40 protein-coding genes (1 of these 40 only partly in view) are annotated in these 43,269 nt (G+C 63.9%); 15 read left to right on the top strand and 25 right to left on the bottom strand.

The genetic code is table 11. The features are described from left to right. Window positions 1-74 precede the first annotated feature (74 nt). Window positions 75-965 (bottom strand): LysR family transcriptional regulator, encoded by an 891-nt coding sequence (locus NKJ58_RS27020; RefSeq protein WP_023687444.1) that lies wholly within the window; start codon window positions 963-965, stop codon window positions 75-77. 96 nt (window positions 966-1,061) lie between these two features. On the opposite strand from NKJ58_RS27020, the gene NKJ58_RS27015 reads away from it, so the two are divergent. Beyond that, complete coding sequence (locus tag NKJ58_RS27015; RefSeq protein ID WP_352560028.1) at window positions 1,062-2,057, top strand: aldo/keto reductase; 996 nt, start codon at window positions 1,062-1,064, stop codon at window positions 2,055-2,057. Window positions 2,058-2,276: 219 nt separating this feature from the next. Here the strand turns inward: NKJ58_RS27015 and NKJ58_RS27010 are convergent, their stop codons facing one another. The 8 genes from NKJ58_RS27010 to infC form a co-directional block, all read right to left on the bottom strand. Then, a complete protein-coding gene (locus tag NKJ58_RS27010) occupies window positions 2,277-2,879 on the bottom strand; it encodes a nucleotidyltransferase family protein (RefSeq protein ID WP_352560142.1) in 603 nt (200 codons plus the stop codon). Between the two features lie 160 nt (window positions 2,880-3,039). Beyond that, on the bottom strand, window positions 3,040-5,448 hold the full coding sequence (gene pheT, locus NKJ58_RS27005) for a phenylalanine--tRNA ligase subunit beta (protein ID WP_023823994.1): 2,409 nt from the start codon (window positions 5,446-5,448) through the stop codon (window positions 3,040-3,042). 2 nt (window positions 5,449-5,450) lie between these two features. Further along, complete coding sequence (locus NKJ58_RS27000) at window positions 5,451-5,897, bottom strand: GFA family protein (RefSeq protein WP_352811141.1); 447 nt, start codon at window positions 5,895-5,897, stop codon at window positions 5,451-5,453. Beyond that, a complete protein-coding gene (gene pheS, locus NKJ58_RS26995; RefSeq protein WP_032885996.1) occupies window positions 5,894-6,946 on the bottom strand; it encodes a phenylalanine--tRNA ligase subunit alpha in 1,053 nt (350 codons plus the stop codon). The genes NKJ58_RS27000 and pheS overlap by 4 nt, the downstream gene beginning before the upstream one ends. Before the next feature lie 296 nt (window positions 6,947-7,242). Further along, window positions 7,243-7,644, bottom strand: a complete 402-nt coding sequence (gene rplT / locus NKJ58_RS26990; protein ID WP_023672281.1) for a 50S ribosomal protein L20 — start codon at window positions 7,642-7,644, stop codon at window positions 7,243-7,245. A gap of 39 nt (window positions 7,645-7,683) precedes the next feature. After that, window positions 7,684-7,887, bottom strand: coding sequence for a 50S ribosomal protein L35 (gene rpmI / locus NKJ58_RS26985; RefSeq protein ID WP_006201248.1), 204 nt, complete (start codon window positions 7,885-7,887; stop codon window positions 7,684-7,686). A gap of 183 nt (window positions 7,888-8,070) precedes the next feature. Further along, entirely contained in the window at window positions 8,071-8,709 is a 639-nt protein-coding gene (locus NKJ58_RS26980) for a methyltransferase family protein (RefSeq protein WP_023755491.1), read from the bottom strand. A gap of 132 nt (window positions 8,710-8,841) precedes the next feature. Then, window positions 8,842-9,378 (bottom strand): translation initiation factor IF-3, encoded by a 537-nt coding sequence (infC, locus tag NKJ58_RS26975; RefSeq protein ID WP_023744911.1) that lies wholly within the window; start codon window positions 9,376-9,378, stop codon window positions 8,842-8,844. A 247-nt stretch (window positions 9,379-9,625) separates the two neighbouring features. Between infC and NKJ58_RS26970 the strand changes: the two genes are divergently transcribed. From NKJ58_RS26970 to NKJ58_RS26955, 4 genes are all read left to right on the top strand, one after another. Further along, complete coding sequence (locus NKJ58_RS26970) at window positions 9,626-10,396, top strand: alpha/beta hydrolase (RefSeq protein ID WP_352811142.1); 771 nt, start codon at window positions 9,626-9,628, stop codon at window positions 10,394-10,396. A gap of 6 nt (window positions 10,397-10,402) precedes the next feature. Next, entirely contained in the window at window positions 10,403-11,545 is a 1,143-nt protein-coding gene (locus tag NKJ58_RS26965; RefSeq protein ID WP_023681390.1) for a benzoate/H(+) symporter BenE family transporter, read from the top strand. Between the two features lie 117 nt (window positions 11,546-11,662). Further along, window positions 11,663-12,148, top strand: a complete 486-nt coding sequence (locus tag NKJ58_RS26960) for a DUF2852 domain-containing protein (protein WP_023672286.1) — start codon at window positions 11,663-11,665, stop codon at window positions 12,146-12,148. A gap of 198 nt (window positions 12,149-12,346) precedes the next feature. After that, entirely contained in the window at window positions 12,347-13,105 is a 759-nt protein-coding gene (locus NKJ58_RS26955) for a M48 family metallopeptidase (RefSeq protein WP_023681391.1), read from the top strand. Window positions 13,106-13,123: 18 nt separating this feature from the next. On the opposite strand, the gene NKJ58_RS26950 is transcribed toward NKJ58_RS26955, so the two are convergent. After that, entirely contained in the window at window positions 13,124-13,342 is a 219-nt protein-coding gene (locus NKJ58_RS26950) for a hypothetical protein (protein WP_023672288.1), read from the bottom strand. 109 nt (window positions 13,343-13,451) lie between these two features. Between NKJ58_RS26950 and NKJ58_RS26945 the strand changes: the two genes are divergently transcribed. The 6 genes from NKJ58_RS26945 to NKJ58_RS26920 all read left to right on the top strand — a co-directional run bounded on the left by NKJ58_RS26945 (window position 13,452) and on the right by NKJ58_RS26920 (window position 19,157). Next, window positions 13,452-14,111 (top strand): phosphoribosylanthranilate isomerase, encoded by a 660-nt coding sequence (locus NKJ58_RS26945; RefSeq protein ID WP_286461238.1) that lies wholly within the window; start codon window positions 13,452-13,454, stop codon window positions 14,109-14,111. Window positions 14,112-14,201: 90 nt separating this feature from the next. Then, window positions 14,202-15,452, top strand: coding sequence for a tryptophan synthase subunit beta (gene trpB, locus NKJ58_RS26940; protein WP_023681393.1), 1,251 nt, complete (start codon window positions 14,202-14,204; stop codon window positions 15,450-15,452). A 2-nt stretch (window positions 15,453-15,454) separates the two neighbouring features. Further along, window positions 15,455-16,294 carry a tryptophan synthase subunit alpha gene (trpA, locus tag NKJ58_RS26935; protein ID WP_023687438.1) on the top strand — a complete coding sequence of 280 codons (840 nt, stop codon included), beginning with the start codon at window positions 15,455-15,457 and terminating at the stop codon, window positions 16,292-16,294. Between the two features lie 101 nt (window positions 16,295-16,395). Continuing rightward, window positions 16,396-17,322 carry an acetyl-CoA carboxylase, carboxyltransferase subunit beta gene (accD, locus tag NKJ58_RS26930; protein WP_352811144.1) on the top strand — a complete coding sequence of 309 codons (927 nt, stop codon included), beginning with the start codon at window positions 16,396-16,398 and terminating at the stop codon, window positions 17,320-17,322. Window positions 17,323-17,384: 62 nt separating this feature from the next. Further along, a complete protein-coding gene (locus NKJ58_RS26925) occupies window positions 17,385-18,710 on the top strand; it encodes a bifunctional folylpolyglutamate synthase/dihydrofolate synthase (protein WP_352854180.1) in 1,326 nt (441 codons plus the stop codon). Window positions 18,711-18,737: 27 nt separating this feature from the next. After that, window positions 18,738-19,157, top strand: a complete 420-nt coding sequence (locus tag NKJ58_RS26920; RefSeq protein WP_023687435.1) for a VOC family protein — start codon at window positions 18,738-18,740, stop codon at window positions 19,155-19,157. Between the two features lie 438 nt (window positions 19,158-19,595). Here NKJ58_RS26920 and NKJ58_RS26915 read toward each other — a convergent pair whose 3' ends face one another. From NKJ58_RS26915 to NKJ58_RS26855, 13 genes are all read right to left on the bottom strand, one after another. Beyond that, window positions 19,596-19,877: a cupin domain-containing protein gene (locus NKJ58_RS26915; protein WP_023681396.1), complete on the bottom strand. Its 282-nt coding sequence runs from the start codon at window positions 19,875-19,877 to the stop codon at window positions 19,596-19,598. Between the two features lie 130 nt (window positions 19,878-20,007). Further along, window positions 20,008-20,331, bottom strand: coding sequence for a thioredoxin (gene trxA / locus NKJ58_RS26910; protein ID WP_023672297.1), 324 nt, complete (start codon window positions 20,329-20,331; stop codon window positions 20,008-20,010). Window positions 20,332-20,403: 72 nt separating this feature from the next. Next, entirely contained in the window at window positions 20,404-23,925 is a 3,522-nt protein-coding gene (addA, locus tag NKJ58_RS26905) for a double-strand break repair helicase AddA (RefSeq protein ID WP_023741290.1), read from the bottom strand. After that, the gene (addB, locus tag NKJ58_RS26900) at window positions 23,922-27,059 is read right to left on the bottom strand and encodes a double-strand break repair protein AddB (RefSeq protein ID WP_286440518.1); all 3,138 of its coding nucleotides are present in this window, start codon (window positions 27,057-27,059) and stop codon (window positions 23,922-23,924) included. The genes addA and addB overlap by 4 nt, the downstream gene beginning before the upstream one ends. Next, window positions 27,056-27,760: a nucleotidyltransferase family protein gene (locus NKJ58_RS26895; protein WP_031197320.1), complete on the bottom strand. Its 705-nt coding sequence runs from the start codon at window positions 27,758-27,760 to the stop codon at window positions 27,056-27,058. Before NKJ58_RS26895 ends, addB begins: the two co-directional genes overlap by 4 nt. 14 nt (window positions 27,761-27,774) lie before the next feature. Continuing rightward, window positions 27,775-29,286, bottom strand: coding sequence for a tRNA (adenosine(37)-N6)-threonylcarbamoyltransferase complex ATPase subunit type 1 TsaE (gene tsaE, locus NKJ58_RS26890; protein ID WP_023681400.1), 1,512 nt, complete (start codon window positions 29,284-29,286; stop codon window positions 27,775-27,777). An 8-nt stretch (window positions 29,287-29,294) separates the two neighbouring features. Continuing rightward, window positions 29,295-31,859 carry a sensor histidine kinase gene (locus NKJ58_RS26885; protein WP_023672300.1) on the bottom strand — a complete coding sequence of 855 codons (2,565 nt, stop codon included), beginning with the start codon at window positions 31,857-31,859 and terminating at the stop codon, window positions 29,295-29,297. A gap of 307 nt (window positions 31,860-32,166) precedes the next feature. Beyond that, entirely contained in the window at window positions 32,167-33,567 is a 1,401-nt protein-coding gene (ahcY, locus tag NKJ58_RS26880) for an adenosylhomocysteinase (protein WP_023681401.1), read from the bottom strand. A 206-nt stretch (window positions 33,568-33,773) separates the two neighbouring features. Next, window positions 33,774-34,064 (bottom strand): HPr family phosphocarrier protein, encoded by a 291-nt coding sequence (locus NKJ58_RS26875; RefSeq protein WP_023672303.1) that lies wholly within the window; start codon window positions 34,062-34,064, stop codon window positions 33,774-33,776. Beyond that, window positions 34,061-34,462 carry a PTS sugar transporter subunit IIA gene (locus NKJ58_RS26870; RefSeq protein ID WP_023672304.1) on the bottom strand — a complete coding sequence of 134 codons (402 nt, stop codon included), beginning with the start codon at window positions 34,460-34,462 and terminating at the stop codon, window positions 34,061-34,063. Before NKJ58_RS26870 ends, NKJ58_RS26875 begins: the two co-directional genes overlap by 4 nt. Before the next feature lie 164 nt (window positions 34,463-34,626). Beyond that, on the bottom strand, window positions 34,627-35,088 hold the full coding sequence (locus NKJ58_RS26865) for an HPr kinase/phosphorylase (protein ID WP_023681402.1): 462 nt from the start codon (window positions 35,086-35,088) through the stop codon (window positions 34,627-34,629). Between the two features lie 12 nt (window positions 35,089-35,100). Continuing rightward, window positions 35,101-36,882 carry a sensor histidine kinase gene (locus NKJ58_RS26860; RefSeq protein ID WP_023681403.1) on the bottom strand — a complete coding sequence of 594 codons (1,782 nt, stop codon included), beginning with the start codon at window positions 36,880-36,882 and terminating at the stop codon, window positions 35,101-35,103. A gap of 84 nt (window positions 36,883-36,966) precedes the next feature. Next, complete coding sequence (locus tag NKJ58_RS26855; RefSeq protein ID WP_010912942.1) at window positions 36,967-37,668, bottom strand: response regulator transcription factor; 702 nt, start codon at window positions 37,666-37,668, stop codon at window positions 36,967-36,969. 346 nt (window positions 37,669-38,014) lie between these two features. Here NKJ58_RS26855 and NKJ58_RS26850 point away from each other — a divergent pair, with 346 nt between their 5' ends. The 4 genes from NKJ58_RS26850 to NKJ58_RS26835 all read left to right on the top strand — a co-directional run bounded on the left by NKJ58_RS26850 (window position 38,015) and on the right by NKJ58_RS26835 (window position 42,190). Beyond that, window positions 38,015-39,625 (top strand): phosphoenolpyruvate carboxykinase, encoded by a 1,611-nt coding sequence (locus tag NKJ58_RS26850; RefSeq protein WP_023714500.1) that lies wholly within the window; start codon window positions 38,015-38,017, stop codon window positions 39,623-39,625. Window positions 39,626-39,711: 86 nt separating this feature from the next. Further along, entirely contained in the window at window positions 39,712-40,146 is a 435-nt protein-coding gene (arfB, locus tag NKJ58_RS26845) for an alternative ribosome rescue aminoacyl-tRNA hydrolase ArfB (RefSeq protein WP_023681405.1), read from the top strand. A gap of 153 nt (window positions 40,147-40,299) precedes the next feature. Beyond that, window positions 40,300-40,929 (top strand): alpha-ketoglutarate-dependent dioxygenase AlkB family protein, encoded by a 630-nt coding sequence (locus tag NKJ58_RS26840; protein ID WP_023681406.1) that lies wholly within the window; start codon window positions 40,300-40,302, stop codon window positions 40,927-40,929. A 124-nt stretch (window positions 40,930-41,053) separates the two neighbouring features. After that, window positions 41,054-42,190: a phosphatase PAP2 family protein gene (locus NKJ58_RS26835; RefSeq protein ID WP_023681407.1), complete on the top strand. Its 1,137-nt coding sequence runs from the start codon at window positions 41,054-41,056 to the stop codon at window positions 42,188-42,190. Here NKJ58_RS26835 and coaA read toward each other — a convergent pair. Further along, window positions 42,177-43,136: a type I pantothenate kinase gene (gene coaA, locus NKJ58_RS26830; RefSeq protein ID WP_023672313.1), complete on the bottom strand. Its 960-nt coding sequence runs from the start codon at window positions 43,134-43,136 to the stop codon at window positions 42,177-42,179. The genes NKJ58_RS26835 and coaA overlap by 14 nt on opposite strands. Before the next feature lie 132 nt (window positions 43,137-43,268). After that, a protein-coding gene (locus NKJ58_RS26825; protein ID WP_023681408.1) for a phosphoribosyl-ATP diphosphatase crosses the window boundary here: on the bottom strand, window position 43,269 shows a 1-nt sliver of it. It continues 323 nt past the right edge of the window; a 1-nt sliver of its 324-nt coding sequence is all that appears in the window; the start codon falls outside the window, past its right edge; only part of the stop codon is in view: it crosses the right edge, with 1 base visible at window position 43,269.

Raw genomic sequence — 43,269 nt, 5'->3', positions numbered from 1 at the left:
TGGGGGTAGCGCCCTACGAAGACTCCCACCCCGATCCGCTACGCGGATCGACCCTCCCCACTAGGGGGAGGTGGCTAAGCACCGACCTTGAAGAAATCCACAAACGCCCGCAGCGCCGGGCGCATCTGGCGGCGGCTGGGGTAGTAGACGAAGAAACCGTCGAAGGGCGGACACCAGTCTTCCAGCACGCGGATCAAGCGACCGTCGGCGAGCGGCGCGCGCACATAATCGTCGAAGACGAAGGCGAGCCCAGCGCCGTCGACCGCCGCCTGGGCGATCAGATGGTCTTCGTCGAGGATCAGCGGCCCTTGCGCCGCGATCTCGATCTCTTCGCCATCCTTCTCGAATTCCCAGCGGTAAAGAATGCCGCTGGAAAAACGGAAGCGGATGCAGCGGTGGTCGGCAAGATCGCGCGGATGGCGGGGTCTTGGCATGGTCGCGAAATAGGATGGCGCGCCGACCACGGCGCCGCGAAGGTCCGGTCCGATGCGCACCGCGATCATGTCGCGCTGCAGGCTCTCACCGAGCCGCACGCCGGCATCGAAGCCGCCTTCGACGACGTCGGTGAAGCGATCCTCGATGACGATTTCCAGGACGATGTCAGGATAGGCCGCGGCAAAGCCGCCGAGCCTGGGCGTCAATGCCAGGTGGGCCGCGGTGCGCGGCACGGTCAGCCGCAGGTTCCCGGCCGGCCGGTCGCGCGCCTCGATCGCCGTTTCCAGCGCCAGATCGATCTCGGACAGCGCCGGCCGCAGCCGTTCGAGCAGCTGCGCGCCCTCCTCCGTTGGTGCCACGCTGCGGGTGCTGCGCGCCAAAAGCCGCACGCCCAGCCGCGCCTCCAGGCTGGACACGGCATGGCTCACTGCCGAGGGCGCGATGGCCAGTTCGCGCGCCGCGCCGCGAAAACTACCGCATTGGGCGACTGTTGCCAGTACAGCGAGTTGAGAAAGATGCGCTCGGTTCATTGCTCTATTTTATAGAACAGCCCGTGCGAATGACAGCTAATTATCGAACGTAAAGCTAGGCGCTATCTCTGTTTCATCGCAACAAGGAGATGCGCCATGAAAACCCGCAAACTTGGTACTGAACTCGAAGTCTTCCCCGTCGGCCTCGGCTGCATGGGTATGAGCTTCGCATATGGCGGTCAGGCCGAGGCGGATGCAATCGCCACGCTGCGCCGCGCTGTCGAGATCGGCGTGACGTTTTTCGACACCGCCGAAGTCTATGGTCCCTTTGAGAACGAGATCCTTCTCGGCAAGGCGTTGAAGCCGGTGCGCGACAGGGTGACGATCGCCACCAAATTCGGCTTCAAGATTTCCGAGGAAGGCTCAGGCCTCGAACGCATGGTCGGCGTCGACAGCCGCCCGGAGCACGTCAAGGCAGTGGCGGAAGCCTCGCTGAAACGGCTCGATACCGATGTTATCGACCTCTACTACCAGCACCGCGTCGATCCCAACGTGCCGATAGAGGACACGGTCGGCGCCATGGCGGAACTGGTGCGCGACGGCAAGGTGCGGGCGCTGGGCCTGTCGGAGGTCAGTGCCACCACCATCCGCCGGGCGCACGCCGTGCATCCGATCGCTGCCGTGCAGAGTGAATATTCGCTGTGGAGCCGTGACCCCGAAGACGAAGTGTTCGATGTCTGCCGCGAACTCGGCATCGGCTTCGTCCCCTACAGCCCGCTCGGTCGCGGCCTGCTCACCGGCACCATCGCCAAGCCCGAGGCCCTCAGCGACGACGACTGGCGCCGGACCTTGCCGCGTTTCCAGGCCGACGCCATGGCCGCTAATGCCAAGGTCGTTGCGACGCTGGAAAAGCTGGCGGTGGAAAAAGGCGTCACCTCGGCCCAGCTGGCGCTGGCCTGGGTGCTGCACCAGGGCGACTTCATCGTGCCGATCCCCGGCGCAAGAAAGATCCGCCATCTCGAGCAGAACACAGCGGCGGCCGGGATCGAGCTGAGCGCGGCTGAGGTCGCGGCGATTGGAGATGCGCTGTCGCCGGACAAGGTGGTTGGCAAGCGCTATACGGAGGAACTGTTGGCGCTGGTGAATGGGTGAACAAGCGGGGGAGCTTGGCGCCCTGAGAAGTCAGCGCGCGGCACCCCCCTCTGTCCTGCCGGACATCTCCCCCGCAAGGGGGGAGATCGGCTGTCGTCGCTGTTTTCGCCAATCACCAACGTTGCAGAAAGTGCGCCAACGATGAAGCTGCCAATCTCCCTCCTTGCGGGGGAGATGGCCGGCAGGCCAGAGGGGGGTGCCTCGCGCCGCCATTTCGTATTACCAAGGCACCACCGTAATCTCCGGCCAGCACGCCTTCGCCCTCGCCCCCTTGGCCTCATGCGTGCGCCCGTTATCCATCAGCCGGTTGGGCGTGATGCGAAACGCGAAGAGGTCATCCAGCCCGAACGGCGCCACGACCTCAAGCTGCCCATCGGCATCGTATCGCACCCCGACCGCATGCGTCTTCGAGGCGAAATAGCTCACCGACTCGCTGGAGCTCGTATAGCGCGGGCAGGGCTGGCCGAATTTCTGCGGATACCACAGATGCACCCGTGCCTGGTTGCGCACCTCGGCCGGCAGAGCCAGCCCCTCGAAATGCTGCGCCGCCCGGCGGATGACCGCGTCCTCGGCCTCGTAGGACAGGTCGCTGTCATCGAAGTAGAAGAGATCGACATCCTTGATGCCGTAGCCCGGCGGCTTGCCGGTCAGATGGTTCCAGATGCTGTTGTAGAGCGCGCCGGACACCACCAGCCAGTCCGGCAACGCCAGCGTGCGGGCCCGCTCCAGCGCGTCGCTGACGAGCGCATCCGCCAACACCATGGCGAGAAACGCTTCGCGCTGGGCTTCGAACGGCAGACCGGAATAGCGCAGATGGTCCATCGCCCTTTGGAGAGCGATTCGCAACTGCCGGCAATCCTCAGAAGCAATTCCAGGAAAAGTGTGTAGCGGTTTTACTGGGAAAGCGCGCCGCGCTTTCCCTAAGACGCGCTTTCCCTAAGAATTGCGTGAAGTCGAAATACGTAGGGCGGCGTTAGCCGCTCTACGTTCTCAGCATGCCGCCCGTTTGCTTGCCGACATTGTCGACGATGCGCTTGGCCAGCGCCTCGAAATCCTCGTCGGTGAGCGTCTTTTCAACCGGCTGGATAGATACTTCGATGGCAATCGACTTCTTGGCGGTCCCGAGAGATGCCCCCTCGAACACATCGAACACCGAAACGCCGGTGACCAGCTTCTTGTCGGCGGCGAGCGCCGCGCGCACCAGCGCGCCGGCCTCCACCGTCTTGTCGACGACGAAAGCAAAGTCGCGCTTCACCGCCTGGAAGGCGGACAGCTCCAGCTTTGGCTTGGTTTTCGTCGGCTTGGCCTTCGGCTCGGGCACGGCGTCGATATAGACCTCGAAACCGCAGATCGGTCCGGAAACGTCCAACCCCTCCAGCGTCTTCGGGTGGAACTCGCCGAAGGTGCCGAGCACTGTCTTCGGGCCGAGCTTGATCGTGCCGGAGCGGCCGGGATGATACCAGGCCGGACCGCCTGGCTCGATCTGCAGCCTGTCGACCGGCGCGCCGCAGGCTTCCAGCGCTGCAATCGCGTCGGCTTTGGCGTCGAACACGCCGACCGGACCGGAATTGCCGGCCCAACTGCGGCCGGAACCGTCGAGCTTGGCGGTGCCGCGGCGCACACCGGCGGCAACGCGCCGCTGCTGGTCGGGGCCGTCGCCCTCATAGGTACCGGAGACCTCGAACAGCGCGACATCGCCGATGCCCTTGTCGGCATTGCGCTGCGCGGCGACGATCAGGCCGGGCAACAACGAGGGCCGCATATCGGACATGTCGGCTGCAATCGGATTAGCGAGCTTCAGCGCCGTCTGGCCGCCGCCGAACAGTTCGGCGTGTTTGGCCGGGATGAACGACCAGGTGAGAACCTCCAGCATGCCCCGCACGGCGAGCGAGCGCTTGGCAGTGCGGGTGCGAACCTGCAGCGTCGTCAGTATCTTGGAGTTGACCGCGTCATGCGCGCCGAGCGGCTGCGGCGCGATGTTGTCGACGCCGTGGATGCGCATCACTTCCTCGACCAGGTCGGCCTTGCCGTCGACGTCAGGACGCCAGGACGGCACAGCGACATCGACGACGTCGCCCGAGCCTGACGGCTTGAAGCCGAGGCGGGTCAGGATGTCGAGGCTTTCCGCCTTCGGCACCTCGATGCCGGTCAGCCGCTTCACTTCCGAGATCGGGAAGGAAACGATCTTCGGCTTGTAGCCGGCATAGCCGACCACCTCCGTCTCGGTCGGCTCTCCGCCGCAGAACTCCAGCACCAGCTTTGTCGCCAGCTCGACGCCGGGCACAATGAATTCCGGGTCGACGCCACGCTCGAAACGGTAACGGGCATCGGTGATGATGCCGAGCGTACGGCCGGTGCGGGCCGTGGTGATCGGATCCCAAAGAGCGGATTCGATCAGCACGTCCGTGGTGTTCTCGTCGCAGCCGGAATGCTCGCCGCCCATGACACCGGCGATCGATTCGACGCCATTGTCGTCGGCGATCACGCAGATCTGCGGCGTCAGCGTGTATTCGCGCCCGTCAAGCGCCAGCACCTTCTCGCCGTCGCGTGCGCGGCGCACGACGAGATTGCCGGCGACCTTCTTGGCATCGAACACATGCAGCGGCCGGCCACGGTCGAAGGTGACGTAGTTGGTGATGTCGACCAGCGCGCTGATCGGGCGCAAGCCGATGGCGATCAGCCTTTGCTGCAGCCATTTCGGCGACGGCCCGTTCTTCACGCCTTTCACCAGGCGCAGCGCGAAACCGGGGCAGAGCTCCGGCGCCTCGATGGTCACCTTGACCGGCGTTTCACCTTTGCCAAGGACCGCTTCGACCGGCGCGGTCTTGAGCCGGCCAAGCCCGCTTGCCGCCAGGTCCCGGGCGACGCCGTAAATGCTGGTCGCATCCGGCCGGTTCGGCGTCAGATTGATCTCGATCACCGGATCGTCGAGATGCGCGTAAGCCGCGAAGCTGGTGCCGACAGGCGCATCGGCCGGCAGGTCGATAATGCCATTGTGCTCATCCGACAGCTCCAGCTCGCGCTCGGAACACATCATGCCATGGCTCTCGACGCCCCGGATCTTGCCGACGGTCAGCGTCACGTCGATACCGGGCACATAGGCGCCGGGCGCGGCGAAGGCGCCGATCAAGCCGGCGCGGGCATTCGGCGCACCGCACACCACCTGGACAGGGGCTGCGCCATTGCCGGTGTCGACGGTCAGCACCCGCAGCCGGTCGGCGTCGGGATGCTGCACCGCCGTCAGCACCTTGGCGATGACGAACGGCTTCAGGCCGGCCTTGTCGTCGACATGCTCGACTTCGAGGCCGATCGAGGTCAGCCTCTCGACGATCTCGTCGAGCGTGGCGTCGGTGTCGAGATGATCCTTGAGCCAGGAAAGGGTGAGTTTCATCACTATGTTCCGTTTTGTCTGTACCCGCCCGGACCTTGTCCATCGGGTCTGGGTACGCTTGTCTTCAAATGGCGCGGCAAGTCGTCGGGCATATGCACGAAGGGCAGCTGCTCGCGCACATAGGCATGGTGCGTCGGCCGGAAACAGGCCGGCATGTCCATGGCGCCCAGCATGAAATAGATGTGGTCTTCCAGCCGCTCGTCGACATAGGCGATAGGCGAGCCGCAAATGCCGCAGAACGAGCGCGTCACCGGCCCGTTCTCGTACATCTTCAGCGCCTTGCCGGTGAAAGCCACCTGCTCGGTCAGGAAGCCGACAAAGGCCGACACCGGCGCGCCGCTGGCGCGCCGGCAATCGCCGCAATGGCAATAGCTGATATGGTGCGGTTCGACTGATGCCTCGAACCGTACCGCGCCGCAGCGGCAGCCACCCGTGTGCGGCGCCGTCATGCGGAAAGACCTCCGAACAGCGTCGGCATGTCGAGCGGCCTGAAACCGTAATGCGACAGCCAGCGCACATCGGCGTCGAAGAAGGCGCGCAGGTCCGGCATGCCGTATTTCAGCATGGCGATGCGGTCGATGCCCATGCCCCAGGCAAAGCCCTGATATTCGTCGGGATCGAGCCCGCCGGCGCGCAGCACATTGGGGTGGACCATGCCGCAGCCGAGGATCTCCATCCAGTCGGAGCCTTCGCCGAATCGCACTTCGCCGGGCCGCGAGCGGTCGCACTGGATGTCGACCTCGAGGCTGGGCTCGGTGAACGGGAAAAAGGACGGCCGGAAGCGCATCTTGACCTGCGGCACCTCGAAGAAAGCCTTGCAGAATTCTTCCAGCACCCACTTCATGTTGGCGACATTGGCCGATTTGTCGATCACCAGCCCCTCGACCTGATGGAACATCGGCGAGTGGGTAGCGTCGGAATCCTGCCGGTAGGTCTTGCCGGGAATGACGATGCGGATCGGCGGCTTCTGCTTCTCCATGGTGCGGATCTGTACCGGCGAGGTGTGCGTGCGCAACAGCTTGCGCTCGCCCTTTTCGTCCGGCTGGAAAAAGAAGGTATCGTGCATCTCGCGCGCCGGATGCCCTTCGGGGAAATTCAGCGCGGTGAAATTGTAATAGTCGCTCTCGACATCGGGACCTTCTGCGATGGCAAAGCCGAGATCGCCGAAGATCGCCGCGATCTCGTCGATGACCTGGCTGATCGGATGGATGCGGCCGCGCTCGGCCGGCGATTGCCGCACCGGCAGCGTCACGTCGACCGTCTCGGCGGCAAGGCGCGCCGTGACCGCCACATCCTTCAGCTCGACCTTGCGTGTCGTCAGCGCTTCGGTGACGCGGTTCTTCAGGCCGTTGATCGCGGGGCCCTTGACCTGGCGCTCCTCGGCGCTCATCGCGCCCAGTGTCTTCAGCAATTCCGAGATCGACCCCTTTTTGCCGAGAGCCGCGACGCGCACGGCTTCGATAGCAGCCTCATCGGCGGCCGACGCGACGTCGGCCATCAGGGAGTTTTCGAGAGTATCCAAGCCGGTAGCTATGTCGTTCACGGTCAAACTCGCTGTGTTGGGAGTCAACTTTGAGGTGAAAGTCACTTTCAAGTTGAAAGTTCAGCCATAAGAAAAACCCGCGCCAGCCGTGCCAGCGCGGGTTCCCCAATCAGAATTGCGAATGCTGGGAAGCGCTGGGCTCGGAGCCCGATCCCGAAAAGTTGCAGACTTTTCGGAAAGATCGCGCTCCTCGCTAAATTTCCCTGAGCATGATGTTGTCCAAAAAGTCAGCAACTTTTTGGCATCATGCTCTAGGCGACAGCGCTTTCAAAAGCATTCGGGGTGGTGTTCTTCAGATATTCGAGCGCGACCTTGGCCTTGGCCACGAGTGCGGCGAACGCCTGCGGTTCATGGATGGCCATGTCGGACAGGATCTTGCGATCGATCTCGATACCGGACTTGTTGAGGCCGTCGATGAAGCGGCCATAGGTCAGGCCATGCTCGTGCGTCGCGGCGTTGATGCGCTGGATCCACAGCGCGCGGAACGAGCGCTTGCGGTTCTTGCGGTCGCGATACGCGTACTGCATCGACTTTTCGACCGCCTGCTTGGCGATGCGAATGGTGTTCTTGCGGCGGCCGTAGAAGCCTTTCGCGGCTTTCAGGACCTTCTTGTGCTTGGCGTGCGAGGTGACGCCTCTTTTTACGCGTGCCATGTCATGATCTCCTTAAACGCTGTTCCTGAAACCGAATGCTCAGAGGCCGTTCGGCAGAAAATTCTTGATGACCTTCTTGCCATCCGGTTCAGCCAGAACCATCGTGCCGCGGGCATTTCGAATGAACTTGTTGGAACGCTTGATCATGCCGTGACGCTTGCCGGCCGCAGCCGACAGGACTTTACCCGTACCTGTGATCTTGAACCGCTTCTTGGCGGCCGATTTGGTCTTCATCTTGGGCATTTTGCTACTCCGTATTGATGGCGCACAATCGCGCTTCTTGTTCGCTTCGGGCGGACCAAAAGCCCGAAAAGCAAATGAAACCGCCACGGCATGCCCTGCCGGGCGGTTTCTTGGAACGGCGGTCCTATACTTCAAAGCGGGCTGGCGCGCAACACCCGAGCGGCTGCGACGCTCTGTCCGCGATCAGGGCAGCCTGAACAGCACCGGCAGAATGCCCGATTGCTGGGCGCCATCGATGGTCTCGAACACCGGCAACGCCACCAGAAACACCAGCCCGTCGAGCAAGGTGGTCAGCAAGAGGCGCGGCTTGAAGCTGCCGGTGTCGCCTTCCTGGTAGAGCGACAGCTTGGGGAAGAAACGCGGCACCCGCGCCAGATAGGCTGTGTAGGGCGCGCCGAGAACCTCCTTGAGATACCGTTCCTCGCGCAGGATGACGATGTGGAAGGCGCCGGCGCACAAAAGCGCAAACAGGACGATGCCGGAGAACGAGCCGATCTGCGCCCCGACGCCAGCGGCGGCAACGGTCGAGAACACGTAGAGAGGATTGCGGGTGATCGAATAGGGTCCGCCGGTGACCACTTCGGAGGATTTGCGCCCCCCGATATAGAGTGTCGACCACAAGCGGCCGACGACGCCAAGGAAGATCAGCAGCACGCCGACCATCTCGATCGTTTCATGCACCGGGGTATCGGGCGGGAAGGTCGACTGGCCGAACAGCAGTGCCGCAAACAGCACCACCACCAGCACCGCAAGCACCATGCGGCGCATGTGCTGGTAGCCGCCCAGCTCCTTGATGGGCGCAGGGTTGATTTCATTGGCCATGTCGGGAATCCGATCGTCGAGAAGCTTTGCCGGCGATCGCGGCGTCTGGACAGGAGAATCGGCGTCCCGCCGATCGCCGGGACGCCATGAGACAGGATTCAGGCGGATTTAGAGCGCAACGCCCGAACTGATCTAGCGCGGGGCCAGCACCATCATCATCTGGCGGCCTTCCAGCTTCGGCTCGGCTTCGACCTTGGCGATGGTAGCCGTCTCCTCGCGCACCTTGTTCAGGAGCTGCATGCCGAGTTCCATATGCGCCATCTCGCGGCCGCGGAAGCGCAGCGTCAGCTTGACCTTGTCGCCTTCCTCGAAGAAGCGCCGCACGGCCTTCATCTTGGTTTCGTAGTCATGGCTGTCGATGTTCGGGCGCATCTTGATCTCTTTGATCTCGATGACCTTCTGGTTCTTGCGCGCCTCGGCCGCCTTCTTCTGGTTGGCGTATTTCAATTTGCCGAGATCGAGGATCTTGACGACAGGCGGCACCGCATTGGGCGAGATCTCGACCAGATCGAGCCCTGCCTCTTCGGCGAGCAGCAATGCGTCGTTGATGGAAATATCGCCGCGGTTCTGGCCATCGGCGTCGATCAGCTGGACCCGGGGAACCCGGATATCACGGTTGGAGCGCGGGCCATCCTTGGTGGGCGCCGCTGCTTTGAAAGGTCTGCGAATGGTCGTGGTCTCCTTGGCCGTTTCGTTCAGGGTTCAAATCTAGAAATGTTCGGGACGCGCCAATGTGGTGAGCGCGCGGGCGGAGTCAATAGCACAGCGCTGACAGAAAATCACCCTGATCGCAGGCCTGCACCAAACAAAGGATGTCGCGAGCACTTTCCGCCTCGCCTGTGCCTGTGTCAAAAGACCGGCGAGTAAAATCAGGCTCCCGCAATCAGGCCCCCAGAACCAGGATTGATCCACAGCCATGACCGCGACCACCCCAACCCTGCAGGATGTCGACGGCATTGATATCGCGGTTCGCCATTCCTCGGGCGCAACGCCCGGCATCGTCTGGCTCGGCGGCTATAAATCCGACATGCTGGGCACGAAGGCGCAGACGTTGTCGGATTGGGCGGCAAGGGAAGGCCGCGCGTATCTGCGCCACGACTATTCCGGCCATGGCGAATCCGGCGGCGCCTTTGCCGACGGCACCATTTCGAAATGGCTTGGCGAGAGCCTCGCCGTCTTCCGGCGTTTCACCGAGGGCAAGCAAATCCTGGTCGGCTCGTCGATGGGCGCCTGGATCGCGCTGCGCATGGTGCAGGAACTGCGCAAGGCGGGCGACAGCAATGTGGTTAGCCTGGTGCTGCTCGCGCCGGCGCCGGATTTCACCGCCGAGCTGGTCGAGCCGGCTCTGACGGAGGAACAGAGGCGCGACCTCCGGGAGAAAGGCTTTTTCGAAGAACCTTCGGACTATTCCGCCGAGCCTTACATCTACACAAGCGCGCTGATCGAGGACGGCAGGGCGAACCGGGTCATGACCGGGCCGATCGATACCCATTGCCCCGTCCACATCCTGCAGGGCCTGGCCGATGCCGACGTGCCGGCAAGCCATGCGCTGAAGCTGGTCTCGCTGCTGCCGGCCGACGACGTCACCTTGTCGCTCATTCCCGACGGCGACCACCGCCTGTCGCGGCCGCAGGATCTCGACATGCTGCTGAGGGCGGTGGGCGACATGGTTCAGCGGGCGGGGTAGGCGAGAATGCGCATTTCCATCCCGATATCCGCCTTTGTCGCGGCAATCGTCGGCTTCGGCGGCACGCTGGCCGTCGTCATTGCCGCCGCCAAGGCGGTTGGCGCCACGCAAGCCGAAACCGCGAGCTGGGTGACGGCAGTGTGCGTGGCGATGGCGATCGAATGCTTGTGGCTGTCCTGGCGCACGAAAATACCCATCATCACCGCCTGGTCGACACCGGGCCTGGCGCTGATGGCGGCATCGAGCGGGTTTACCATGGCCGATGCGGTCGGCGCCTTCATCGTCACCGGCCTAATGTTGATCGCCACCGGCCTGTTCAAGCCGCTGACCCAGCTGATATCAAGGATACCGGCGTCAGTCGCGTCCGGCATGCTGGCGGGCATCGTCGTCACCTTCGCGCTCAATGCCGTCAAGACCATTCCGGTCGACCCCTGGCTGATCCTGCCGCTGATCGCGGCCTTCTTCGTCATTCGCCTGTTCAACCCGGCGCTGTCGGTGCTGGCGGTGCTGATCGGCGGCGGCATCGCCGCCTTCCTGACAGGCCGCGTCGGCGGACTGCCGGCACCGGAACTGTCGACGCTGACGCTGATTGCTCCGCATTTCAGCGCCGCAGCTGTCATCGGCCTGGCGCTGCCGCTCTACCTCGTCACCATGGCGTCGCAGAACCTGTCGGGTCTCGCCGTCTTGCGCGCCGCCGGCTATCACCCCGAACCCGGCCCGCTGATCGGCGTCACCGGCCTGTTCTCGCTGCTGTCGGCGCCGTTTGGCGGCTCGACCACCAATCTGGCCGCGATCTCTGCGGCGATCTGCACCGGGCCGGACGTCCATCCCGACCCGGCCGAGCGCTGGAAGACCGGACCCTTCTATGCACTTGCCTATCTGATCTTCGCGGTTTTCGGCGCCTCGCTGGTGGCGATCTTCGCAGTGCTGCCGCAAAGCCTGATCGTGCTGGTGGCCGGCCTGGCGTTGATGGGGTCGCTGGCCAACGCGCTGGCGATCGCGCTCAAGGACGAGGACCAGCGCATGGCGGCTACTGTCACCTTCGTTGTCACCGCGTCGGGGCTGACTTTGTTCGGCGTTGGCGCCGCCTTCTGGGGTCTGGTCGCCGGCCTGGTCGTGCTTTTCCTCGAAGCGGTCAAAAAGCGATAATCAATTCAGGACCTTGTCCGGTTTTGGCGGACGTTGTCTTGAATCGCCGTTTTTCTCATCCCATTTCGAATCCACGCAGCCGCTCTTGGCTGTCTCCAACCGAAGGAATGGGAGAAAATGAACACATCCGCATTGATCCGCCCGGCCTGGACGCCGGCGACCATCGCGCTGATGGTGATCGGCTTCATGGTGTTCTGGCCGCTTGGCTTCGCCATGCTCGCCTACATCATCTGGGGCGACCGGCTTGACGGCTTCAAGCGCGACGTCAACCGGGCCACCGACGGCATCTTCGCCGGCTGCCGCCGCGGTTCCGACAAGGCCGCGCGCTGGGGCCACGGTTCGGCCCGCACCGGCAATGTCGCTTTCGACGACTGGCGCGAGAAGGAACTCGAACGCCTCGCCGAAGAGCGTCGCAAGCTCGATGAGATGCTGAGCGAGTTCGACGAGTACGCCCGCGAATTGCGCCGCGCCAAGGACCAGGACGAGTTCGACCGCTTCATGGCCAACCGCAACAAGTCGACAGCGCCTGCGAAGACAGGCTCGGCCGAAACGGCCAAGCCCGCGACGCCCAAGCGCAAGGGCCCGAACCTGCTTGACGACTGAGGCTGCGCGCATGACCCCGAAAATCGAAACCGATTTTCGGAAAGGTTCATGCGCCGAATTAGAGTGCTACAGCGTCCTTTGCGCGTCAGAGACGCGCGGCGCTCTAAGACAGGCCTTGGCATGATGGACGGCGTCGCGCGAGCGGCGCCGTTTCTTTTTTGTTCTGGTCGTTTTCCTCGAATCGCGTATCGTTCAGCCATGTCCTTCGGCTTTTTCCGCAACCTGACCAAACCAAAACCCTCGCCTGTCGAAGAGCGAGAGCACGTCGTTGCCGGCCGCACACTGCCGCTCAGGATCGTCGAGAGCGCCCGCGCACGGCGGCTGACGCTGCGCATCGATTCGGGCGGCCAGGGGCTGCGCATCACCGTGCCGCCGGGCCTGCGCCGCGGCGAGGTGGAGAAATTCCTTCACCGCCATCAGGGCTGGCTGGAGCAGCGTCTGGCCAAGGTACCGACACGGCCGCAAGTGCGCCCCGGCATCAAGATCCCGATACGCGGCGTCGCGCATCGCATCGTCCACGAACCGTCGAAACGCGGCACCGTCACCGTGTCGCGCGACGAGCGCGGTCCGCTGCTGATCGTCCATGGCGAGCGCATACATTTGCCGCGCCGCATCGCCGATTTCCTCAGGCGCGAGGCCAAGAAGGACATCGAGAAGCTGGTGGTCAAGCATACCGAGGCCATCGGCAAGCGCGCCAAGGCTATCCGCTTCAAGGACACGTCGAGCCGCTGGGGCTCCTGCACTTCCGACGGCAATTTGTCCTTCTCATGGCGCATCATGATGGCGCCGACGCCGGTGATAAACTACTTGGTCGCGCATGAGGTGGCGCATCTCAAGGAGATGAACCACGGCCCGAAATTCTGGAAACTGTGCGAGCAGCTCTGCCCCGACACCGACCGCTGCAAGGACTGGCTGAAGCGGAATGGTGGGGCATTGCAGGCGATTGTGTTCGATTAGCCTTCGCCGGCGGCGCGCTCAATCATCATTGGCCGCATTAAGCTCTTCAGGCCGCAGCCCTTCGTCGCCATGGCGCGGCCATGGCAGGAAATTCTGCTCGAACGCATCGCTGCCGAAATAATCCAGGACCCGGTGCGCTTCCGCCCCGTCGAAGGCGGCCTTTTGCATCAGATGGGCGATGACGTCGCGCGCTTGCGCGATCTTCTGCCTGAGTTCGGCTATGCTCTGGTCGGCCATTCGTCTGCTCCGCCTTGCTTCTCCCATCAATAGGTAGCGCCTTTGGCGTTGCCGGCAAACAGCATGCTTTTTCTCGACTCTTGGCCGGTTTCGTGCCAAGCCCCGCGCCATGGCGCTCGATATCAAGATCTGTGGATTGAAGACCGATGAGGCAATGGCCGCGGCCCTGGCCGGCGGCGCCAGCCATGTCGGCTTCATCTTCTTTGCTAAAAGCCCGCGCTATGTCGAGCCTGCGGCAGCCGGCCGCCTGCGCGAGGCGGCAATCGGCAAGGCCAGGGCGGTCGCCGTGACGGTCGATGCCGATGACGCGTTCCTGGACGAGATCGTCGAAAAGATGCGCCCCGACATGCTGCAGTTGCACGGCACGGAGACGCCCGAGCGGGTGGCCGAGGTGAAAGCTCGCTACGGCCTGCCTGTCATGAAGGTGTTCTCCGTCAGTGAGGTAGCCGATCTCGAGCGGCTAAAGCCGTTCATCGGCGTTGCCGATCGCTTCATGTTCGATGCCAAGCCACCAAAGGGCTCGCAACTTCCGGGCGGCAATGGCGTCGCCTTTGACTGGCGCATCCTGGCCGGCCTTGACGCCGGGCTCGATTACATGCTTTCCGGTGGGCTCAACGCCGCCAATATCGGCGACGCCCTGATATCAGCCAATCCGCCCGCGATAGACATTTCGTCGGGGGTGGAAAGCGGCCCGGGCGTCAAGGATCCGGCGCTGATCGAGCAGTTCTTCCGGGCCGTCAGGGCCGCGCGCGACGACCGCGCTGCCTGAGGCACTTCTTTCGAACCCGAGCATGTTCCGGAGAAGTGGGAACCGGTTTTCCGATAAGACATGCTCAGAACCAAGACCAGGAGATCGGCGATGAACAAGCCGGCGACACCCAATTCCTTCCGCACGGGACCCGACGAACAGGGCATGTTCGGCATCTTCGGGGGCCGCTTCGTGGCCGAGACGCTGATGCCGCTGATCCTCGACCTCGAACGGCACTGGAACGAGGTCAAGAACGATCCGGACTTCAAGGCCGAACTGACCGACCTGTCGACCCATTATGCCGGTCGGCCATCAAAGCTGTATTTCGCCGAAGGGCTCACAAAACACCTTCGTGAGGTTTCCTCGGCGAAGGGCCTCGGGGGCGGCGCCAAAGTCTACTTCAAGCGCGAGGATTTGAACCACACCGGTTCGCACAAGATCAACAACTGCCTCGGCCAGATCCTGCTGGCCAAGCGCATGGGCAAGAAGCGCATCATCGCCGAGACGGGCGCTGGTCAGCACGGCGTTGCCGCGGCCACGGTCGCGGCGCGCTTCGGCTTTCCCTGCGTCGTTTATATGGGCGCCACCGATGTCGCCCGCCAAAGCCCCAACGTCTTCCGCATGAAGCTGCTCGGCGCCGAAGTGCGGCCGGTGACCGCCGGTCACGGCACGCTGAAGGACGCCATGAACGAAGCGTTGCGCGACTGGGTCACCAATGTCGAGGACACTTATTACCTGATCGGCACTGCCGCCGGCCCGCATCCCTATCCGGAGCTGGTGCGCGACTTCCAGTCGGTGATCGGCATCGAGGCGCGCGCCCAGATCCTCGAACAGGAAGGCCGGCTACCCGACACCATCATCGCGGCTGTCGGCGGCGGCTCGAACGCCATCGGCCTGTTCCATCCGTTCCTGGATGACAAAGAAGTCCGCATCATCGGCATCGAAGCCGGCGGCCGCGGCCTTGACGGCATCGAGCATTGCGCCTCGATGAATGCCGGCGCGCCCGGCGTGCTGCACGGCAACCGCACCTATCTCCTGCAGAACGCCGACGGCCAGATCCTCGACGGCCATTCGATCTCAGCCGGCCTCGACTATCCCGGCGTCGGCCCCGAACATTCCTGGCTGCGCGATTCCGGCCGCGTCGAATACGTGCCGATCCTCGACGACGAGGCGCTGGAAGCCTTCAAGCTGACGACACGCGTCGAAGGCATCATCCCGGCGCTGGAATCCGCGCACGCCATCGCCCATGCGGTCAAGATCGTGCCGGATATGGACAAGGACCAGATCGTCATCGTCAACCTGTCGGGACGCGGCGACAAGGATGTGCACACAGTGGCCTCGATGCTGGGCATGGAGATCTGATCATGGTGACCCGCATCGACCGCCGCATGGCAAAACTAAAAGCCGAGGGACGCCCGGCGCTCGTTACCTATTTCATGAGCGGCGACCCGGACTACGACACCGCTTTGTCGATCATGAAGGCGCTGCCGAAGGCCGGCGCCGACATCATCGAAATGGGCATGCCGTTTTCCGATCCGATGGCCGACGGCCCGGCGATCCAGGCCGCGGGCCTGCGCGCGCTGAAAGGTGGCCAGACGCTGGTCAAGACGCTGCAGACGGCGGCTGATTTCCGCGCTGGCGACAATGAGACGCCGATCGTCCTGATGGGCTATTACAACCCGATCTACATCTACGGCGTCGACCGCTTCCTCAAGGACGCGATTGCCAGCGGCATTGACGGGCTGATCGTCGTCGACCTGCCACCGGAGATGGATGAGGAACTCTGTATCCCTGCGCTGAAGGCCGGCATCAACTTCATCCGCCTGGCAACGCCGACCACCGATGACAAGCGCCTGCCCAAGGTGCTGCAGAATACGTCGGGCTTCGTCTATTACGTGTCGATGACCGGCATCACCGGCTCGGCTTTGGCCGACACCGGCAAGGTTGCCGCCGCGGTCAAGCGCATCAAGGGCCACACCAACTTGCCAGTCTGCGTCGGCTTCGGCGTCAAGACCGCCGAGCAGGCGCGCATCATCGGCGCCAATGCCGATGGCGTCGTCGTCGGCACCGCGATCGTCAACGCGGTCGCCAATGTGTTGGGACCGAAGGGCGAGAAGACCGCCGACCCGGCCGAGGCCGTCGCCACCCTGGTCAGCGGACTGTCTCAGGGCGTGCGTTCGGCCCGCCTTGCTGCTGCCGAATAGTTTCCCTACTTAGGCCTTGTGCAAGTCGTTATCCCAAAACCGGTTCCCACTTTTGGGCGACATGCACGAGCCAACTCTTCGTCAGGACAGGAGCCGAAGCGATGAACTGGATCACCAATTACGTTCGCCCGAGGATCAATTCGATGCTCGGCCGGCGCACCGACATGCCCGAGAATCTCTGGATCAAGGATCCCGAGACCGGCGAGATGGTGTTCCACAAGGACCTGGAATCCAACCAGTTCGTCATCCCGTCATCGGGCCATCACATGAAGATTTCGGCCAAGGAACGGCTGAAATTCTTCCTCGACGACGGCAAATACGAGCAGCTTGAGAACCCCAAGGTCGTGCAGGACCCGCTCAAGTTCCGCGACGAGAAGCGCTACACGGACCGGCTGAAGGACGCCAAGGCCAAGACCGGCCTGGAAGACGCCATCATCAACGCGCTGGGCACGGTCGAAGGTCTGCCGGTTGTGGTGACGGTGCAGGATTTCGCCTTCATGGGCGGCTCGCTCGGCATGGCCGCGGGTGAAGCTATTGTGCACGGTTTCGAGGTCGCCTTGCAGCGCAAGCGGCCGCTGATCCTGTTTGCCGCCTCCGGTGGCGCGCGTATGCAGGAAGGCATCCTGTCCCTGATGCAATTGCCACGCACCACGATCGGCGTCGACCGGCTGAAGGAAGCCGGCCTGCCATACATCGTCGTCTTGACCAACCCGACCACCGGCGGCGTTACCGCCTCCTACGCCATGCTGGGAGACGTCCACATTGCCGAGCCCGGCGCGCTGATCGGCTTTGCCGGCCCGCGCGTCATCGAGCAGACCATCCGGGAGAAACTCCCGGACGGTTTCCAGCGCTCCGAATATCTGATGGAGCACGGCATGGTCGATATGGTGGTGTCGCGGCTGGAACTGCGCGAGACGATTTCACGGCTGTTGAAAATCCTGCTCAAACTGCCGCAGGAGCAAAAGCCGCTGGAGCCGGAAATCCTGCCGCCGTCGGTCATCCCGACGGAAGCCCGCCCGCAGGCCTGACGCGACATTTCTGGCCGCAAACCGCGATTGCGTGCACCTGCGCGCATGCGTAGGATTCGCTCATGACAACGCTTGCCGCAGATCGTGAAATCGAAGCCCTGATGGCGCTGCATCCGAAAGGCTTCGACCTTTCGCTCGACCGCATCACAAGGCTGCTCGAACGCCTCGGCAATCCGCAGGAGCGGCTGCCGCCGGTCATCCATATCGCCGGCACCAACGGTAAGGGCTCGTGCGCGGCCTTTTCGCGCGCGCTGCTGGAAGCCGGCGGCCACCTTGCCCATGTCCACACTTCGCCGCATCTGGTGAACTGGGCCGAGCGCTACCGACTGGCGGCCGAGGGCGGCGGCCGGCTGGTCGACGACGAGACCTTCGCCGAGGCCATCGCCCGCGTCGCCCGGGCCAATCAAGGCCAGAAGATCACCGTCTTCGAAATCCTAACCGCCGTCACCTTCATCCTGTTTTCCGAACATCCGGCTGCCGCCGCCATCATCGAGGTCGGCCTTGGCGGCCGCTTCGACGCCACCAATGTCGTTGCCCGGCCGGCGGTGTCGGTGATCATGCCGGTGTCGATGGATCACGAAGCCTATCTCGGCGACCGGGTCGAACTGATCGCCGCCGAAAAGGCCGGCATCATGAAGCGCGGCTGCCCGGTGGTCATCGGCGCGCAGGAGAGCGAGACGGCGCTGCAAGTGCTGATCGAAACCGCCGAGCGGCTGGATTGCCCGACCTTCGTCTACGGCCAGGATTTTCTCGCCTTCGAGGAGAGCGGCCGCATGGTCTATCAGGACGAGGACGGCCTGATAGACCTGCCGCCGCCGCGCCTGCCCGGGCGCCACCAGTTCGCCAATGCGGCGGCGGCGATTGCCGCGGTCAAGGCCGCCGGCTTCGAGATCAGCCATCGCGCCGCTGAAAAGGCGATGGCAAAAGTCGCATGGCCGGGCCGCATGCAGAAATTGGCACAGGGCCGGCTGGCGGACCTCGCTCCCAAGGGCGCCGACATCTGGCTCGATGGCGGTCACAATCCGGGCGCCGGCGTGGTGGTGGCGGAAGCCTTGGCCGAGCAGGAGGAAAAGAACCCGCGGCCGCTGTTTTTGATTGCCGGCATGATCAACACCAAGGACCAGAGCGGCTATTTCCGCGCCTTCAAGGGCCTGGTCCGCCATGTCTACACCGTGCCGGTGAGCGTGAGCGACGCCGGTGTGCCGAATGACGAACTGGCGATCCGGGCGACCGAGGCCGGCCTCACCGCCGAGCCGGTCAGCTCCGTCGCCAGCGCGCTGATGCTGCTGCGCGACACCTGGGACGGCCCGGCGCCGCGCATCCTGATCGGTGGTTCGCTGTATCTCGCCGGTGCGGTGCTGGCCGAAAACGGCACGCCACCGACCTGAATCCACACTTTCGCGAGGGAGCCGGTGATGATCAAGGTGAAGCAACTCGCCCATGTCTGCATCTTCGCGCATGATCTGGAAGCGACGCGGGCCTTCTACCGCGACGTGCTCGGCCTCGACACGCAGTTCAACTTCCTGCGCGACGGAAAGGTGTTCGGCTTCTACCTCAATTGCGGCGATCGCAGCCATGTCGAGGTGTTCCAGAAGGACGGCACCAGCCATAGCGAGCTCAACCAGATCAACCATTTCTGCCTTGAGGTGGAAAACATCGATGCGGCGATCGCCCACATCAAGTCGAAAGGCATTGATATCACGGCCAAGAAGCATGCCTGCGACGACACGTTTCAGGCCTGGATCCGCGACCCCAACGGCGTGAAGATCGAGCTGTTCGAATACACCGCAAAAAGCGCGCAATTCACCGGCGGGGATCGCATCGCCGACTGGTAGTATTTTGGCCCGGGGAATCTATCGGGCGGTTGCCCCTCGGGCAGAAGCCCCGATATGCTTGGCGAAGCATGGAGGCAAGCTCGAATGGTTGTGAAGTGTCTTGTTACCGTCGACAACGACCCGCCGGAGGAGCTGATATTTGAATATGCTCCGCGGGTCGGCGATCATGTGATGTTACCGGGAGCCATCGAGCCACCGCACCCAATTGTTCGAGTGGCCCACAGACCGACGCGCCCCAATGATGCATCCGGCCAGCCCAGTGTCGCGTATTTCGTAAGCCGAGAGACGTTTCTCTATCGTGTGTATACGGGCGCTATAGAGGGATATGGGCAGGTCCTGAAGCCCGCGACCGGACGGAAGCCCGGCAAGCCTAGGCAGGCCAAAAAAACCGTGGCTCAAACTAAATAGACATCGGCGGCCGCGGCACCAGTCTGAGGCCTATTTCAGCTCGATCTCGATGAAGGCGTATTCGCCGTCATTGGCGCTGATGACGTCGTGCTCGACGCCTTCCTTGCGGAAGTAGGGCGCGCCCTTCTTCATTTCAGCAAAACTCTCGCCGTCCTTGGTCACCAGCTTCACCTTGCCGTCCATCAGCGGCACCACGACGTAGTCATGGCCATGCCGGTGCCAGCCGGTGTTGTCGCCGGGCTGGAAGCGGTATTCGGTGACGATGACGCGCTCATTGTCGATGAAGACGGTGGCCTTGGCGGATCCGGTCATTCTGTTTCTCCTGTCCAGCCTCAGCAGAAGACATGGAGGCTTCAGGCGCGAGTGCCAGAGAGGTCAGGCGATAACGCCAAAGAAAAGCCCGGCGCGAGGGCCGGGCTTAACGTCTGAAATTTCTACAGGATCAGGCGAGGCTGCCATTGATCCAATGCGACAGCGCGGTCTTCGGGGCGGCGCCGACCTTCATGTCGGCGACTTCGCCGCCCTTGAAGATCATCAGCGTCGGGATCGAGCGCACGCCGAACTGGGCGGCAAGCTCGGGGTTCTCGTCGATGTTCAGCTTGGCGATCTTGATCTTGTCGCCGAGTTCGTTGGCGATCTCTTCCAGCGACGGACCGATCATCTTGCAGGGGCCGCACCATTCGGCCCAGAAATCCACGACGACGGGCTGCGAGGCGTTGAGCACATCGGCCTGGAAATTGCTCTTGTCGACCTTGACGGTGGCCATGCGAAATCCTTTCGAAATTTATCTCGCACCAAATGTGGTGGTTGAGCAGCCCTTCTTCAAGCAGAACTTGTGTCACGCTCCCGTGAGTCGGGCAAGGGCGTCATCCATCGCCTGCGCCGGCAGTTCGATAAGCCTCGGTGCCTCGGTGAACAGCAGTGCTGCCGTCACCGCGCGGCCGGGGTAAAGCGGCTGGAGCAGCGCGCGGTAGAGCGCCAGCTGCAGTATATAGGCCGGCGGCACCTGGGCCAGGCCTGCGGGCGCCGGCCGGTTGGTCTTGTAGTCGACGATCGATACGCGCCCGGGCGTCACCGCCAGCCGGTCGATCTTGCCGGAGATCGAGCGCAGCCTGCCCTTGACCTCGATACTGCCCATGACGGCCACTTCGGCGCGGGACGACGGCGAAAACAGCCCGGCAAAACGCGAATCTCTGAGGATCGCCATCACCGAAGCCAGCGCCTTGTTGCGCTCGGCCTCCGACCAGTCGGCGCCGGCTCGAATGAGATACTGCGCCGCCGCGCCTTGCCGTTCGTCTTCGGCAAAACCGGGCAGCATCTGCAGCAGCTTGTGCAGCGCCAGCCCGCGCATCACGGCAAAACCGGGCTCCGCTTCGCTGTCCAGCACCGGCGAACGCGTATCGACGACCGCCTCCTTGCCCTCGTCGATCAGCGCCGAAGCGCCGGAAGGCGATAGCGGGCGCGGCAGTTCTTCATAAGGCGGCAAAGGGCGAAACAGGTTTGCCGGCAAGAACGGCAAAAGCGGTTGCGGCAGCCGCGCCTCGTCGGCGGCTGCCAGCGCCACCGGCGGCAGCTTGGTGATGACGAAGCGATGCACCGGCTCGCCGCTGGCGGGATGATGGCGCTCCCTGCTTTCCGGCGCTGCCAGCAGCGCGCGGCTGACGATCGAATGCCAGGTGCCGGTGCTGGGCTGACGCTTGCCGTGATAGCCGCAGACGATCAGCCGGTCCTCGGCGCGTGTCATGCCGACATAGAGCAGCCGCCGGTATTCGTCGTCGGCAAGCTCCCGCGCCCTGGCCGAGGCCGCCTTGGAGAAGCCGTTGGCGACATCGGCGGCCGAGCGCCAGAGATAGCCCTTGCCGTCGAAATTGCGGCCCGAAGCGTCGAACGGCATGAGCCGCGGCAGATGCTGGTCGCTGAACGGCGCCGAACCGCCATCGACCAGGAAGACAACAGGCGCTTCCAGGCCCTTGGCGGCATGCACGGTCATGACGCGGACCTCGTCGCGCGTCTGGTCCATCTCGCGCTTGATCTCCGGGCCGGTGTTTTCCAGCGTCGCCAGGAAAGCCTCCAGCCCCGGCAAGCCGGTGCGTTCTTCGGCCAGACAGAAACTCAGGAACTCGTCGAGAATATCGCCGGCTTCCGGTCCAAGCCGGGCGATCATCTTCTTGCGCAGGCCGTCGCGCGCCAGCACCCCGGCGTAGAATTCGAACACCGGCCGGAACGCCGCCTCGTTGGCCCAGCCGTCGAGCCGGGCAACGACATCGGTCAGCGCGGTATTGTCGCCAGCATGCTGGCGTAATGAGGCGATCAGCGATGTTCCGGCTGGCCGTCCGGCGCCAAGCGTAAAAAGCGTCTCCTCCGACACGTCGAAAACCGGGCTGCGCAGCACGGCGGCGAGCGACAGGTCATCCTGCGGCTGGATGAGGAAATGGCCGAGTGCGATCAGGTCCTTGACCGCGATGTGGCCGGGCAGGCTCAGCCGGTCGGCGCCGGCGACGGGAATATCGCGGTCCTTCAGCGCGCGCGACAGCGCATGGACGAAGCGGTCGCGCTTGCGCACCAGCACAAGAATGTCGCCGGCCCTCAGCCTGCGTCCCTTGCCCTCGATGATCTCGCGGTCCTTGAGCCAGGTCTGGATGGTCGCAGCCACGTGCTCGGCCACCCGCACAGCCGGCGCGCTGGCATGATTGACCGGCAACGTCCAGTCGTCGGGCTCCTCGACGGCGTCAGCGCCGAGCGACGGCCAGACCTCGACATAGCCAGGCGCGTCGTTGCGGATCGCCTTGTGGTCGAGCGGATCGGGGTCATGGCTGATGCCGCGCCGCACGCCCGGATCGGCAAAGACGCGGTCGACGGCGGCAAGCACGTCGTCGGTCGACCGGAACGACCAGGTCAGTTTCAGGTCGGCAAACGAAGCATTGGCGGCGTTCACGCGTCCGGAAAACAAGAGCCGGCTGTCGGCGAAGGAATCCGGCGCGGCACCCTGAAAGGAATAGATCGACTGCTTTTCGTCGCCGACGGCGAACACCGTGCGATTGGTCGTGCCGCGCTGGCCGTGGCCGGCAAAGAACTCCTCCGCCAGCCGCTTCACCACCTCCCATTGGTCGGGGCTGGTGTCCTGCGCCTCGTCCAGCAGGATGTGGTCGATACCCTGGTCGAGCTTGTACTGCACCCAGGGGCCGGCATCGGGCCGCGCCAGAAGGTTGACGGTGCGGGTGATGAGGTCGTTGAAATCGAGAAAGCCGCGGCTGCGCTTCAGGCGCTCGTACCGCACGATCAGCCAGTCGGCTATGGTCAACGCCGCGACCGTGCCTTCCAGCATCCGGAACAGCGCCAGCCGGTCGGAGACGTCTGTTATCGACTTGACGGCCGCCAGATAGCGCTCGGGAAGGTCGGGCAGCCGGCCGAGCAGCGCCTTCTTGAACAACTTTGAGGGATCATAGGGGTCGCCATCGGCCTTGAGAAAGGCTTTGCCGAGCATCTGCAGCCGGCGGGTCGGGTCCGTCTCGGCAAAGGCCAAGCGGGCATAGGGCAAGAGATTGTTGAGCACGGTGCGGGCGTCGGTGGCCTCGGCGGCACTGGCGAACACTGCAAAGAAGTCCGGCAGGAAACCCGGCAGCGGCCATACCGATGCCGCTATGTCTTCGGCGCTCTGCCCGGGGCGAAAATGGAATTCGTCGAACAGGGCCTGAAAGCCGCCGCCGTCGCGCCGGACCGCACCGATGAAGCCGCGTAAGCCGTCGCGCTTGCGCACGATTTCGGCGAGCAGCGCATCGAGTCCGTGTTCGCCGCCGCGCTCCAGCACGGTGGCAAAGGCCTCGGCCAGTCCGGTGTCTCCGGCTGACGTGCCCGAAATCATGTCCCGGCGGGCGCCAGCAAACAGCGAGGCCTCCATCTGCGGATCGAGCATTTCGAAATGCGCCGGGATGTTGGCCTCCAGCGGAAACTGGTGCAGCACCGATTCGCAGAAGGCGTGGATGGTCTGGATCTTCAGCCCGCCCGGCGTTTCCAGCGCTTCGGCAAACAGCCGGCGCGCCCGCCGCATCGTGTCGCGGTCGGGTCGGCGGCCGTCCACCGCCTCAATCTTTGTGGCAAGCTCGGCATCGCCGAGCGCCGTCCATTCCGACAGGGTCGAGAACACGCGGTTCGACATGTTGGCGGCGGCCGCCCGCGTATAGGTCAGGCACAGGATCTTCGACGGATCGGTGCCGTTGAGCAGCAGCCGGATGACGCGCTGGGCCAGCACATGCGTCTTGCCCGAGCCGGCATTGGCGGACACCCAGGCCGAGTTCTTCGGGTCGGAGGCGCGCGCCTGGCTGGCGGCGGTTTCGCTGGGGATGGGATAGGCTTTTTTCATGCCTCCCCCGCCTCGTCATCGCTGTCGCCGCCGGCCGACCATTCGAGCACGCGCGCCAGATGGTCGTAATCGCCATCGCTCTCGCCCTCGCGAAAAGGCAGCGCCCGCGACAGATAGCCGGTCGTCGGATCGGCATAGTGGACCAGCAGCTTTTCCAACCGCGCCCAAGCCTCCTCGGCGAGGTCTTCGGCGGTCCGAGGCTGGCGGTTGTAGTCGAGGATGGATTCCTCGAACACTTCGCCATTCGGCTTCAGCCGCACGAATGCGAGCTGGGAGGGCTCGCGCGCGCCAAGCCCCTTGAAGGCGCCGCGCCGGAGCAGCGCCCCTTCGAGCGCCAGCTGTGGCGCCAGCAGCGTGTGGGCCTGCGCCTTGGACGGGGACGAGCCGGTCTTGTAGTCGAGAATGTCGGCCATGCCACCGGCCAAAAGGTCGACGCGGTCGGCATAGCCGGACAGCGTCACGCCGGTGCGGCCGACAGCGGTCTTTTCGGCGCGCTCCTCGGCATGCCGCCGGGCGACGGCGGGAGCGCGGCCGCGCTCCCATTCGATGATGTTGGCGGCAAGCTTTTCGAAGCGCGGCCACCACACAGCCTCGACGTCGGCGGGCAGGGCGATCTCGGCAAAGCAGGTCCGGCCGGCAGCGATGAGGCGTTCCAGAGCTTCGGGCGCGCGGGGATCCGCCACCTCTGTCGAGAACAGATGCAGGATGTCATGAAACAGCGTGCCGCGCTCGGCCGCACCGGGATCGCGGATCACCGGTTCGAGCGGCAGAAGGCTCAGAATACGCCTTGCATAGACCGCATAGGGGTCGCGTCGCAACGTCTCGATCGCGGTCACCGAGAAGTGGGTGGGCCGCATGCTCAGCGGCGGTTTCGGCTGCGGTCGCGGCGCGAAATGCTGCCGCTCGCCGGCATCGAGCGCGCGCGCCCAGGCAAGCAATTCGTCGCCGCGCCCGCGCAATGCGGCCGCCGGATCCTTGCCGATGAAGGTGAGGATGCGCTGCAGCCAGCGCGACGGCACCGCCGGTGCGTCGCCGGCTCGGGCGGAGCGCGTCAGCACCACCTTTTTCGCCCCCATCGCCATCTGGAAGTCGTGGGCGGCAAGGCCGATACGGCGCTCTGGCGGCTCGAGATCGATGCCGGTCTTCATCAACCGCGACATGAAGCGATCGCTTTCCGGCTTGCGTGGCCACACGCCTTCGTTCAGCCCGCCAATGACAAGCGTGTCGACGCTCTGCAGCCGTGCCTCCAGCGCGCCCCATATCGCGATGTTGCGGTCTGTGCCTTGCCCCGGCTTGACCGTTTCCGGTGCTACCAGCGCGTCCATCACATCAGGCCATTCGTCGGCCGGGAAGTCGAACGATGCAGACGCGGCGACCACACCGCGCAACAGCTCGGCGAGTTTCTCGCCGGCGTCGCCGGCATAAAATTCAGCCAGGCTGCCCTCCGCCGTGCGGCCGAGATTTTCCAGCGCGGCGACGCTCGCTCTGGTCAACGCGACGAGATCGGCGTTCTCTTCACCGCGAAAGGCGGTCAGCGGCGCCAGTGCCGTCACAAGCCGGCTCAGCATATCGCGGGCATCGTCGATGCCGCGCCCGCTCAGGCGCGAAAACCAGAAGGGCTGGCGCTTGTCCCCGCTCAGCCCGGCGAGACGCTCCTCGAACAGTGCTGGCAAAGAGGCGATGTCGGGGCGTCCGGTGCCGCCGCGCAGCGCCACGAGTTCGATGAGCTCGGCGGCATGGCGCACGCCGGTGCGCTCAAGTCCGAGCCCGAGCAGCGGATGCTTGAGCAGCGACAAAAGGCCGACGGGATCGCCGGGCCGGAATACCGCTTGAAGTGTGAGCCGCAGCAGGCTGGCGGCAGGCGTGTTGGCGAGCGGCGTGCCGCCGGAATCGTCGGCGATCACGCCGAAGCGCAACAGCTCGGCCGAGACGCGCCGCGCCAGCCAGCGGTCGCCGGTAACGAGCGCTGCCCTTAGTCCCGGCTGTTCCACGGCGGTTTTCAGCGCGATGGCGATCGCCGCCGCCTCGTCGCGTTCGCTGGCGGCTTCGATCAGCGTCACGTCGGCGAAGGCCTCGGCGATGTCTACGGCGTTGAAGCATATGCGGGTCTCGGCCCATAATTCCGTGGTCTCGGCCGGCCGCAGCGCCTCGCCGACAAGGGCCGCGCGGAGCGCCAGTGCGGGCTCGGCGGAGACCACTTCCTCGACATCGCCACGCAGCACGCCAATCTTGCCGATCAGCTTGGCCATGCCGTATTGCGGGTGGCCAAGCAGTGCCGGCCGCGCACCGGGCGCCCCAATCGCGGCAAAAGACGGTTCGTCCAGCATCCCATCGAGCCCGGGCAGCACCACGGCGCCGTTGGGCAGGCTGGCGACCGTGGCAAGCAGTTCGGCCGTGGCGGGAATAGAGCCCGTCGAGCCGGCGGCGATCACCGGGCCTTTGGGCGGGTTGCGTTCCAGCCGCTTCGCCTCGCGCCGGATCAGCGCATTGCGGTGCGCGGCCGGGTTGGAGCGGTCGCGCTCCTCCAGCAATTTCGGCCAGGCCTCGGTGACGATACGGAGGAAATCGAGCGTCACAAGCCACCATCCGGCAAGATTGCCGGTGACCAGATCGGCAAGCCTGGTCCAGTCCGTGCCTTCGGTTTCGATCTCGTCCATCAGCCGGGCGAGGTCGCGCGCCAGCCAGATCGCATCGGCGGCGGAGGCCGGCACGACGATCTCTTCGTTGAACATATCAAGGACATGCGCCGGCAAGGTGCGCTTCCAGGCCCGCACCAGCGGCGCCAGTAGCAGCAGGCGTTCGATGGCTGCGATCGGCGGCGCCATTTCAAGCTCGGTCGGCGTGCCGGCGTCGAAGGCGGCTTCGTCCTCGTCGAACTCTCCGAGCGGGCGGATGACCGGCAGGATCGCCGAACGGCGGCTCCCCCCCGGTCCCGAAAGCGCGTCGACAAAAGCGCCGCGCAGCGCACGGGCCGCGCGCCGTGTCGGCACATAGATGGTGACATCAGCCAGCGCCAGCGGATCGCCGTCGAACCGGAAGCCGGGCACCAGCCGTCCGGCCAGCAAGGCCTCGGCCAGAGTCGGCAGGAATGGCGCTCCGGGCGGGATCGAAAGAACGCGGCGCGCGCCGCTCATACCACCTTCGCGAGAGCTTCGGCGGCGGCCGCTTCCGCCTGCGGAATGGCGTCGGGAGTGCCGACGGTGATCCAGCTTCCGCGCATCTGCATGCCGAACAGACGGCCAGAGGCGATTGCCTTGTCGAAATAGGTGTTGAGCGAATGCGCCCCGGCCGGCGCATCCCTGAAGATGGCGGGATTGACGATTGCCGCTCCGGCATAGATCAACCCGGCCGGATCGCCTTTCGAGCGCCGCAGGCCGCCATCCGGCGCCATCAGGAAATCCGTGCCGACACCGTGTCCGGTGGCCGAGTCGAGATCGGTAAGCATCAGCAGAATATCCATTTTCGCGCCGTCCCATGCAAGGGCAAGGCGCTCGAGGCTGGGCTGGCCGCTGTCGATCCAGAACGTATCGGCGTTGATGATGTAGAAGGGGTCGCTGCCCAGCAGCGGCAATGCCTTGACGATGCCACCCGCCGAATTCAGCAGTGCGTCGCGCTCGTCGGAAATGACGATCTTTGGCGCCCGCCTGTGGGCGATATGGGCGACGATCTGGTCCGGCAGATAGTGCACGTTGACGATGGCTTTCTCGACGCCGGCCGCTTCGAGACTGTCCAGCCCCCAGTCGAGCAAGGTCCTGCCGGCGATCCGCACCAGCGGCTTCGGCATGGTGTCGGTGATCGGCCGCATGCGCTTGCCAAGACCCGCCGCCAGCACCATCGCTGTGGTCAAGGTCACGGGAGCCGTTCCTCCAGCAGGCCATGTGCCATGTAAAACTCCTTCAGCTGAGCCAGCGCCGGGTGCGCCAGCGCCCGCCTGAGATAATCGCGGATGCGCGGCAGGTGTCGGAGATAATAGGGCTTGCCGTCGCGCTTTTCGAGCCGCACGAAAATGCCGAGGATCTTCGAATTGCGCTGCGCCGCCATGATCGCATAGGCCGCGCGGAAGGCGTCCTCATCGAAGCCGCCGGCGGCGTGGCGCGCAGCGACATAGGCGTCCACGGTCCGCTGCTCGATATCGGGCGAAACGGTGACGCGGGCATCCATGGCCAGCGACGCAACGTCATAGGCCGCCGGACCCATCAGCGCGTCCTGGACGTCGACGATGCCGAGGCGGTCGTGGCCTTTGCGGTCACCGCGCCAGATGATGTTGGGCGAATGGAAGTCGCGCAGCATCAGCGTGTATTCCTGTGTGTCCAGCCGATCGAGAACCGCGTTCCATTCCCTGTGATAGCCGGCGCGTAAAGCCTCGCTTGCCGGGCTGCCGGTCACCATCGGCACATACCAATCGACCAAGAGATCGGCTTCGATCAGCATGGCGTCGCGATCGAAGGGCGGCACCTCGTGGAAGACGCCTGGGACGGCTTCCATGCGCTGCAGCCAGGTCTTGCCATGCATCATGGCCAGCAATTCGGCTGCTGCCGTGTAGCGCTCGGCCGCCGGCTCACCATTGCCGTCGAGAAAACCTTCCGAGCCCAGATGCTCCAGCAGCAGAAACCCTTGCTCGAGATCCTCGGCATGGATTTTTGGGACACTGACACCTTGCGCCAGCAGCGCCTTGTCGATGGCGACGAAGGCGGTGACCGACTGCGCGGTGTGGGCGATCACGGCATAGGGCTTGCCGTCGCGCACCGGCGGCCCCAGCACCAGCCGCGGCGAATTCATCAGCACGCGCGGCGCAAGGCCGGCGCGCGAGACGATCTCATAGGAGCGCGCCGAGGCGTCGCCGACGAAATGGCGCCGCGCGGCGTCGCCCCAACCGGCCGTTTTGAGGAAATCGCGCATCGCCAGCGATCGGGCCACGCGTTCGAAGGCAACGCCTTGGCCCGATAGTTTCGCCAGGCGGCCTTCGCCCTGATGGACGAGTTCGATCCAGATCGACGTCCTGGGCAGAGCGGCCTCCGCCCGTTCCGGCCACTCGACAAGGGCAGCGCCCTGCAGCAGCGCCTCGTCGAAACCCAGCTCGTCCATCTCGCCGGCCGAGGACAGGCGATAGAGATCGAAATGGTGCACGGGGATGCGCGTGTCGTAGCTTTGCACCAAGGTGAAGGTAGGGCTCGGCACATCGAGGCCGGCATCGTCGGCCAGCGCCCTGATCAGGGCCCGCGCCAGCGTCGACTTGCCGGCGCCGAGATCGCCCTTGAGCGCCAGCACGTCGCCCGGCCGCAGCGCCATGGCCAGGTCCTCGCCGAGCCTTGCGGTCGCAGCCTCGTCGGCGAGAAAACGCTCCAGCACAACAACGGTCATCGAGCGCGCTACTCGGCCGCGGCGCGGATGCCCGACGGTGCATCGGGGAAGGTGCAGATGACGGTGGTGCCCTTGTCCTTGCCGGTCTCGATGCGCACGCTGCCGCCGTGCAGCTCGACAAAGCTCTTGACGATCGACAGGCCTAAGCCCGCACCGCGCCGGCGCCCGCCATTGGTGCGCGGCTCGAAGCGGCGGAACACCGAATCGAGCAGGTCCGGCGGCATGCCGGGGCCGTTGTCATGGACGGAGAATTCCACACCTTGCTCCAAATGCCGGCAGGCAAGCGTGATAGTGCTCGCCTCCGGCGCGTAATTGGCGGCGTTGCTGAGCAGATTGTAGAGGATCTGGCGAACCCGGGTCTCGTCGCCGTGAAAACTCTTCGGCGCCGCAGCGGCGTCGATCCGGAGCTTGATCGAATGCTCTTGCAGCCGGTCGGCGACCAGTTCGGCCGCGGCCTCGATGGTGCGCTCGACGCTTACTTCCGAAATGTCGAGCTGCATGATGCCGGCGTCGACGGTGGCGAGGTCGAGTATGTCGTTGACGATGGTGAGCAGCACCGAGGATGACGAGCCGACATGCTCGACATATTCGCGCTGCTTTGGGCTGAGCGGCCCGGTCGCCGGCAGCGACAGAAGCTCGGTGAAGCCGATGATGTTGGTCAGCGGCGAGCGCAGCTCGTAGGAGACATGCTGCACGAACTCGTTCTTCAGCTGGTCGGATTTCTGCAGCGCTTCGTTCTTGTCCTTCAGCGCGCGCTCGACATTGACGCTGTCGGTGACGTCCACAAAGGTCATCATCACCTGGCCGTTGGGCAGCGGGATGACGGCGTAGCTGAGCACTGTGCCGTTCTTCAGTTCGGTCTGGCCATGGCGGTCGCGGCGCTCGTCGTCGAAACCGGTGATGGCGGCGACGAACCCGCCCCACGGGCTGTCGACGGCGCGCTGGTCGCTGAGATCGCGGATCGCCGAGACATGGACGTTGGGCTTGATCACATCCTGGCTCAGTCCCCACAGCGCGACAAAGGCCGGGTTCGACAGGCGCAGCCGCCCATCGGGACCGAACACGGCGACGCCTTCGGCCAGATTGTCGAGCGTTTCGCCCTGGACCCGCACCGCCGTCTGGTAGCGGCTTTCGAGGTCCATCTTCTCGGTCAGGTTCTCGAACACCCAGGTCACGCCGCCCTTCGGCTGCGGGTTGGCCACCACCCGGATGGTCTTGCCGTCGGGCAGATGCCACCAATGCTCTTGCGATTCCACCGCGCGGTAGGCGCCAAGCAGGCCTTCTTTCCAGCGCCGCCATTCCGGCTGCTCGGCGATCTTGCCTTCGCTGCGCAGCCGGTCGAGCAGCAGCGCATTGTCGGGCGCGCTGTGCAGGAAGCCCGGGTCCAGCCCCCACAGTTTCTGGAACGCCTGGTTGAAGAAGCGCAACTTCTCGTTGGCATCGAAGATCGCCACCGCCGTGTTGAGCTGGTCGAGCGTGTCGGCATGGCTGCGCACCGTGCGCTCATATTCGCCGCGAATGGTTTCGGTGGCGCTGGTGTCGCAGGCAAGACCGGCCGAGCCGTCGGCACCGGCGAAGTCGGTGACGGCGAACACCCGGCGGTCGCCCTCGATCACCGTCGACAGCGTCTGTTCGAAGATCGGGCGCGATTTGTGCTGCGCGGCGATCTGTTCGCGCGCTTGGGCGCCGAGGAATTCCTTGGCTTCGCGCACGGCGGTCTCGGCGTTCGGTGCCTCGACCGCTCCGGCATAGGCACGGTTGACCCATTTCAGCCGCCCGTCGGTGGCGCGCAGCCAGGCCGGCATCGGCAAGGCGTCGAGCAGGCCGATCATGGTCTCGTAGTCGGCGGCCAGACGCTGGTTCTCGATCTTCAGCCTGGCTTGGCTCCTCTGAGTTTCCGACAGCGAGACGAAGCGCACCAGCACATGCGCGGCGCTCTTGCGGCCATGCACTTCAAGCGGCGCCCCGGCCTGCGATTCGATCACGAGATCAAAGGGTTTCGCTTTCTCGCGCAGACCAGCGACGGCATTTTCGAGCGCCGCCGCCGAGCGCGGCATCAGCCAGCGGCCGAAGGCGAGGAAGGCTGCACGGTCGTCCGGCGCACCGCTTTCCAGCGGCAGCGTGCCGATCAGCTCCGGCTTCTTGTTCTCCGACGCCCAGACGATGACGCGCTGGTCACGCAGATTGAGCAGCGCCTCGGAGCGCTGCAGCGCCGCATTGATGTCGGCAATGCGGGCTCTGAGTTCGACATTCTGCGCCGAGGTGCGGGCTCTTTCGCGGATCAGGAAGATGGCCGAGACCAGTGCCGCGCCCATGACGCCGACGAACATGGCGAGCTGGATGACTTCGACCGCGCTGACCGACAGTCCGGCCTTCTGCGCAATGGCCGGCTCGGCATGGGCGGCAAACGAGGTGAGCGGGCCGGCAAGAGCTGAGGTGGCAAGAAAGCCGGCGGTGCGGGCGCCAACGCGCCTCTTCAGGCCACCGCCTGTCGTGACGGAGCCATTGCTATCGGAATCGTCATGGCCGCCGGAAACGGCCGATCCCGCGCGAGGCGGGTTTTCCCCCGGCATGCCTTGGTCCTCTTCGCCGCCTGAATGCAAGACCGCCTAGATCAGGATCACGTTTGATGAAACGCCCTTCTGACCTAACTCTTTTCTAAAGAGCATGATCTTTTCCGAAAACCGCTTCCCACTTTTCGCTGACGCGGTCCTTCGGTTCGAATCATGCTCTCGATGCGTACGCCGGCCTCGTCCCCGGCCCACGAATCAGCACAATAGCGCGTGCTGGAATCGGCGTGAAGAATCATCCGCGCAAAAAAGAAGCCGGGCGAAAAGTCAATCGCCCGGCTTCAATATCTAGTGGTAAACGCCGCTTTGGCTAATAGCGGTAGTGTTCCGGCTTGAACGGACCCTGCGGGGTCACGCCGATATAGGCGGCCTGTTCGCCGGAAAGTTCGGTCAGGCGGGCTCCAAGCTTGTCGAGATGCAGACGCGCCACCTTCTCGTCGAGGTGCTTGGGCAGCACATAGACCTGGTTCTGGTACTGGCCGGGCTTGGTGTAGAGCTCGATCTGCGCCAGCACCTGATTGGTGAACGAAGCCGACATCACGAAGCTCGGATGACCGGTCGCGTTGCCGAGGTTGAGCAGGCGCCCCTCGGACAGCAGGATCATCCGCTTGCCGTCCGGGAAGGTTATCATGTCGACCTGCGGCTTGACGTTGGTCCATTGCAGGTTGCGCAGCGACGCGACCTGGATCTCATTGTCGAAGTGGCCAATATTGCCGACGATCACCATGTCCTTCATCGAGCGCATGTGGTCGAGGGTGACCACATCCTTGTTGCCGGTGGTGGTGATGACGATGTCGGCGGTCGGTGCGGCATCTTCCAGCGTGACGACTTCAAAGCCGTCCATCGCCGCCTGCAGCGCGCAGATCGGATCGACTTCGGTGACCTTGACGCGGGCGCCGGCGCCCTTGAGCGAAGCCGACGAGCCCTTGCCGACGTCGCCGTAGCCGCAGACGACCGCAACCTTGCCGGCCATCATGGTGTCGGTGCCGCGGCGGATGCCGTCGACCAGCGATTCCTTGCAGCCATATTTGTTGTCGAACTTCGACTTGGTGACCGAGTCGTTGACGTTGATCGCCGGGAAGGGCAGCAGGCCCTTCTTCTGCAGCTGGTAGAGTCGGTTGACACCCGTGGTCGTCTCTTCGGTGACGCCGCGGATGGCTTCCTTCTGCTTGGTGAAGAACCCGGGCGAAGCCTTCAGCCGCTTCTTGACCTGGGCGTAGAAGTATTCCTCTTCCTCGCTCTGCGGGTTGGACAGCACGTCCTCGCCGGCTTCGGCGCGGGCGCCGATCAGTATGTACATGGTGGCGTCGCCGCCATCGTCGAGGATCATGTTGGAAAGGCCGCCATCGGCCCACTGGAAGATCCTGTCGGTGTAGTCCCAGTACTCCTCGAGCGACTCGCCCTTGACGGCGAACACCGGGATGCCGGCCTCGGCGATGGCCGCGGCCGCATGGTCCTGGGTCGAGAAGATGTTGCACGAGGCCCAGCGGATATCGGCGCCAAGCGCCTTCAGCGTCTCGATCAGCACCGCCGTCTGGATGGTCATGTGCAGCGAGCCGGTGATGCGCGCACCTTTCAACGGCTTCTTGTCGCCGAATTCCTCGCGGCAGGCCATCAGGCCCGGCATTTCGGTTTCGGCGATATCGAGTTCCTTGCGGCCCCAGCCGGCAAGCGAGATGTCGGCGACCACATAGTCCTTGCTACCTGTCATGGCAGTGCTCCGGTGTGATTTGTCTTCAGAATGCGCCTGCGCCACACGGCGCGTCGAAGGGCGCGGAATGCCGGCCTGACTAGCAGATCGCCGCCAAGACGACAATGGGATATAAAGAAATCTTTATGCGCGTATGTGTTTACGGGGATGCATGCCGCCCAAAAGTATCCCGCGGTTTTGGGACAACGGCGTTCAAAGCAAAAACTTCAGCACTCTTCGCCGAAGCGCGAGGCGACCAGCTGCTCCAGCGCGTCCATCGCCGCTGCGGCTTCAGCGCCGCTGGCTGTGACGCGGATCGAATAACCGGGGCTCGCCGCCAGCATCATCAGCCCCATGATCGAGGTGCCGCCGACCTTGAGACCATCCTTCTCGACATGGACGGTGGCGTCGAAGCCGCTGGCGACCTGGACGAACTTCGCCGAGGCTCGCGCATGCAGGCCGCGCTGGTTGACGATCGGGAACTCGCGCACGATCTCACCGGGCGACAGCGCGTTCATTTGCTGCTCAGCAGCTGACTTGCGACGTTGATGTATTTGCGCCCCGCAGCCTGCGCCTCGTCGAGCGCGGTCGCCATGTTGTCGCCCTTGCGGATCGACGACAGCTTGATCAGCATCGGCAGGTTCATGCCGGCGATGACCTCGGTGCGACCGGATTCCATCACCGAAATGGCAAGGTTGGAAGGCGTGCCGCCGAACATATCGGTCAGAACGATGACCCCGGTCCCGGTGTCGACGCGGCCGACGGCGTCGACGATATCGCGCCTACGCTGCTCCATATCGTCATCGGCGCCGATTGCCACGGTTTCGAAATTGTCTTGTGGCCCCACGACATGTTCCACGGCATGGCGGAACTCGGCGGCCAGTTGACCGTGCGTTACAAGCACGAGTCCGATCATTCTATGGTGGCTCCCGTCATCGCCGCTTCACAGGCGCTTTTTATGCTCGCCGGCCATCCCAGGCGGCGGGAGCGCTATCTTGTCGACGCGCGGCGCGTTGACAAGCCCAAAATTGCGTCGGCCATGGCCAATTTGACGCATTGCAGCAAAAAACCGGCGGCGGATCATACGAAAGGCGCAATCGCCAGCCGCGCCATTACCGCCGGCAAAGCCGCAGTGACGTTGCGCTGAACGAGGTCGATGCGCGGCACCACACAGCCGGCAATGGTCGCGCTCGCCTCTTCCTGGAAACGCTCCACAGCGTTTGCGGCAACCAGCTGGATCGTAAGGTCGATGACCCCCACGGGTTCGAACAAAAGCGGCTTCGGACCAAGCCCGGGCACCTCTGCGAGGCCGGCAATGCTGGCGGGCGCATGGCAGACCAGCCGCCCGAAACGCGCCGCGACAAACAGCTGGTCGTCGCCGATCAGCCGCGCAAACAGCCCGAGCCGGCTGAAATGGTCGATGAGCGCCAGCGCCAGCGTTGTCTTGCCCGAGCCGGACGGCCCGGTGATCAGGACGCCCCGCTCCCCAATCAGGACTGCGGTGGCATGGATGTTCTCGGGTTCCGCGGTGGGATCGGGCATACGCAGCCGCGATCAGCCTTCGGCCGGCAGCGTGACGACGAAGCGCGCGCCCTTGATGTCGCCGGGCTTGGTGCCGGGGATGTTCTCGGCGGTCAGCGTGCCGCCATGGGCTTCGACGATCTGCCTGGATATCGACAGGCCAAGCCCCGAATTCTGGCCGAACGCCTCGCCCGCCGGGCGGTCGGTGTAGAAGCGCTCGAAGATGCGGTCGATGGCGTCCGGGCGGATGCCGGGGCCGTTGTCGTCGACGGTGACGATGTTGACCTTGCCCGCGCGTGCCAGCGAAATGGCGATATGGCCGTGGTCCTCCGGCACGAAGGAGCGGGCATTCTCGATCAGATTGGTGATGACCTGGCCGATCCTCAGATCATGGCCGGTGACGAAATAACCTTTGACGCCTTGCGGCAGCTTGGCGGCCTTGAACTCGATCTCGACAGCCTTTTTGTTGCGCGTCGCCTCGCGCGACACGGCGACGAGGTCGGTGATGAATTTCTTCAAATCGACCGTGGCGGCATCCTCACGCGCCAGTTCGGCGTCGAGGCGCGAGGCATCGGAAATGTCGGTGATCAGCCGGTCGAGACGCCGGACATCGTGCTGGATGATCTCCATCAGCCTGCCGCGTGAATTGTCGTTCTTGGCAAGCGGCAAGGTCTCCACCGCGCTGCGCAGCGAGGTCAGCGGGTTCTTCAGCTCGTGCGAGACATCGGCGGCGAAGCTTTCGATCGCCTCGATGCGGGCATAGAGCGCATTGGTCATGTCGCGCACCGCGACCGACAAATTGCCGATCTCGTCCTGGCGGTCGGAAAAGTCGGGGATCTCCTCGCGGCTCTTGACGCCGCGCCGCACCCGCACTGCCGCCGCCGATAGCCGGCGCAGCGGATTGGCGATGGTGGATGCGAGCAGCATCGACAGGATTGCGGTGACCAGGGCGGCGATGCCGAACACGCGCAAAATAGCCTTGCGCTCGGCGGCGACGATCTTGTCGATGTCGCCGCCTTCCGTCGACAGCATCAGCACGCCGAGAACGGCGCGGAAGCGCTGGATCGGCACCGCCACCGAAACGATCTGCTCGCCCTGTTCGCTCACCCGCACGATCGTCGACGGACTGCCGGTCAGCGCCTTGACCACTTCCGGGAAGGCCGCACCGTTGCCGCCGGGCTGCTCATGGTAGACGGGCAGGTCCTTGTTGCGGAAGAAGTCGAAGACGAATTTCTGCACGCGCTCCAGCATATCCGGCTGCTCGTCCTCGACCGGAGGCAGGTCGTAGCGCAGGATCTGGCCGCGCGAGTAGAGATGGCGCGAATCGAGCAGCAGATTGGCGTCGCGGTCATAGATGCGGGCCCGGGTGCGCGTCGGCGAAATCAGCCGCCGCAGCACCGGCGCGACGCGCTCGGGGTTGATCGGGAAATCCAGATTGTCGAGCTGGTCTGAGCCCGGCCCGAGGCTTTCACCGGCCTGCAGTTCGAGCAGTTTTTCCGGATCGATGCTGATCGAATCGGTCTCGACCGTCGCCGACGCGGCAATGGCGCCGGCGATGATCTCGCCCTGCGTCATCAGGCTTTCGACGCGGGCATCGATCAGCCCGTCACGGAAGGTGTTAAGATAGAGGATGCCGGTGACCAGCACGGCGAGGCCGGCCAGGTTGAGGAACAGGATGCGCCGGGTCAGGCTGGAAAAGATGTGGTGGCCGAGGAAGCGGCGCATCGGCACCGTCAACCTCGACAGGAATGCGGGCAGAATCCGCGACCGCCTGACAGCGCTCGTTCGTCTGCTCCGCTGTACATCCACTGCCATCGAATAGCAGCTCCCGCCTAGTCTTTGGTTTTATGCATGTCGTCGTCCCAAAAACGCGACCACTTTTGGGCGACATGCATCAACTCAAGCTTCGCGGAACCGGTATCCGACTCCGTAAAGGGTTTCGATCATTTCGAAGTCGTCATCGACGGCCTTGAACTTCTTGCGCAGCCGCTTGATGTGGCTATCGATGGTGCGGTCGTCGACATAGACCTGCTCATCATAGGCCGAATCCATCAGCGCATCACGGCTTTTTACCACGCCGGGGCGCTGCGCCAACGAGTGCAGGATGAGAAATTCGGTGACCGTCAGCGTCACCGGCTCGCCCTTCCAGGTGCAGGTATGGCGTTCCTGGTCCATGACCAGCTGCCCGCGTTCCAGCGAACGGGCCTGCTGGCTGGGCGCCTTTGCCGCAGCTTCGCGGGCGCTGGCGCGGCGCAGCACGGCGCGCACCCGCTCGACCAGCAGGCGCTGCGAGAACGGTTTGCGGATGAAATCATCGGCGCCCATCTTGAGGCCGAAAAGCTCATCGATCTCATCGTCCTTCGAGGTCAGGAAGATCACCGGCAGGTCCGACTTCTGCCGCATCCGGCGCAACAGCTCCATGCCGTCCATGCGCGGCATCTTGATGTCGAGGATGGCGAGATTCGGCGGCCGCGCCGCCAGGCCTTCCAGCGCCGACGCACCATCCGTGTAGGTCTCGACGCGATACCCCTCGGACTCGAGGGCGATCGACACCGATGTCAGAATGTTGCGGTCGTCATCGACAAGCGCGATTGTTGCCATTTCAAGCGGCTCCCTCATGAGCTGTCCCTTCTGTCTTAGAGAAGGGGCTTTTGCAGGACAAATTAGGTACAAAATGTGGCACAGGCTCCACCCGCTGTCGCGGACGGCTTGCCGGCGGCCCCATCGGAACCTCTACACGGGTTGGACGATCACTGTGTGCCAATCCTTTGGGCAACCACTGCGATTTTTTGCACATATAAACGATTTAAACAACTTTCAAAATTTTTAAATCGATTAATGATTTGATATCATTTGGGTTTTCTGGTTCTCACCGTCTCAGCCCCTAACGCGGGCTCGCCGGAAACGCGCCGGCAAAGTGCGGCGAATCCAGAAGAAGGGACCCTTGATGTCGGAAGTCGGCAAACGCAATTCTGCTTGCGCGATCGATCGTATCGGCCTGAAAACCACCGGCACGGTGCATTATAATTTTGGTGCGGCCGCCCTTTATGAGGCAGCGATCCGCCGTGGCGAGGCCCGGTTGACCGCCGGCGGCGCGCTGCTTGCCGAGACCGGCCAGCACACCGGCCGCTCGCCCAAGGACAAGTTTGTCGTCCGCGATGGCGCCACCGAGCCCCATGTCTGGTGGGACAACAACAAGGCGATTTCGGCGGGCCAGTTCGAAATGCTGCTCGCCGATTTCCTTGTCCACGCCGCGAATAGGGATCTCTATGTGCAGGACCTCGTCGGCGGCGCCGATGCCGAGCTGAAGCTGCCGACGCGGGTCATCACCGAATTCGCCTGGCACTCGCTGTTCATCCGCAATCTTTTGATCCGCCCGCAGGCCGCCGAGCTCGAGGATTTCGTGCCGGAGATGACGATCATCGACCTGCCGTCCTTCCGCGCCGATCCGGCCCGTCACGGCAGCCGCACCGATACGGTGATTGCGGTCGATCTCGCCCGCAAGATCGTGCTGATCGGCGGCACTTCCTATGCCGGCGAGATGAAGAAGTCGGTGTTCACCATGCTGAACTATCTGCTGCCGGAAAAGGGCGTCATGCCGATGCACTGCTCGGCCAATGAGGGCCCGGGCGGCGACGCAGCGATCTTCTTCGGCCTGTCGGGCACCGGCAAGACGACGCTGTCGGCCGATCCGTCACGTACGCTCATCGGCGACGACGAGCACGGCTGGGGACCGCACGGCATCTTCAACTTCGAAGGCGGCTGCTACGCCAAGACGATCCGGCTGTCGGCCGAGGCCGAGCCGGAGATTTTCGCCACCACGCAGCGTTTCGGCACGGTGCTGGAAAATGTCGTGCTCGACGCCGACCGCGTGCCGGACTTCAACGACGGCCGGCTCACCGAAAACACGCGCTGCGCCTATCCGCTCGACTTCATTCCCAATGCCTCGAAGAGCGGACGCGCCAGCCATCCGAAAAACATCATCATGCTGACCGCCGATGCCTTCGGCATCATGCCGCCGATCGCACGGCTGACCCCGGCGCAGGCGATGTATCACTTCCTCTCCGGCTACACCGCCAAGGTGGCCGGCACCGAGAAGGGCGTTACCGAGCCGGAAGCGACTTTCTCGACCTGCTTCGGCGCCCCGTTCATGCCGCGCCACCCCAAGGAATACGGCAATCTGCTGCGCGAGCTGATCGCCCGCCACGGCGCCGATTGCTGGCTGGTCAACACCGGCTGGACCGGCGGCGCCTACGGCACCGGCAAGCGCATGCCGATCAAGGCGACGCGCGCCTTGCTGGCCGCAGCGCTTGACGGTTCGCTGAAGGCGTCCGGTTTCCGCACCGACGCCAATTTCGGCTTCGAGGTGCCGGTTGCTGTGCCTGGCGTCGACAGCGCCATTCTCGACCCGCGTTCGACCTGGGCCGACAAGGCAGCCTATGACCGGCAGGCAGCGCGATTGGTCGGCATGTTCGCCGTCAACTTCGAGAAATTCGAGAGCCATGTCGATGCCGTCGTGCTCGGCGCAGCACCCCGCCTGCAGGAAGCTGCGGAATAGTCCAGGCATCTTCACCGAAGCATCCTTGAAAGGCGCGGTCTCGATCGGGCCTTTTCTTTTTTGGTCCGCCGCGCCATGACTGCGGCATGCCTATCGACGACATCATCATATCAGACGAAGCCGTAATCCATCCGGGCGACCTGCACGAGGATTTCATCCGCTCGTCGGGTCCCGGCGGCCAGAACGTCAACAAGGTGGCGACCGCCGTCCAATTGCGCTTCGACGCCGCCAATGCAGCTGGCCTGTCCGAACGCGTGCGCGCGCGCATGATCAAGCTCGCCGGCCAGCGCGCCACCAAGGACGGCGTCATCGTCATCGAGGCCGGCCGCTTCCGCACCCAGGAGCAGAACCGGGCCGATGCCCGGGCAAGGCTGACGGCGCTGGTCGCCAAGGCCGCGGAACCGCCGCCGCCGCCGCGCAAGAAGACCAGGCCGTCGAAAGGCTCGGTGGAGCGGCGGCTGCAAAGCAAGGCAGGGCGCGGCACGATCAAAAAGCTGCGCGGCCGGGTAGAGAACGACTAAGGACCGCGCCGACTGCGTGCATAAAGCGGCCTCCCCTGCCGCAGCCGCAAGGTTTCACCATTGCCACAGAAAGGGAGGCCGACAACGGTGGCTTTCGGGTCGCCGTTTCTGATTGGCGGTGGCATGGTTTCAGTATCAACCGGAGGCGAAGTCATGCTCGTTCTGCCCAAAGGCGTCCGCCACATGCCTGGTTATCTGTCCCGCGCGGCGCAGGAAGCGCTGGTCGAAGAGGTGAGGACAATTGTACAGCGGGCGCCGCTGTACGTGCCGGCGATGCCGCGGACCGGTAAGGAGATGAGCGTGCGCATGACCAATTGCGGCACGCTCGGCTGGGTCACCGACAAGGAGCTGGGCTATCGCTACCAGCCAACGCACCCACTCACCGGAGAGCCATGGCCGCCGATCCCGGACGCGCTGCTGCAATTGTGGCGGGAGGTCGCCGCCTATCCGAATCCGCCGGAGGCCTGCCTGGTCAATTTCTATACGCAGGACGCCAAAATGGGTCTGCACCAGGATCGCGACGAAGCCGATTTCTCGGCCCCAGTGGTCTCGGTGTCGCTTGGCGACGATTGCCTGTTCCGGGTCGGCCAAGTGACGGGCAGGGGGGCCACACGCGACGGCGGCACCAAATCGTTCCGCCTGAAAAGCGGCGACGTCGTCGTGCTCGGCGGCGAAGGCCGGCTCTGCTTCCATGGCGTCGACCGCATCTACCCGTCGACATCGGCGCTGCTGAAAAATGGCGGCAGGATCAATCTGACGCTGCGGCGGGTGACCTTGCCTTGAAGAGGTGAGAGTGCATTCTTGCACTTACTGAACCACTGACCTTGCGAATGAAAAATCCCTAACGGAATTTAAGGTTTCGGCCGCTAGTCTGCGCCAAAACGTCATCATTCCCGGTGTGGATACCATGCTCGAAATCGAATCCGAAGTGATTTGGCGCTACATTCGAAATGCCGCATGGCGCACGGTTTCGATCGCCCGCTCGGATGCATCGCTCTACCTGTTCATTGGCATCTACACTGCAACGGGGCTGGGGTTTCTGGCTTGGGTCGGCGCGCTCCATCGCACCGCATACCAGACCTACGTGCCGATATGGCTTATGGTTTTCGGTTTCGTGCTGCCGGCGGTATCGCTTCTCCTGGAAACCGGCTGGCTTTTGCATCGATTTGAGCGTCGGCGGAAATTTGCTGCGGGCAAGATGTTCTCAGCCGAGCGGATGGCGGTTCTCTTTTCCGGCATATGTCTGTTGATGGGCATCATGATTTTCCAAAGCACCTTCACCTCGGTCAAGAACGGCATGTCCGTCCTGTGGAAAGGTTTCCCCTATGATCGCGCCTTGGCGGATATCGATGCCTATCTGCATTTCGGCACTGATCCGTGGCGATGGCTCTACGTTATCGGCAAGCATGACTGGGTACGGGAATCCGTCGGATGGAACTACGACATGCTGTGGTTCATCATTTGCTACAGCATGCTGTTTTTCATGGTCACGTCACCACGCACCACGCATCTGAAGAGACGCTATGTGCTGTCCTTCATGGTGGTGTGGGTGGTCGTCGGAAACATCCTGGCCGGGCTGTTCATGTCGGCCGGACCGGCGTTCTACGGCTATGTCACCGGCGATGTGCCACGCTTCGGTGAACAGCTTTCGTTTCTTGCGCAAAGCCCGTCGGCGAGTTCCGCCGCCGTGTACCAGCAGTATCTGTGGACGCTCCAGACCGAGGGTGTGACTGGACTCGCGTCGGGAATATCGGCATTTCCAAGCGTTCATGTCGCCTTGATCACCCTGAATGCGGTGTATACCTGGGAGTACGACCAGCGGTTGGGCGCCATCGCATTTCTGTATGTCGCCTTCATAGTCGCGAGTTCGGTCTATCTTGGTTGGCACTATGCGATCGATGGTTATGCGGCGGTCGCGCTCACGATCGCCCTATGTGCGGCCGTCCGCAAGCTGGTACCCGACGGCGAAATCCTGATGCCAGGCCCGGCCCGGCAATCGGCGGCTGGCGGCAGCCGCCCGGAGGCGGCCGTCACAGTTTCCTGAGCGCCACTTCCTCGACAAGATGATTGGCGCCCTTGCGCAGGATGAGGTCGGCCCGCGCCCGTGTCGGCACGATGTTCTCGCGCAGGTTTTTCAGGTTGATGTTGGCCCACAAGCCTTCCGCAATGGCGCGCGCGGCGTCTTCCGAAAGCTGCGAATAGCGGTGGAAGAAGGAGTCCGGATTGCGGAACGCCGTCTCGCGCAGGCGCATGAAGCGGGCGATGTACCATTGGTGGATCAGCTTTTCGTCGGCATCTATATAAATGGCGAAATCGAAGAAATCCGACAGGAACGGCACGATCTTGCCGTCCTTCGGCAATTTGCCGGGTTGCAGAACGTTGATGCCTTCGAAGATCAGAATGTCGGGCCGGTCGATGGTGACGAACTCGCCGGGAATGACGTCATAGGTCAAATGCGAATAGACGGGCGCGCGGACATTGCGCTGCGCCGACTTGATGCCCGAGAGGAAACGCAGCAGCGCACCGACATCGTAGCTGTCGGGAAAGCCCTTGCGCTCCATCAGATTGTCGCGTCGCAACACCTTGTTGGGCAGCAGGAACCCGTCGGTAGTGATGAGATCGACCTTGGGGCTCGACGGCCAGCGCGCCAGAAGCTCCTTCAGCACGCGCGCCGTGGTCGATTTGCCGACCGCAACCGAACCGGCAATGCCGATGATGAACGGTGTCTTGACCACATCCAGCGCGTTGAAGAAGGCCTGGCGCTGGCGAAACAGCAGCTGGCTGGCCTCGACATGCGCCGAAAGCAGCCGCGAGAGCGACAGATAGATGCGCTTGACTTCTTCCAGGTCGACCGGATCGTTCAACGAGCGCAGACGGTTGATCTCGTCTTCGCCCAGCGTCATCGGCGTGTCGGCGCGGAAGTTCGACCATTGCTCGGCCGAGAAGAAACGATAGGGGGAATATTTCTCGGTCGGAGCGAGCTGGTCCATCGAGTTTCCTGCCCTCTAGAGCATGAGGCCGAAAAGTGTGAAGCGGTTTTCGGGCGACATCATGCTCCCTCTATCAATTTAGAGACGGATTCAGATTTCAGGCCTCGGCCCGAAATCATCCGGCTCTAGCGGT

This window comes from Mesorhizobium sp. M0139, from assembly GCF_040322455.1.
In the GTDB taxonomy this organism is placed as follows: domain Bacteria; phylum Pseudomonadota; class Alphaproteobacteria; order Rhizobiales; family Rhizobiaceae; genus Mesorhizobium.
This window is presented reverse-complemented; position numbering and strand designations above follow the sequence as displayed.

What these genes read in the sequence shown, in the direction of transcription:
- NKJ58_RS27020 (WP_023687444.1), bottom strand. Translation starts at nt 965, where the DNA reads ATGAACCGAGCGCATCTTTCTCAACTCGCTGTACTGGCAACAGTCGCC.
- trpB (WP_023681393.1), top strand. Translation starts at nt 14,202, where the DNA reads ATGAACAAGCCGGCGACACCCAATTCCTTCCGCACGGGACCCGACGAA.
- rpmI (WP_006201248.1), bottom strand. Translation starts at nt 7,887, where the DNA reads ATGCCCAAGATGAAGACCAAATCGGCCGCCAAGAAGCGGTTCAAGATC.
- NKJ58_RS26945 (WP_286461238.1), top strand. Translation starts at nt 13,452, where the DNA reads ATGGCGCTCGATATCAAGATCTGTGGATTGAAGACCGATGAGGCAATG.
- pheS (WP_032885996.1), bottom strand. Translation starts at nt 6,946, where the DNA reads ATGGCCGACGTCGCGTCGGCCGCCGATGAGGCTGCTATCGAAGCCGTG.
- NKJ58_RS26885 (WP_023672300.1), bottom strand. Translation starts at nt 31,859, where the DNA reads ATGCCGGGGGAAAACCCGCCTCGCGCGGGATCGGCCGTTTCCGGCGGC.
- NKJ58_RS26925 (WP_352854180.1), top strand. Translation starts at nt 17,385, where the DNA reads ATGACAACGCTTGCCGCAGATCGTGAAATCGAAGCCCTGATGGCGCTG.
- addA (WP_023741290.1), bottom strand. Translation starts at nt 23,925, where the DNA reads ATGAAAAAAGCCTATCCCATCCCCAGCGAAACCGCCGCCAGCCAGGCG.
- trpA (WP_023687438.1), top strand. Translation starts at nt 15,455, where the DNA reads ATGGTGACCCGCATCGACCGCCGCATGGCAAAACTAAAAGCCGAGGGA.
- NKJ58_RS26865 (WP_023681402.1), bottom strand. Translation starts at nt 35,088, where the DNA reads ATGCCCGATCCCACCGCGGAACCCGAGAACATCCATGCCACCGCAGTC.
- NKJ58_RS26970 (WP_352811142.1), top strand. Translation starts at nt 9,626, where the DNA reads ATGACCGCGACCACCCCAACCCTGCAGGATGTCGACGGCATTGATATC.
- NKJ58_RS26850 (WP_023714500.1), top strand. Translation starts at nt 38,015, where the DNA reads ATGTCGGAAGTCGGCAAACGCAATTCTGCTTGCGCGATCGATCGTATC.
- ahcY (WP_023681401.1), bottom strand. Translation starts at nt 33,567, where the DNA reads ATGACAGGTAGCAAGGACTATGTGGTCGCCGACATCTCGCTTGCCGGC.
- accD (WP_352811144.1), top strand. Translation starts at nt 16,396, where the DNA reads ATGAACTGGATCACCAATTACGTTCGCCCGAGGATCAATTCGATGCTC.
- NKJ58_RS26860 (WP_023681403.1), bottom strand. Translation starts at nt 36,882, where the DNA reads ATGGCAGTGGATGTACAGCGGAGCAGACGAACGAGCGCTGTCAGGCGG.
- NKJ58_RS26835 (WP_023681407.1), top strand. Translation starts at nt 41,054, where the DNA reads ATGCTCGAAATCGAATCCGAAGTGATTTGGCGCTACATTCGAAATGCC.
- addB (WP_286440518.1), bottom strand. Translation starts at nt 27,059, where the DNA reads ATGAGCGGCGCGCGCCGCGTTCTTTCGATCCCGCCCGGAGCGCCATTC.
- NKJ58_RS26870 (WP_023672304.1), bottom strand. Translation starts at nt 34,462, where the DNA reads ATGATCGGACTCGTGCTTGTAACGCACGGTCAACTGGCCGCCGAGTTC.
- NKJ58_RS26950 (WP_023672288.1), bottom strand. Translation starts at nt 13,342, where the DNA reads ATGGCCGACCAGAGCATAGCCGAACTCAGGCAGAAGATCGCGCAAGCG.
- trxA (WP_023672297.1), bottom strand. Translation starts at nt 20,331, where the DNA reads ATGGCCACCGTCAAGGTCGACAAGAGCAATTTCCAGGCCGATGTGCTC.
- NKJ58_RS26980 (WP_023755491.1), bottom strand. Translation starts at nt 8,709, where the DNA reads ATGGCCAATGAAATCAACCCTGCGCCCATCAAGGAGCTGGGCGGCTAC.
- NKJ58_RS26855 (WP_010912942.1), bottom strand. Translation starts at nt 37,668, where the DNA reads ATGGCAACAATCGCGCTTGTCGATGACGACCGCAACATTCTGACATCG.
- tsaE (WP_023681400.1), bottom strand. Translation starts at nt 29,286, where the DNA reads ATGACCGTTGTTGTGCTGGAGCGTTTTCTCGCCGACGAGGCTGCGACC.
- pheT (WP_023823994.1), bottom strand. Translation starts at nt 5,448, where the DNA reads ATGAAACTCACCCTTTCCTGGCTCAAGGATCATCTCGACACCGACGCC.
- NKJ58_RS27000 (WP_352811141.1), bottom strand. Translation starts at nt 5,897, where the DNA reads ATGACGGCGCCGCACACGGGTGGCTGCCGCTGCGGCGCGGTACGGTTC.
- NKJ58_RS26895 (WP_031197320.1), bottom strand. Translation starts at nt 27,760, where the DNA reads ATGGTGCTGGCGGCGGGTCTTGGCAAGCGCATGCGGCCGATCACCGAC.
- NKJ58_RS26875 (WP_023672303.1), bottom strand. Translation starts at nt 34,064, where the DNA reads ATGAACGCGCTGTCGCCCGGTGAGATCGTGCGCGAGTTCCCGATCGTC.
- arfB (WP_023681405.1), top strand. Translation starts at nt 39,712, where the DNA reads ATGCCTATCGACGACATCATCATATCAGACGAAGCCGTAATCCATCCG.
- NKJ58_RS26965 (WP_023681390.1), top strand. Translation starts at nt 10,403, where the DNA reads ATGCGCATTTCCATCCCGATATCCGCCTTTGTCGCGGCAATCGTCGGC.
- NKJ58_RS26915 (WP_023681396.1), bottom strand. Translation starts at nt 19,877, where the DNA reads ATGACCGGATCCGCCAAGGCCACCGTCTTCATCGACAATGAGCGCGTC.
- NKJ58_RS26960 (WP_023672286.1), top strand. Translation starts at nt 11,663, where the DNA reads ATGAACACATCCGCATTGATCCGCCCGGCCTGGACGCCGGCGACCATC.
- NKJ58_RS27010 (WP_352560142.1), bottom strand. Translation starts at nt 2,879, where the DNA reads ATGGACCATCTGCGCTATTCCGGTCTGCCGTTCGAAGCCCAGCGCGAA.
- NKJ58_RS27015 (WP_352560028.1), top strand. Translation starts at nt 1,062, where the DNA reads ATGAAAACCCGCAAACTTGGTACTGAACTCGAAGTCTTCCCCGTCGGC.
- rplT (WP_023672281.1), bottom strand. Translation starts at nt 7,644, where the DNA reads ATGGCACGCGTAAAAAGAGGCGTCACCTCGCACGCCAAGCACAAGAAG.
- coaA (WP_023672313.1), bottom strand. Translation starts at nt 43,136, where the DNA reads ATGGACCAGCTCGCTCCGACCGAGAAATATTCCCCCTATCGTTTCTTC.
- NKJ58_RS26840 (WP_023681406.1), top strand. Translation starts at nt 40,300, where the DNA reads ATGCTCGTTCTGCCCAAAGGCGTCCGCCACATGCCTGGTTATCTGTCC.
- NKJ58_RS26955 (WP_023681391.1), top strand. Translation starts at nt 12,347, where the DNA reads ATGTCCTTCGGCTTTTTCCGCAACCTGACCAAACCAAAACCCTCGCCT.
- NKJ58_RS26920 (WP_023687435.1), top strand. Translation starts at nt 18,738, where the DNA reads ATGATCAAGGTGAAGCAACTCGCCCATGTCTGCATCTTCGCGCATGAT.